At 57.1% G+C, this 57,671-nt stretch carries 53 protein-coding genes, 3 tRNA genes and 1 pseudogene (1 of these 57 running past the window's edge); 20 read left to right on the forward strand and 37 right to left on the reverse strand.

Annotation, left to right across the window (positions count from 1 at the left end; translation table 11 throughout):
* Positions 1-79 precede the first annotated feature (79 nt).
* The 11 genes and pseudogenes from tnpB to KMP13_RS00490 form a co-directional block, all read right to left on the reverse strand.
* Positions 80-241 (reverse strand): annotated as a pseudogene (gene tnpB / locus KMP13_RS00440) (IS66 family insertion sequence element accessory protein TnpB); the annotation flags it as partial.
* Positions 238-624 carry an IS66-like element accessory protein TnpA gene (gene tnpA / locus KMP13_RS00445; protein WP_215263473.1) on the reverse strand — a complete coding sequence of 129 codons (387 nt, stop codon included), beginning with the start codon at positions 622-624 and terminating at the stop codon, positions 238-240. The pseudogene tnpB and the gene tnpA, both read right to left, overlap by 4 nt.
* A gap of 541 nt (positions 625-1,165) precedes the next feature.
* Entirely contained in the window at positions 1,166-2,386 is a 1,221-nt protein-coding gene (locus KMP13_RS00450; RefSeq protein WP_215263474.1) for a cysteine desulfurase, read from the reverse strand.
* A gap of 9 nt (positions 2,387-2,395) precedes the next feature.
* A complete protein-coding gene (locus KMP13_RS00455) occupies positions 2,396-2,956 on the reverse strand; it encodes a YIP1 family protein (RefSeq protein WP_215263475.1) in 561 nt (186 codons plus the stop codon).
* A complete protein-coding gene (locus KMP13_RS00460) occupies positions 2,956-3,441 on the reverse strand; it encodes a YIP1 family protein (RefSeq protein WP_215263476.1) in 486 nt (161 codons plus the stop codon). The genes KMP13_RS00455 and KMP13_RS00460 overlap by 1 nt, the downstream gene beginning before the upstream one ends.
* Positions 3,441-4,721: a Fe-S cluster assembly protein SufD gene (gene sufD / locus KMP13_RS00465; protein WP_215263477.1), complete on the reverse strand. Its 1,281-nt coding sequence runs from the start codon at positions 4,719-4,721 to the stop codon at positions 3,441-3,443. Before sufD ends, KMP13_RS00460 begins: the two co-directional genes overlap by 1 nt.
* Positions 4,721-5,476, reverse strand: a complete 756-nt coding sequence (gene sufC, locus KMP13_RS00470) for a Fe-S cluster assembly ATPase SufC (RefSeq protein WP_215263478.1) — start codon at positions 5,474-5,476, stop codon at positions 4,721-4,723. The genes sufD and sufC overlap by 1 nt, the downstream gene beginning before the upstream one ends.
* 127 nt (positions 5,477-5,603) lie before the next feature.
* The gene (locus KMP13_RS00475; RefSeq protein WP_215263479.1) at positions 5,604-6,143 is read right to left on the reverse strand and encodes a hypothetical protein; all 540 of its coding nucleotides are present in this window, start codon (positions 6,141-6,143) and stop codon (positions 5,604-5,606) included.
* 3 nt (positions 6,144-6,146) lie between these two features.
* Positions 6,147-7,667, reverse strand: coding sequence for a Fe-S cluster assembly protein SufB (gene sufB / locus KMP13_RS00480; RefSeq protein WP_215263480.1), 1,521 nt, complete (start codon positions 7,665-7,667; stop codon positions 6,147-6,149).
* A 15-nt stretch (positions 7,668-7,682) separates the two neighbouring features.
* Positions 7,683-8,726 carry a cysteine desulfurase family protein gene (locus KMP13_RS00485; protein ID WP_215263481.1) on the reverse strand — a complete coding sequence of 348 codons (1,044 nt, stop codon included), beginning with the start codon at positions 8,724-8,726 and terminating at the stop codon, positions 7,683-7,685.
* Positions 8,727-8,747: 21 nt separating this feature from the next.
* Positions 8,748-9,206 (reverse strand): Rrf2 family transcriptional regulator, encoded by a 459-nt coding sequence (locus tag KMP13_RS00490; RefSeq protein WP_215263482.1) that lies wholly within the window; start codon positions 9,204-9,206, stop codon positions 8,748-8,750.
* Positions 9,207-9,402: 196 nt separating this feature from the next.
* Here KMP13_RS00490 and KMP13_RS00495 point away from each other — a divergent pair, with 196 nt between their 5' ends.
* From KMP13_RS00495 to typA, 5 genes are all read left to right on the forward strand, one after another.
* Positions 9,403-10,056, forward strand: coding sequence for an alpha/beta hydrolase (locus KMP13_RS00495; protein ID WP_215263483.1), 654 nt, complete (start codon positions 9,403-9,405; stop codon positions 10,054-10,056).
* A complete protein-coding gene (locus KMP13_RS00500) occupies positions 10,056-10,295 on the forward strand; it encodes a hypothetical protein (RefSeq protein ID WP_215263484.1) in 240 nt (79 codons plus the stop codon). Before KMP13_RS00495 ends, KMP13_RS00500 begins: the two co-directional genes overlap by 1 nt.
* A 2-nt stretch (positions 10,296-10,297) precedes the next feature.
* On the forward strand, positions 10,298-11,470 hold the full coding sequence (locus KMP13_RS00505) for an HD domain-containing protein (RefSeq protein ID WP_215263485.1): 1,173 nt from the start codon (positions 10,298-10,300) through the stop codon (positions 11,468-11,470).
* A 157-nt stretch (positions 11,471-11,627) separates the two neighbouring features.
* Positions 11,628-11,963: an SMR family transporter gene (locus tag KMP13_RS00510; protein WP_215263486.1), complete on the forward strand. Its 336-nt coding sequence runs from the start codon at positions 11,628-11,630 to the stop codon at positions 11,961-11,963.
* A gap of 109 nt (positions 11,964-12,072) precedes the next feature.
* Positions 12,073-13,893: a translational GTPase TypA gene (gene typA / locus KMP13_RS00515; RefSeq protein ID WP_215263487.1), complete on the forward strand. Its 1,821-nt coding sequence runs from the start codon at positions 12,073-12,075 to the stop codon at positions 13,891-13,893.
* Positions 13,894-13,980: 87 nt separating this feature from the next.
* On the opposite strand, the gene KMP13_RS00520 is transcribed toward typA, so the two are convergent.
* The 5 genes from KMP13_RS00520 to recA all read right to left on the reverse strand — a co-directional run bounded on the left by KMP13_RS00520 (position 13,981) and on the right by recA (position 19,478).
* Positions 13,981-14,436 (reverse strand): hypothetical protein, encoded by a 456-nt coding sequence (locus KMP13_RS00520; RefSeq protein ID WP_215263488.1) that lies wholly within the window; start codon positions 14,434-14,436, stop codon positions 13,981-13,983.
* 218 nt (positions 14,437-14,654) lie between these two features.
* Positions 14,655-15,032, reverse strand: a complete 378-nt coding sequence (locus KMP13_RS00525) for a hypothetical protein (protein ID WP_215263489.1) — start codon at positions 15,030-15,032, stop codon at positions 14,655-14,657.
* Between the two features lie 273 nt (positions 15,033-15,305).
* Positions 15,306-15,593, reverse strand: coding sequence for a DUF1330 domain-containing protein (locus KMP13_RS00530; RefSeq protein ID WP_215263490.1), 288 nt, complete (start codon positions 15,591-15,593; stop codon positions 15,306-15,308).
* Between the two features lie 3 nt (positions 15,594-15,596).
* On the reverse strand, positions 15,597-18,248 hold the full coding sequence (gene alaS, locus KMP13_RS00535) for an alanine--tRNA ligase (protein ID WP_215263491.1): 2,652 nt from the start codon (positions 18,246-18,248) through the stop codon (positions 15,597-15,599).
* A 162-nt stretch (positions 18,249-18,410) separates the two neighbouring features.
* Positions 18,411-19,478 carry a recombinase RecA gene (gene recA / locus KMP13_RS00540; protein WP_215263492.1) on the reverse strand — a complete coding sequence of 356 codons (1,068 nt, stop codon included), beginning with the start codon at positions 19,476-19,478 and terminating at the stop codon, positions 18,411-18,413.
* Between the two features lie 193 nt (positions 19,479-19,671).
* Here recA and KMP13_RS00545 point away from each other — a divergent pair, with 193 nt between their 5' ends.
* Entirely contained in the window at positions 19,672-20,277 is a 606-nt protein-coding gene (locus KMP13_RS00545; protein ID WP_215263493.1) for a sulfotransferase family 2 domain-containing protein, read from the forward strand.
* On the opposite strand, the gene KMP13_RS00550 is transcribed toward KMP13_RS00545, so the two are convergent.
* The 3 genes from KMP13_RS00550 to guaB all read right to left on the reverse strand — a co-directional run bounded on the left by KMP13_RS00550 (position 20,278) and on the right by guaB (position 25,360).
* Positions 20,278-22,599, reverse strand: a complete 2,322-nt coding sequence (locus KMP13_RS00550) for a hybrid sensor histidine kinase/response regulator (RefSeq protein ID WP_215263494.1) — start codon at positions 22,597-22,599, stop codon at positions 20,278-20,280. It lies immediately after the preceding gene.
* Positions 22,600-22,693: 94 nt separating this feature from the next.
* The gene (locus KMP13_RS00555; protein ID WP_215263495.1) at positions 22,694-23,869 is read right to left on the reverse strand and encodes an RsmB/NOP family class I SAM-dependent RNA methyltransferase; all 1,176 of its coding nucleotides are present in this window, start codon (positions 23,867-23,869) and stop codon (positions 22,694-22,696) included.
* A gap of 42 nt (positions 23,870-23,911) precedes the next feature.
* Positions 23,912-25,360: an IMP dehydrogenase gene (gene guaB, locus KMP13_RS00560; RefSeq protein WP_215263496.1), complete on the reverse strand. Its 1,449-nt coding sequence runs from the start codon at positions 25,358-25,360 to the stop codon at positions 23,912-23,914.
* A gap of 274 nt (positions 25,361-25,634) precedes the next feature.
* Between guaB and KMP13_RS00565 the strand changes: the two genes are divergently transcribed.
* The 4 genes from KMP13_RS00565 (at position 25,635) to KMP13_RS00580 (ending at position 29,691) form a co-directional block, all read left to right on the forward strand.
* Entirely contained in the window at positions 25,635-26,795 is a 1,161-nt protein-coding gene (locus KMP13_RS00565) for a CaiB/BaiF CoA transferase family protein (protein ID WP_215263497.1), read from the forward strand.
* A 114-nt stretch (positions 26,796-26,909) separates the two neighbouring features.
* On the forward strand, positions 26,910-28,958 hold the full coding sequence (locus KMP13_RS00570; RefSeq protein WP_215263498.1) for an ASKHA domain-containing protein: 2,049 nt from the start codon (positions 26,910-26,912) through the stop codon (positions 28,956-28,958).
* Positions 28,959-29,026: 68 nt separating this feature from the next.
* Positions 29,027-29,100, forward strand: a tRNA-Gly gene (locus KMP13_RS00575).
* A 111-nt stretch (positions 29,101-29,211) separates the two neighbouring features.
* Complete coding sequence (locus KMP13_RS00580; RefSeq protein ID WP_215263499.1) at positions 29,212-29,691, forward strand: acyl-CoA thioesterase; 480 nt, start codon at positions 29,212-29,214, stop codon at positions 29,689-29,691.
* On the opposite strand, the gene pgi is transcribed toward KMP13_RS00580, so the two are convergent.
* Together pgi and pgl are read right to left on the reverse strand one after the other, a co-directional pair.
* On the reverse strand, positions 29,688-31,292 hold the full coding sequence (pgi, locus tag KMP13_RS00585; RefSeq protein ID WP_215263500.1) for a glucose-6-phosphate isomerase: 1,605 nt from the start codon (positions 31,290-31,292) through the stop codon (positions 29,688-29,690). The genes KMP13_RS00580 and pgi overlap by 4 nt on opposite strands.
* A 16-nt stretch (positions 31,293-31,308) precedes the next feature.
* Entirely contained in the window at positions 31,309-31,971 is a 663-nt protein-coding gene (gene pgl, locus KMP13_RS00590) for a 6-phosphogluconolactonase (protein WP_215263501.1), read from the reverse strand.
* A 309-nt stretch (positions 31,972-32,280) separates the two neighbouring features.
* Here pgl and KMP13_RS00595 point away from each other — a divergent pair, with 309 nt between their 5' ends.
* Positions 32,281-33,234, forward strand: a complete 954-nt coding sequence (locus tag KMP13_RS00595) for a radical SAM protein (RefSeq protein WP_215263502.1) — start codon at positions 32,281-32,283, stop codon at positions 33,232-33,234.
* Between the two features lie 4 nt (positions 33,235-33,238).
* Here the strand turns inward: KMP13_RS00595 and KMP13_RS00600 are convergent, their stop codons facing one another.
* On the reverse strand, positions 33,239-33,508 hold the full coding sequence (locus KMP13_RS00600; protein WP_215263503.1) for an usg protein: 270 nt from the start codon (positions 33,506-33,508) through the stop codon (positions 33,239-33,241).
* A gap of 194 nt (positions 33,509-33,702) precedes the next feature.
* Here KMP13_RS00600 and gyrA point away from each other — a divergent pair, with 194 nt between their 5' ends.
* Positions 33,703-36,480: a DNA gyrase subunit A gene (gene gyrA, locus KMP13_RS00605; protein ID WP_215263504.1), complete on the forward strand. Its 2,778-nt coding sequence runs from the start codon at positions 33,703-33,705 to the stop codon at positions 36,478-36,480.
* Positions 36,481-36,539: 59 nt separating this feature from the next.
* Here the strand turns inward: gyrA and KMP13_RS00610 are convergent, their stop codons facing one another.
* Positions 36,540-36,713, reverse strand: coding sequence for a hypothetical protein (locus tag KMP13_RS00610; protein WP_215263505.1), 174 nt, complete (start codon positions 36,711-36,713; stop codon positions 36,540-36,542).
* A gap of 172 nt (positions 36,714-36,885) precedes the next feature.
* Positions 36,886-36,971, reverse strand: a tRNA-Leu gene (locus KMP13_RS00615).
* Positions 36,972-37,221: 250 nt separating this feature from the next.
* Between KMP13_RS00615 and KMP13_RS00620 the strand changes: the two genes are divergently transcribed.
* A complete protein-coding gene (locus KMP13_RS00620) occupies positions 37,222-37,836 on the forward strand; it encodes an exopolysaccharide biosynthesis protein (RefSeq protein ID WP_215263506.1) in 615 nt (204 codons plus the stop codon).
* 91 nt (positions 37,837-37,927) lie between these two features.
* Entirely contained in the window at positions 37,928-38,398 is a 471-nt protein-coding gene (locus KMP13_RS00625; protein ID WP_215263507.1) for a disulfide bond formation protein B, read from the forward strand.
* A 14-nt stretch (positions 38,399-38,412) separates the two neighbouring features.
* On the opposite strand, the gene KMP13_RS00630 is transcribed toward KMP13_RS00625, so the two are convergent.
* A complete protein-coding gene (locus tag KMP13_RS00630; RefSeq protein ID WP_215263508.1) occupies positions 38,413-38,838 on the reverse strand; it encodes an Lrp/AsnC family transcriptional regulator in 426 nt (141 codons plus the stop codon).
* A gap of 111 nt (positions 38,839-38,949) precedes the next feature.
* Here KMP13_RS00630 and rocF point away from each other — a divergent pair, with 111 nt between their 5' ends.
* Complete coding sequence (gene rocF, locus KMP13_RS00635; protein ID WP_215263509.1) at positions 38,950-39,873, forward strand: arginase; 924 nt, start codon at positions 38,950-38,952, stop codon at positions 39,871-39,873.
* Positions 39,873-40,946, forward strand: coding sequence for an ornithine cyclodeaminase (locus KMP13_RS00640; RefSeq protein ID WP_215263510.1), 1,074 nt, complete (start codon positions 39,873-39,875; stop codon positions 40,944-40,946). Before rocF ends, KMP13_RS00640 begins: the two co-directional genes overlap by 1 nt.
* A gap of 58 nt (positions 40,947-41,004) precedes the next feature.
* Here KMP13_RS00640 and KMP13_RS00645 read toward each other — a convergent pair whose 3' ends face one another.
* Complete coding sequence (locus KMP13_RS00645; protein ID WP_215263511.1) at positions 41,005-41,589, reverse strand: HNH endonuclease; 585 nt, start codon at positions 41,587-41,589, stop codon at positions 41,005-41,007.
* A 236-nt stretch (positions 41,590-41,825) separates the two neighbouring features.
* On the opposite strand from KMP13_RS00645, the gene KMP13_RS00650 reads away from it, so the two are divergent.
* Positions 41,826-42,509 (forward strand): pseudouridine synthase, encoded by a 684-nt coding sequence (locus KMP13_RS00650; protein ID WP_215263512.1) that lies wholly within the window; start codon positions 41,826-41,828, stop codon positions 42,507-42,509.
* 20 nt (positions 42,510-42,529) lie between these two features.
* Here KMP13_RS00650 and KMP13_RS00655 read toward each other — a convergent pair whose 3' ends face one another.
* On the reverse strand, positions 42,530-43,195 hold the full coding sequence (locus tag KMP13_RS00655) for an alpha/beta hydrolase (protein ID WP_215263513.1): 666 nt from the start codon (positions 43,193-43,195) through the stop codon (positions 42,530-42,532).
* Positions 43,192-43,842, reverse strand: coding sequence for a DNA-3-methyladenine glycosylase family protein (locus KMP13_RS00660; protein WP_215263514.1), 651 nt, complete (start codon positions 43,840-43,842; stop codon positions 43,192-43,194). The genes KMP13_RS00655 and KMP13_RS00660 overlap by 4 nt, the downstream gene beginning before the upstream one ends.
* A gap of 98 nt (positions 43,843-43,940) precedes the next feature.
* Here KMP13_RS00660 and KMP13_RS00665 point away from each other — a divergent pair, with 98 nt between their 5' ends.
* A complete protein-coding gene (locus tag KMP13_RS00665) occupies positions 43,941-45,158 on the forward strand; it encodes an MFS transporter (RefSeq protein WP_215263515.1) in 1,218 nt (405 codons plus the stop codon).
* 25 nt (positions 45,159-45,183) lie between these two features.
* Here the strand turns inward: KMP13_RS00665 and KMP13_RS00670 are convergent, their stop codons facing one another.
* The 9 genes from KMP13_RS00670 to pdxH all read right to left on the reverse strand — a co-directional run bounded on the left by KMP13_RS00670 (position 45,184) and on the right by pdxH (position 56,336).
* Positions 45,184-45,960: a squalene/phytoene synthase family protein gene (locus tag KMP13_RS00670; protein WP_215263689.1), complete on the reverse strand. Its 777-nt coding sequence runs from the start codon at positions 45,958-45,960 to the stop codon at positions 45,184-45,186.
* Positions 45,961-45,974: 14 nt separating this feature from the next.
* Complete coding sequence (gene cimA, locus KMP13_RS00675) at positions 45,975-47,597, reverse strand: citramalate synthase (protein ID WP_215263516.1); 1,623 nt, start codon at positions 47,595-47,597, stop codon at positions 45,975-45,977.
* Complete coding sequence (gene cysS / locus KMP13_RS00680) at positions 47,594-48,967, reverse strand: cysteine--tRNA ligase (RefSeq protein WP_215263517.1); 1,374 nt, start codon at positions 48,965-48,967, stop codon at positions 47,594-47,596. The genes cimA and cysS overlap by 4 nt, the downstream gene beginning before the upstream one ends.
* 253 nt (positions 48,968-49,220) lie before the next feature.
* On the reverse strand, positions 49,221-49,685 hold the full coding sequence (locus tag KMP13_RS00685) for a hypothetical protein (protein ID WP_215263518.1): 465 nt from the start codon (positions 49,683-49,685) through the stop codon (positions 49,221-49,223).
* Positions 49,686-50,152: 467 nt separating this feature from the next.
* The gene (locus KMP13_RS00690) at positions 50,153-53,794 is read right to left on the reverse strand and encodes a vitamin B12-dependent ribonucleotide reductase (RefSeq protein ID WP_215263519.1); all 3,642 of its coding nucleotides are present in this window, start codon (positions 53,792-53,794) and stop codon (positions 50,153-50,155) included.
* Positions 53,795-54,489: 695 nt separating this feature from the next.
* Positions 54,490-54,566 (reverse strand) — tRNA-Pro (locus tag KMP13_RS00695).
* 44 nt (positions 54,567-54,610) lie between these two features.
* Complete coding sequence (locus KMP13_RS00700; protein ID WP_215263520.1) at positions 54,611-55,042, reverse strand: DUF192 domain-containing protein; 432 nt, start codon at positions 55,040-55,042, stop codon at positions 54,611-54,613.
* 34 nt (positions 55,043-55,076) lie between these two features.
* Positions 55,077-55,607, reverse strand: coding sequence for a cold-shock protein (locus KMP13_RS00705; protein ID WP_353055662.1), 531 nt, complete (start codon positions 55,605-55,607; stop codon positions 55,077-55,079).
* A gap of 123 nt (positions 55,608-55,730) precedes the next feature.
* Positions 55,731-56,336, reverse strand: coding sequence for a pyridoxamine 5'-phosphate oxidase (gene pdxH / locus KMP13_RS00710; RefSeq protein WP_215263521.1), 606 nt, complete (start codon positions 56,334-56,336; stop codon positions 55,731-55,733).
* A 155-nt stretch (positions 56,337-56,491) separates the two neighbouring features.
* Here pdxH and fabI point away from each other — a divergent pair, with 155 nt between their 5' ends.
* Both fabI and gpt read left to right on the forward strand, forming a co-directional pair.
* Positions 56,492-57,298 (forward strand): enoyl-ACP reductase FabI, encoded by an 807-nt coding sequence (gene fabI / locus KMP13_RS00715; protein WP_215263522.1) that lies wholly within the window; start codon positions 56,492-56,494, stop codon positions 57,296-57,298.
* 75 nt (positions 57,299-57,373) lie between these two features.
* On the forward strand, positions 57,374-57,671 hold the 5' portion of the coding sequence (gpt, locus tag KMP13_RS00720; protein ID WP_215263523.1) for a xanthine phosphoribosyltransferase. The gene runs 206 nt beyond the window's last position; the window shows 298 of its 504 coding nt (coding positions 1-298); its start codon is at positions 57,374-57,376; its stop codon lies beyond the right edge, outside the window.

Below are 57,671 nucleotides of genomic sequence, written 5' to 3' on the forward strand. Positions count from 1 at the left end.
GCATTTAACGCGGCCGAAGCTGAAGGTCGTTTGTTCGAAGCCTGGGAAAAGGCCGGCTGCTTCAAAGCAGGCGCAAATGCATCAGATCACCGCGCCGTCCACGGAAGACAAACAGATGTCCCGCGAACGGATCCTGCTTCAGCGTCTGTTCCGCCTGGGCTGCCAGCGTCGTGACCCCGCGCCGCATGTCGGTCACACCAGCCGCAAGCCAGACCCGCGTGTTCGCCGGAACAGGGATCATGCAGACAGGCCCCGGATGAGCTGGGCCAATGCTTCTGGATCATAGCTGCCGACAATCCTCAGTTGATGACCGCCCACGATATCGATCTCAATCGCATTTTGTGCGGGCTTGGTGTCAGTCGTCGAGGCCGTCTCCTTGATCGGGGTGCGGTCGACAATCTCAACAGGAAGAAAGCACGGCTCCGGGGCAGTCTGTTCTTCGACAGCCTCCAGGTCAGGCGCAAACTTGGGATCACGCAGCCATTTGTGGATCAGATTGGTGTTCATCGCGTATCGTCGGGCAACTTGCGCGACACAAACACCAGGCGCGCATGTTTGCGCGCAGATCGACACCTTCTCGTCATCCGACCAGAACCGCTTCTTCTGACCCTTCTTGCCCGCCATATACGCCCTCAAGATGTCCACTAGCAATAGTGGACACTTATCAACACACTCTATGCCGCGTCAGACCAGCCTGGCCGGACGCTTACCCCTTTGGTCGCAATCGTTGCCTTGAGCATCAGCACTTGGATTGAAGCCGACGACATCACAAACTTCGCCATTTTAGAGGGATGTATCACCGCACCGGTGCTAACGGCCGTCACTCTGATCGCTATCGGCACAATCATGGTGGTGATTACTTGGCTTGGCGCTCGCAGTCAGAACTCAGCGGGCTGACCGGACGCTTACCCTCTTGATGTGCGCAAACGCATCTCAAGTTAACTTTCTAAAACTAAGATACAGCAAAAGCGCCATGAGTTTTAAACCGCGCGTGCGAAACCCATTGCACGCGCAGCAACTGTCATGACCCCCTACTGCACACCGCACCTGGATTGGGAGAACAATCAGGGAAGGGCGTATTATGTCGGAAAGTGGCCCTCCGGGGGAGGGCCAGAGCAGTTATTCCGTGTGTAACGCTATTATTCACCAGGAACTCTGTGTGAGGTTAGGTAAACAGCTCATGCGCGAGTTCTAGCGCGTCCACCAAAGTGTCGACCTCTTCAGTTGTATTGTACATCCCAAGGGATGCCCGGCATGTCGCGGTGACACCCAAGTGATCCATCAATGGACCCGCGCAGTGGTGGCCTGCGCGCACGGCAACCCCTTTGCGATCCAGGATGGTTGAGATGTCATGCGCGTGCGCCGCACCGTTCAGGGTAAAGCTGAAAATTGCAGCCTTGCCTTGGGCTTGCCCCTGAATGTCCAACCAGTTCAGACCGGCGAAACGTTCCTGGGCGTAGTCGCGCAACGCGGACTCATGGGCGGCGATATTCGCCATCCCAATCTCCATCATATAGTCGAGCGCGACGCCAAAGCCGATGGTTTGCACGATACCGGGGGTGCCTGCTTCGAACTTCATGGGCGGATCATTGTAGATCACCGCCTCTTTGCTGACTTCCTTGATCATGTCACCACCGCCCATGAAGGGTCGCATCTCGGCCATCCGGTCGGGGTGCACGTAGATCGCACCTGAGCTGGACGGACCGTAGAGTTTGTGACCAGTGATTGCGTAGAAATCACAGCCCAGATCTTGGACATCCACGGGCATATGGACCGACCCTTGGGAGCCGTCGACCAGAACCGGCACACCTTTGGCGTGGGCGCCTTGGGTGATGGTTTTGACATCAACAACGGTGCCCAAGACATTGGAACATTGGGTAACGGCAATCAATTTGGTCTTGGGCGTAATGGCATTCAGAACCTTTTGCGGATCCAGGCTGCCGTCTGCTTCGGTGTCGACCCATTTGACCACCACACCTTGGCGTTCGCGCAGGAAATGCCAGGGCACGATATTGGCGTGGTGTTCCATCACCGACAGTACAATCTCATCACCCGCTTCCATACGGGGCATCGCCCAGGCGTAGGCGACCATATTGATGCCTTCGGTGGTGCCGGAATTCAGGACAATGTGGTCTTCGTGACCTGCGTTCAAAAACCGCGCAATGATGCCGCGGACGGCTTCGTATTTCTCTGTCGCAAGGTTCGAAAGATAGTGCAGGCCGCGGTGAACATTGGAATACTCCTCGGCGTAGGCGCGCGTGATCGCGTCAATAACCACCTGAGGCTTCTGGGCGGAGGCGCCGTTGTCCAAATAGGTCAACGGCTTGCCGTTCACCTCGCGGGACAGGATCGGAAAGTCAGCGCGGATTTTTTCGATGTCATACATAAGATATTCCTAAGTGCCCGGCAGGAAGGCCCGCCCCACAAATGCGATTGCAGCAACCACGGTCAAAAGTGCAAGCACCAAAACGCCAAACCCACGCCACGCGGACCCCAATTGGTGCACCTGGCTGATGAACTGAGCAGAGACATAAAGCGCAAAAATGGCCAATGCATATCCCAAGATTCCAGCAAGAAACGGCGTCACAATGGTCAGGAAGATGAGGCCAACAAGCGCCAGAATCTGGACGAAGTTGATCCAGACCTGACAGCTGAGCACCGCCAGAAATCCACCCTGCCCGTTCATCCAACGCCCAATGGCGGTGATGGAGGCGGTGAGTGTGAGCTGCAAAACAGAGTTTGCAATCAAATGTTGCAGCGGTGAGATGAATTGCATCAATTCGCTGGGCAGCGGCGTGACAATGGTCTGAAGCGTAAACACCAGCGCGTTCAGAACCTGCACCAAAGCAAACGCTGTCCAGACCCCTTCGCGCGGGATCCGCAGCGCCAGGAGTTGGCTGGCGGCCTGTGCCGGCGCCTGAACGGTCTGCGTGACCAGAGGACCAAATGCGATCATCAGTGACGTCTCCAATAGGCTTCGTGCAGGCCCGTGATCAAAAACCAAACGACGGCTGCACACCATAGACCGCCAACAAACGAAAGTGCGGTGCCCTCACCGATAAAACCGGCGACCAATCCGTTCAACAGCATAAGTGGGCTCGCGGCCATCATCGCCCAAAACAAGGCAACGCGCGCTTGGAACCCCTGCCCTTTGCCGCGAAACGCTTTGGCCAGCAGATGAAACACAAAGGCCAGCGTATAAAGGATCAGCGGCAGGACAAACATAATCGCCAACAGCGAGCCACCCATCAACGCGTTCAGATCCTTGTCTTCGAGATGCGCAATGCGGGCAAGCCGGGGGAGTTGTGCGATGAACATCACAGCACAGCTGCCCATGGCCAACGCCACAAGGCGGTCTTCGCGTGGACCTGCCGCAAGGCGCCGCGCCAAAACTGCGCGCGGCCCCCTGTAGGTTCTTAGGATGTCGGTCGTAACCGCCATCAGCGACGCCGCGCCAGCCAGCTTTCGAGGCGTGTTACCAGCTCTTCTGCGATCGCTTCGTCTTCGATCTCTTCCACGGCTTCCGCCAGGAACGACAGCGTCAGAAGGTCCGTGGCATCCGCATGGGGCACACCGCGAGAGCGCAGATAGAACAGCGCGTCCTCATCAATCGCACCCGAGGTGGAACCGTGCGAACAGGCCACATCATCGGCGTAGATTTCCAGCTCTGGCTTGGCGAGGAACTGGCTGTCATCATCCAACAGCAAAGACTGGGAAATCTGATATCCATCAGTCTTTTGCGCGCCTTCCTTCACCAGGATCTTACCCTGGAAGACGCCCGTTGCCCCATTGCGCAGAACCTTTTTGAAAACCTGCCGGCTTTCGCAATTCACAGCGTCATGGGTGATGAAAACAGTGTCATCGTGATGGAAATCTCCATCGCCAACACAGGCACCGGCGACATGGGCCACGGCGTCATCACCGGTCAGCTCAATCACCTGTTCGTTGCGAGTCAGAACGCCGTTGACGGTCAGAGTGAAGGATTTGAACACGGATTCGGTGCCCAGACGGGTGAACATATGGGTCGCGGCGCGACGCTCATGATCACGACCTTGCGCCCGCACGTGGTGCAAGGTGCCGCCATCGGCAATGTCGATCTCGGTCACTTTGTTAAAGCGAGACGCAGCGGGACCGTTTTCCAGGATCGTCGCCTCGGCACCGGATTCAACACGGATCACATGGTGCAGCATCACGTCGGACGTTGCGGTGCCATGTTTGTAGATCAGGTTGATCGGCTTGGACGGTTTGCCGGTGACATGGATCACCACGCCATCGCTTGCAAAAGCCGTGTTCAATGACGCCAAAGGACGCGCAACAGGCGTTTGACCACGTGCTTCAAGCACACCGTACAAGTCCTTGGCCCAATGAATATCCTTGGCGGAGAGTTCGGCCAGGCGGTCGATCTCGATACCTTCCAGCGACAGATCGTCAGACGCCTCGGCGTCAAACACACCATCGACAAAGACGACTTTCAGCCGATCGAAATCGCCAAATATCATCGTCTCGCCTGAGGTAAAGACCTCGGCCGATGGCGTATCTGCCGTGACCAAAGTATCCGGGCGGGTGTATTTCCAATACTCATCGCGACGGTCCGGCAGCCCCAGCGTCTGAACACGCGACAGCGCAGCGGCGCGTGCAGCCTCAAGACAGCCCCCCTCAGGCAGCGACAGCGTTGCAAGCCGCGCCTCGGTTGCGGTTTGTTTCAACTCGGGCAGCGCCATTATGCAAACTCCGCCAGGATGTCGGCATAGCCGTTGTTTTCGACTTCCAACGCCAGCTCGGGACCACCGGTTTTGACGATGCGACCATTGGCCATGATGTGCACCACGTCAGGTTTAATGTGGTCCAGAAGACGTTGATAGTGCGTGATAACCAGGAAACCACGGCCTTCGTCGCGCAGCGCGTTCACGCCTTCGGACACCAATTTCATCGCATCTACATCAAGGCCAGAGTCGGTCTCGTCCAGGATGCACATCTTGGGTTCCAGCATCGCCATTTGCAGGATCTCGTTGCGCTTTTTCTCACCGCCCGAGAAGCCGACATTGACCGGACGCTTCAACATGTCAGCGTCGATTTTCAGGGTCTTGGCTTTTTCGCGGATCACTTTCAGGAACTCACCAGCAGAGAGCTCCTCTTCACCGCGCGCTTTGCGCTGTGCGTTCACTGCGGTGCGCAGGAAGGTCATGTTGCCCACGCCGGGGATTTCGATCGGGTATTGGAATGCCAGGAACAGACCCAACGCAGCGCGCTCTTCCGGTTCCAGCTCGAGCAGTTCCTCACCGCCCAGAGAGGCAGAGCCTTCGGTGACTTCATAGCCATCACGGCCGGACAGCACGTAAGAGAGGGTCGATTTACCAGAGCCGTTCGGGCCCATGATCGCATGTACTTTGCCAGCTTCGACTTTCAGATCCACGCCTTTGAGGATCTGCTTATCTTCGTCTTCAAGTTTGACGTGCAAGTTTTTGATTTCGAGCATATTTTCCTCGTTTATCGTCTGTTTGAGCGTCCCGGTGCGGCCGCTGCCATTTCGTTGTGCACCATGTGGTGCCATTTTTAGAGCGCGCCGGATCCTGGTGTCGGGCCCGCGCTTATCTTCGATGTCGTCAGTTGCGGTAGACCACCGCGGGCTGTTCCGGTGCTGTGACGGTTTGCTGTTCGGGTCCGATTCGGATGTATTGGACCCCAACCCAAAGCGAATTGGGCGTCGTGTCTTGGCGTTGCTCTTTTACCCAAGTCGGGGAAAACAGCGTCTCCATCGCTTGGGGCGCCCAAAAAACCAGATTGTGCATCCCCATCACCATCGCAAAGACACCAATCCCCTGCGCCGCCTTGAACTCAGGCTCGTGGAGTTTGAACATCTCTTTGATCGCGATACAGGCCATGATCGAAATGCCCGCATCCAGCAAGAATGCCATCACATCCGCCACATTGCCCTCACCCGTCAGGTGAAAGCGCACATAGCGCACCAGAATGACCGTGAGAAACCCAGACGCCAGCGCGCCAAACAGGCTGAACGCATAACGCCCCCGCGATCCTTTGCCCAAGGCACCGGACCGTCGTCGCCGACTGGGCCGCAAGGTTTGCTCCGTCTCGTGACGTGCAGAAATGCGGTTCACTCGGTTTTGAAATTCCTCGTCAGCCACAGATTAGCCCACCGAACCTTCCAAGCTGATCGCAACAAGCTGCTGCGCTTCCATTGCGAATTCCATGGGCAGGGCCTGTAGAACTTCCTTGCAGAAGCCATTGACAACCAAGGCAACCGCCTCTTCCTCATCCATGCCGCGCTGACGGCAATAGAACAACTGGTCATCGTCCACTTTGGAGGTTGTGGCCTCATGTTCAACACGGGATGAATTGTTCTTCACCTCGATATAAGGAACCGTGTGCGCCCCGCATTCCGAACCGATCAACAGAGAGTCACACTGAGTGTAATTCCGGCTGTTCTTGGCCTTTGGATGCATGGAAACCAGCCCGCGATAGGTGTTCTGCGCCTTACCGGCAGAGATCCCTTTTGAGACAATTCGCGACTTGGTGTTTTTGCCCAGGTGAACCATCTTGGTGCCGGTGTCGGCCTGCTGATAGTTGTTGGTGATCGCGATCGAGTAGAACTCGCCCTGGCTTTCCTCACCGCGCAGGATGCAGGAGGGGTATTTCCAGGTCACGGCAGATCCGGTTTCGACCTGCGTCCACATGATCTTGGAGCGGTCACCCCGGCAATCGGCGCGTTTGGTCACAAAGTTGTAGATGCCGCCCTTGCCGTCTTCGTCACCGGGGAACCAGTTCTGAACGGTGGAGTATTTTACTTCGGCGTCTTCTTCGATGATGATCTCAACCACGGCGGCGTGCAGTTGCGCGGTGTCACGCTGTGGTGCAGTACAGCCTTCCAAGTAGCTGACATAGCTACCTTTATCGGCGATGATCAGTGTGCGTTCGAACTGGCCTGTGTTTTCCGCGTTGATGCGGAAATAGGTGCTCAGCTCCATCGGGCAGCGGGTGTTTGGCGGGATGTAGACAAAGGATCCGTCCGAGAACACTGCAGAGTTCAAGGTCGCATAATAGTTGTCGGTAACCGGAACCACGGTGCCCAGATATTTCTTGACCAGCTCGGGGTGTTCACGGATCGCCTCCGAGATTGAACAGAAGATCACGCCAGCTTTTTTCAGTTCCGCCTGGAAGGTGGTGCCCACAGAAACAGAGTCAAAAACCGCATCAACCGCGACCTTGCGGCCTTCGGCGGGCATGTCTTCGGCCCCATCGACGCCTGCAAGAATCATTTGTTCTTTCAACGGGATGCCAAGCTTTTCGTATGTGGCCAACAGCTTGGGGTCGACCTCTTCCAGAGACTTTGGCTTTTCTTCCATGCTCTTGGGGCGGGCATAGTAATACTGATCCTGAAAGTCGATTTTCGGATAGCTCACCATCGCCCAGTTCGGTTCGTCCATCTTTTCCCAACGCTGGAACGCCTGCAGACGCCATTCGGTCATCCACTCGGGCTCTTCGTTCTTGTCGGAAATCAGGCGCACGATATCGGGGTTCACACCTTTGGGCGCGTACTCCATCTCGATATCGGTTTCCCAACCGTATTTATAGGTGCTGATCTCGCGGACCGCGTCGACGGTTTCCTGATCCACACCTTCCTTGGCTTCAAATTGGTCCAAAGCGGCCATTGTCATCTCCTGCAGTCACGCCGTGCGGGCGCGGTGTTTCTTTTGTTTTTCCAACCACGCGTCGGCAAAGCGCAGCACATCATCCTTGGTCGTTCCCAACCCCAGCGAGACCCGGATCGCGCATTGGGCTATATCTGACGCAATTCCCATCGACGTCAGTACGGCACTTGCGCGCACCTTTCCGCTGGAACAGGCGCTGCCGGCGCTGATGGCGAACCCCGAGAGGTCCATCTGCATAACCTGGGTTTCCCCTTTCCAACCCGGTGTCGCGAAACACAAAGTATTGGGTATGCGCCGTGCATCTTTCCCGACAAAAATAGTCTCTTGCGCGCCAGCCACAAGAGCGTTTTCTAGAATATTTCTAAATTCGGCAATTTCGTCCCAAACGCCATTGGCCAAATCGCGTGCAGCCGCTTCAGCTGCGGCGCCGAAGCCCGCGATTCCAATGACATTTTCCGTCCCCGAACGCCGCCCCATCTCTTGGCCGCCTCCGGTGATCTGGGCGGTCAATTCGGTGCCGCGTTTCATGACAATAGCGCCGATCCCCTTGGGGCCACCCAGCTTGTGGGCCGAAATCAACGCCATTTCAGCGCCAAGCCAGTTGAACGCAACCGGTAGTTTGCCGAAGACCTGGGTCGCGTCAGTCACCGCCAGACCCGCTGGCAGATCCTGAACAATGCCAGTTTCCGAATTGCCAAGTTGCAGGGTCGCAGTCTCTGGCGTGTCAATTTGAACCTTTCCTTCACAGTCAACGACAAGATCTTCGTTAATCCAAGACCTTACAGCGTCATGTTCAATCGCAGATCCATGTAGGCCACGCCCGCCAAGCGCAAGCGCCGCACCCTCGGTTGAGCCCGAAGTGAACACCAGATCGGCACCATCCGCACCAAAGGCGGTGGCGATTTGTGCGCGCGCCTTTTCAACCAAGGACTTAGCCTTGCGCCCTTCGTCGTGCACTGAAGACGGGTTGCCACAGACATCCATCGCCTCGATCATCGCCGAACGGGCTTCGGGTCTGAGCAGCGTTGTTGCGTTATGGTCCAGATAGATACGGGTCATTGTTGCGGCCTTGTCGTCAACTCAATCGTCCACAACATCAAACAGGCTGGGCACCGCCGGACAGGGTGCAAGCTCGTTCTGGATGACATCAGACAGGCGGGTTTGATGCAAGAACACATAGACGTGGGCGCTCAACCCTTCCCACAGACGGTTGGTCAGGGATTGCGCCCGGCTGCCGGACAGTCCACCCGAGGCACCGGCCCCTTTGTGCATCGCATCAATGGTCTCTTCGACCGCGGACAAGATATCAATCACCCGGATTTCCGACGCAGGCCGCGCCAGACGATAGCCGCCGCCGGGTCCGCGCACCGATGTTACCAGTTCCGACCGGCGCAGTTTGACAAACAGCTGCTCTAGATAGGCAAGCGAGATGTCCTGGCGTTTGGAAATGTCACCAAGCGCCACAAGATCCTGCTGCGGCTGCAGAGCAATATCGGCCAGTGCCACCATCGCATAGCGGCCTTTTGTTGACAGCTTCATTGTCTTCTGCCCCCTCTACAGGCCTGTTGCCCGCGAAATCATTGACGTTTCGACGAACTGTGCGTATCTCATCGGGACGATGTTTCGGCAAGTCCAACATCAAGAAATTAGAACCGCTCTAATCTGCCCGAGGGATTCCGTCAAGAATTTGCATCGGATCAGCGAGCGCAAAACGAGAGTAGGATTTAAACCGCCCATGCCTGAGGTCATTTTTCCTGGACCCGAAGGCCGCCTGGAAGGCCGCTATCACCCGCAAAAAGAACGTGACGCACCGATTGCGATCGTGCTCCATCCCCATCCGCAGTTTGGCGGAACTATGAACAACAAGGTTGTCTATAACCTGCACTACGCCTTTTATAATATGGGCTTTACGGTGCTTCGGTTTAACTTCCGTGGTGTTGGTCGTAGCCAGGGTGAATATGATCAGGGTGTTGGTGAACTGTCCGATGCGGCATCTGCGCTGGATTACCTGCAATCGATGAACAACAACTCCAAACATTGCTGGGTCGCCGGCTTCTCGTTTGGGGCATGGATTGGCATGCAGCTTCTGATGCGGCGTCCGGAAATCACCGGTTTCATCTCGGTTGCACCACCTGCAAACATGTATGACTTCTCGTTTCTGGCGCCCTGCCCGTCTTCGGGTTTGATCATCAACGGCACATCGGACCGTGTGGCACCGCCGCCGGATACCGTGAACCTGGTGAACAAACTGCACGAACAAAAGGGCATCACCATCACCCATACCGAGGTCGAAGGTGCAGATCACTTCTTCCAGGATCAGCATATGGACACAATGGTTGATAACGTCTCTGACTATGTCAAACGCCGTTTGACGGAGACCACACGCTAATGTCGACGACCCTCGACACGCTTGCGCAGAAATTGGCGTCAGATACGCTCAAAGTGCAGGACGCGTTGGGTGAAGATCGCCTTTATATGGAGGTGGCCCAAGTTCTTGCGGCCGCCTCTCAATCCATGGAAGAAGCCTTTTTGACCGAGGTGCGCGTGCGCCTTGCGGAACAAAAAGCCCGCGAATTTCTCGAGAAAAAGCTGGCGGCCGCACAAGCCGCATTGCAGGCAAAGGATTAGTCGTGCCAAACACCCTCGCACAGCGGTTTGAGTTTTTAACTGAAATTGAAAAGCTGCGGGGGGTGAACAGGCACAACAAGCTGTTGGACGGCACCCGGGTCGAGAACTCTGCCGAACACAGCTGGCATCTGGCGCTCTACGCCTTGGTCTTGCAAAATCACGCGCCCGCGGGTGTTGATATCCAACGTGTGATCCAGATGTTGCTACTACATGATGTGGTCGAGATCGACGTTGGCGACCATCCCATTCATGAAGCGGTGGATTGGGACGCCGTTGCCCGCGCCGAAGAAGCCGCCGCCGCACGCATTTTTGACCTGCTTCCAGCCGAACAAGCCTCCACACTGTCCGCCCTTTGGCACGAGTTTGAGGGGAACGCGACCCCTGATGCGCAGTTTGCAAAAGCTCTGGACCGGGCGCAGCCGCTGTTTCAAACCCTGTGCAATCCATCCCCGGCACAGGACCACGTCGCGATCTGCCGCGAGAATATTGAGACTGGACGTGCGGCTGTATTGGAACGTCATTTGCCAAGCGCTTACAGCTATTTGCGGCGCATTCTTGATGGTGATTTATCTGGGTTTCAGGACGCAAATTTCACCGCTCAGATCGCGTTCCTCAACGAAGCCGATCAGCTCAAATCCATTTTGAGAGCGTCCAAACTGGCCGACGGTAGTCGGTATGAGAACTCGGCGGAACATTCGTGGCATATCCTGATGTTTGCCTGGATCTTGGCCTCCTATGCGCATCAAGCCGTCGACCTGCAAAAAGTGCTGACCATGTTGATCCTGCACGACCTGGTCGAGATCGACGCCGGCGATGCGCCGATACATGGCGTGGTCAGTGCCGAAGCGCTGGCCAAGGTCGAAGCCGAGGAACAGGCCGCCGCAGACCGCATCTTTGGTCTATTGCCCGAAAAACAAGGCCAGAACCTGCGTGCGATCTGGGAAGAGTTTGAGGCCTCCGAGACCCCCGAAGCGATCTATGCCAAATCGATCGACCGGGTGCAGCCAGTTTTGTTGAACCTCGCCAACGGCGGCGGCAGCTGGGTCGATTATGATGTGAGCCTGGATCAAATCGATACCCGGGTCGGTGCTAAGGTGCGTCGGGGTGCCGGGACGGTCTGGGACCATGTGCGCCCCATGGTCGCCGACTGGTTTGCGGCAAACGGGCGTGCATAATCCCTTAGCCGGGAAAAATCCGCAGGTCTGAGAGGCACCACGGTGAACTGAACAAGCATGAGGCGTCTGCGGCGAAATTTCCCGCAGGTGGTGATATTAAATTGTACAGCGCGCATATTTCGCAGCATCAGTTCACCAATCGACCAAGGAGCGCGCGATGCCCACACCTTATCTCTTGTTGTTTTTCGCCGTTTTGGCCGAAACCATTGGCACCAGCGCGCTGCAGGCCAGCAATCAATTCACCCGACTGGTGCCGTCGGTTCTGGTCGTGGTCGCGTACGGCCTGGCCTTTTATTTACTGGGTAAAACGCTGGCCTTTATGCCGGTTGGCATCGTTTATGCGATCTGGTCCGGGCTTGGCATCGTGTTGATTGCGGCAATTGGCTATTTTGTCTTTGGCCAGACCCTGGATCTGCCAGCATTGTTCGGTATCTCTTTGATCCTCATCGGTATTTTGGTCATTCACTTGTTTTCCAAAGCCACAGGCCACTGATCAATTTTGGGCAGGCGTATTTATGATGCTGCACGTGCACTTCTTTTCTCTGGCCTTCCGGGGCCGATCACGCTATGGGCGGCGCAACCTCCCTTAGAAGGCTGATACTATGGACCTGCGCAATATTGCGATCATCGCCCACGTTGACCACGGGAAAACCACCCTGGTTGATGAGCTATTGAAACAATCTGGCGCGTTCCGCGAAAACCAGGCCGTGGCAGAACGTGCCATGGACAGCAACGATCTGGAACGGGAACGCGGGATCACCATTCTCGCCAAGGCGACCTCGGTTGAGTGGAAAGACACCCGGATCAACATCGTTGACACCCCCGGCCACGCCGACTTTGGTGGCGAAGTTGAACGCATCCTGTCGATGGTTGACGGTGTTGTACTGCTGGTTGACGCGGCCGAAGGCCCGATGCCACAGACCAAATTCGTGACATCCAAAGCGCTGGCGCTTGGCCTGCGTCCCATCGTTGTAGTGAACAAAGTCGACAAACCCGATGGTGAGCCCGACCGCGCGCTGGACGAATGTTTTGACCTGTTTGCCAACCTCGGCGCCTCGGATGAACAGCTGGACTTCCCGACCATGTATGCATCTGGCCGTTCCGGCTGGGCCGACATGACATTGGATGGCCCACGCGAGGATCTGTCTGCTCTGTTTGATCTGATCGTTGAGCACGTGCCTGCACCCGCACAGATCGCCAAGAAAGACGAGCCGTTCAGCATGCTGGCGACAACGCTGGGGTCCGATCCGTTCATCGGTCGTATTCTGACCGGTCGCGTTGAAAGCGGTACGCTGAAATCCGGTGACAGCCTGAAAGCGCTGACACGCGATGGCGAGCTTATCGAAAACTTCCGCTGCACCAAAGTTCTTGCATTCCGCGGCTTGGGCCAACAGCCCATCGACGTGGCCGAAGCCGGCGACATCGTCTCCATCGCGGGGATGGCAACTGCAACGGTTGCGGACTCGCTTGTTGACCCATCGGTGAGCGAAGCCCTGCCCGCACAGCCGATCGATCCGCCCACCATCACCGTGACCTTTGGCATCAACGACAGCCCGTTGGCGGGTCGTGACGGCAAAAAAGTTCAGTCCCGTGTGATCCGTGACCGCCTGATGAAGGAAGCGGAATCCAACGTTGCGATCAAGATCAGTGACACACCAGGTGGCGAAGCCTTTGAAGTTGCCGGCCGCGGCGAACTTCAGATGGGTGTTTTGATCGAAAACATGCGTCGCGAAGGGTTCGAGCTGTCGATCTCACGTCCGCAGGTCCTGTTTTCCGAGGAAGATGGCGTGCGTATGGAGCCGGTCGAAGAAGCCACCATTGACGTGGATGACGAATACTCTGGCGTCGTGATTGAAAAGCTCACCGGTCACCGCAAGGGTGAACTGGTTGAGATGAAGCCAGCTGGCGCGGGTAAAACCCGGATCATCGCCCATGTTCCGTCGCGTGGCCTTATTGGGTATCACGGCGAATTCCTGACTGATACCCGCGGCACCGGTGTTTTGAACCGCGTGTTCCACGGCTGGACCGCCCACAAGGGTAAGATCCCTGGCCGTCGCGCAGGCGTTCTGATCTCCATGGAAAACGGCACCTCAGTTGCCTTTGCTCTGTGGAACCTGGAAGAGCGTGGCAAGATGATGATCGGTGCACAAGAAGACGTCTATACCGGCATGATCATCGGCGAACACTCCCGTGAAAACGATCTGGAAGTGAACCCGCTGAAAGGCAAGAAGCTGACCAACGTGCGTGCCTCTGGTACGGATGATGCGGTGCGTCTGACGACACCTATGAAGCTGTCATTGGAAGAAGCGATTGCTTACATCGATGATGATGAATTGGTTGAAGTGACACCAGAAAACGTCCGTCTGCGGAAGCGTTATCTGGATCCGCATGAACGCAAGCGAATGGCAAAAGCCAATCAGTAACACCGTCAAAGGCCGCTCATCAGAGCGGCCTTTTCGTTTGAGATCAGCGCCGTCTTACAGGCGGATGTCAGCGATCGACTGGGTCGATTAAATGCCGGCCTCTTCTAACTGAAGCGCCAGCCGTTCCTGGAACGGTCTCGTAAGAGGCGTCGTCATCGTCTTCAAGCGCTTCCAGGACGCTTTTAAGGATTTCAACAGCGGCTTCATTGACACCTGTTGTGCCATTTCGACCGCCCTGCGCACCATCAGGGCCGCCGCGCCACCTGGCCCGCCAGCACCTTCAGGGTCGCCGGCCTGATCGCGCAACGCTTTTGAGTCAATTCCGGCCTCGGTCAGAGCTTCACCCAAGACCACACCAATGCGAACATCCAGTTCCTTGATGCTCTGAACGATTTCAGACGCATCATTGTCACTCAGATTCTCGCTGTCGTATTGGAAAAGCACCGCTTCCAGACACGTCTTCTGTTCATCCGACAGTTCTTGAGTTTGGTTTGAGGGTATAAGATATGCAGAGGCGCCGATGCTGCTTGTTGCGTTTACCATGGTTTCTATCCACTTGATTGTTACCGTGTAGCCTTCTGGCTGCAGGCGCAGATTTGCTAGGTGGATACTTTCATTCTGCTACCAACTAAAAGTTGAATAGTTTCAATTGAATAAAACGTTGAACGTGACCGATTCCGCATGATTGAACATGCGGACCGGATGTATCTATTGAGACATTGTAACTGGCACAGGCGGCCCTGTGTTGTGGCCGTTCTGGATCAGACGCGGATGTCGACAATCGGTTCGTTTGCATCCAGCCCTGCGGCTTCCAGCTGCGTGGACAACTCGGCCCGGAATTCTTCGTCGGACGAAGTGTTTTGCTGCGCCTGTTCCAGGATCTGAACCGCTTCTTCGTTGATGCCGCCGGTGCCTGGGTTCTGAGGCTGCTGGTTCAATTGCGGCTGCAAGTCCGCACCACGACCATTGTCGTTGTCCGGGACAGATTGAACAACCTGCGACGCCTCAGCACTGCTGGGTGTCTGCGACGCTGGCTGTGCGGCTTGATCGGTGGCATCGGGCTTTGGGGCCTGCGATGACGGTTGCGACTGTGGTGACGTATAGGCTTGAGAAGTGGCTGCGCCCACGGGACCTAACATGATAAAAATCCATTTTGCTATGTTTCGACAACTGGCTGTCGTGCCCAGAAGATACGAAACGAAAATTTGGAGGTTCTTACCCATACCTTTCACTAGGCCGTGAGCGAAGCTTTGAGTTTCAGCAATTTGAATGTGAGGTGAGTAAAATAGAAATCAAATCGCGAGCGCTGGTGGCAAAAAAAACTCCCACACGGCGATTAGCCAAATGGGAGTTCTGTCTGTCCATCCAACCACAGTGGCCAGAAATAGGTTTTGTCGCGTATTTGGAACAGTTTACGCGGTGAGTTCCACAACAACCAACTCGCGCTCGGCAGCGTCTTTTGCGTGGCTCAGCGCCTCTTGGTACTCGGCACTGTTGTAGCACGCGACGGCTGCCTCAACGCTTTCGAACTTTGCAACAACATTGCGCGGGCGATCTTTGCCTTCGAGCTGCACGTAACGTGCGGCACGCGCAATAAATTCACCACCGTGTTTGGCAATCGCAGGGCCAGCGAGCTCAGCGTATTTTCCATAAGCCTCAGCGTCGGTCACAGTGACGTGGGCAATCCAAAGTGCGGACATGTCTTATCCTTCCAACAATTGTTCAGCGGCTTTGATGGCCTCATCAGCTCCGGCAAAATCTTTGCCGCCACCTTGCGCCATGTCAGGACGGCCACCGCCGCCTTTCCCACCTACGGCCGGAACCGCAGCTTTCAAGACGTCGACCGCAGAAATCTCTGCCGTCAGGTCATCGGTCACACCAGCGGCCACGGCGACTTTGCCACCGTCATCCGCGATCAACAGGATGACGCCGGAGCCGATGTTTTGTTTATGCGCATCGATCAGACCGCGCAGATCCTTGCCGGAAACCCCTTGCAAAGCCTGACCCAGGAAGGTCTTTCCACCGATCTCCTTGGTCTCAACCCCGCCGCCCGAGCCGCCGCCCATGGCCACCTGTTGCTTCAGGTTCGAGATCTCGTTTTGCAGTGCTTTGCGTTCGTCCATCAGCGCTTTGAGACGGTCCAGAACATCAACCGGTTGCGCTTTGAGCGCGGCGGCGACATCGGCCATACGGCCGGCCTCGGTCTCAAGATGCTCCAAGGCCGCCGCACCAGTCAGCGCCTCGATCCGACGCACACCCGCAGACGACGCGCTGTCGCCGAGGATCACAAAAGTGCCGATATCGCCGGTCTGTTTGACATGGGTGCCGCCGCACAGTTCCAGCGAATAGGTTTCACCATCGGACCCTTTGCCGGTCGGTGCACGTCCCATAGAGACGACGCGGACCTCTTCACCGTATTTCTCACCAAACAGCGCCTGCGCGCCAATGGCACGGGCGTCATCCGGGGTCATAATCCGAGTGGTGACAGGCGTGTTTTGGCGAATGAATTCATTCACTTCCGCGCCGACCTTCACGAGCTCTTCGCCGCTCAGCCCTTTGTTGTGGCTAAAGTCAAACCTCAAACGGTCATCCGCATTCAGCGAGCCCTTTTGCGCCACATGATCGCCAAGCGCATTGCGCAGCGCTTCGTGCAACAGGTGGGTGGCGGAGTGGTTCGCCCGGATCTGACTGCGGCGTGCGTGATCCACGGCCAGCTCGGCACCGGCGTCCAGCGCGATCTCACCTTCGGTGATTTTCGCCAGATGCAGGAACAGGCCTTCGACCTTTTTGGTGTCGGTGATTTTCGCAGCGCCACCTTCAACGGTCAAAACGCCGGTGTCGCCAATCTGGCCACCGCTTTCGCCATAAAACGGTGTTTGGTTCAGGATGATCTGAACACTGTCGCCTTTGACTGCGGTGTCGACTTGCGCGCCATCTTTGACAATCGCAACGATCTGACCTTCGGCTTTCTCGGTCTCATAGCCGAGGAACTCTGTTGAGCCTGCGGCGTCCAGAATGTCGAAATAGACCTTCACATCCGCCGCTTCACCAAGGCCAATACCGCCGGCGCGCGACTGTTCTTTCTGCGCTTTCATCGCGGCGTCAAAGCCGTCGGTGTCCACGTTGATTTCCTTGGCCCGCAGCGCATCCTGCGTCAGATCGAGGGGGAAACCATAGGTGTCATAGAGTTTAAACGCCGTCTCACCCGACAGCGTGTCGCCCTTACCCAGATCGCCCGAGGCGTCATCGAGCAGTTTAAGACCGCGGTCCAACGTCTTGAGGAAACGGGTTTCTTCCTGTTCAAAGGTCTCTTCGATCAGCGCTTGGCCCTGGCCGAGTTCCGGATAGGCAACACCCATCTGTTGAACCAACGCAGGCACCAGTTTGTGCATCACCGGATCCTTGGCCCCCAGCAGTGAGGCCTGGCGCATGGCACGACGCATGATGCGGCGCAGTACGTAGCCGCGACCCTCATTGGAGGGCAGCACACCTTCGGCAATTAGGAAAGAACACGACCGCAAATGGTCGGCGATCACCCGGTGCTGTACGTTCTGATCCCCATACGGGTCAGAGCTGGTCGCGTTGGCCGAGGCCTCGATCAATGCTTTGAACAGATCGGTTTCATAGTTGTCATGGGTGCCCTGCAGCAGCGCAGCAATCCGCTCCAACCCCATGCCGGTGTCGATCGACTGCATGTCGAGATCGACCATCGAGCCATCTGCGAACTTTTCGTTCTGCATGAAGACGAGGTTCCAGATCTCGATAAACCGGTCGCCGTCTTCTTCCGGGGAGCCGGGAGGGCCGCCCCAGATGTGGTCGCCGTGATCATAGAAAATCTCGGTACAGGGGCCACAGGGACCGGTGTCGCCCATCTGCCAGAAGTTGTCAGAGGTCGAGATGCGGATAATTCGGTCCTCGGGAACACCGACTTTCTTCCATATTTCAAAGGCTTCATCGTCTGTGTGATAGACGGTGGTGTACAGCTTTTCCTTTGGAATATCGAATTCCTTGGTGATCAGCTCCCAGGCAAAGGGGATCGCCTGATGCTTGAAATAATCCCCAAAGGAGAAGTTGCCGAGCATCTCAAAAAACGTGTGGTGGCGCGCGGTGTAGCCAACATTGTCCAGGTCATTGTGCTTACCGCCGGCGCGGACACATTTCTGCGCGGTGGTGGCACGGACATAGTCGCGCTTTTCAACGCCCGTGAAACAGTTTTTGAACTGCACCATCCCAGAGTTGGTGAACATCAGCGTCGGGTCATTGCGCGGCACCAGCGGGCTGGAATCGACAATGGAGTGTCCCTGTTTTTCGAAGTAGTTCAGGAATGTGGAACGGATTTCGTTAAGGCTCGGCATTTTCCGTCTCTCTTCTTCAGAGGCTTACACAGCGTAGTCGACCCGGTTTATCCCCCAGATGCGGTGCTGTCCACAGGATGTGCCTGATTGGCCTGAAAAAGCGGTACGAAAAAGGGCGCAGCCACGGCTACGCCCCTTTCGAAACTTGGAAGAGTTGGTGTATTACCCTTCGAGGATATCGTCATCGACCCCTTCAGGGCGTTCAAATTCAAGCCCGTGGGACGCGCGGATCTTGTCTTCGATGTCAAAAGCGATTTCCGGATGGTCACGCAGGAAGGTTTTGGCATTCTCACGCCCCTGCCCGATGCGTTCATCGCCGTATGAGAACCAGGAGCCCGATTTCTGCACCACGCTTGCGGCCACACCAAGATCCAGCAGCTCACCCATTTTGGAGATACCTTCGCCATACATGATGTCGAATTCGACTTGCTTGAATGGCGGGGCAACTTTGTTTTTCACCACCTTCACGCGGGTTGCGTTGCCCACGATTTCGTCGCGATCCTTGACGGCGCCGATGCGGCGGATGTCCAGACGTACCGAGGAGTAGAACTTCAACGCGTTGCCGCCGGTTGTTGTCTCAGGCGAGCCAAACATCACACCGATTTTCATCCGGATCTGGTTGATAAAGATAACCATACAGTTGGAGCGGCTGATCGACCCGGTCAGCTTGCGCATCGCTTGGCTCATCAGACGGGCCTGAACACCGACGCTGCTGTCACCCATGTCGCCTTCAAGCTCTGATTTTGGGGTCAGGGCCGCAACGGAGTCGACAATAACCATATTGACCGCACCAGAGCGCACCAGTGTGTCGGTGATTTCCAACGCCTGTTCACCGGTGTCCGGCTGCGAGATCAACAGCTCGTCCAGATCGACACCAAGTTTGGACGCATATTGTGGATCCAGCGCGTGTTCCGCGTCCACAAAGGCGCAAACGCCGCCTTTTTTCTGTTGTTCTGCAATGCAGTGCAGGGTCAGCGTGGTTTTACCCGAGCTTTCGGGGCCGTAAATTTCAATGATCCGCCCCATCGGCAAACCGCCAATGCCAAGCGCAATATCCAGACCCAGCGATCCGGTCGAGGAGGCTTCAATCTCAGCCAGCGCATTGTCATCGCCGAGCTTCATGATCGAGCCTTTGCCAAACTGACGCTCTATCTGCGCCAAAGCGCTGTCGAGCGCCTTTTGTTTGTCGTCGCCTTTGTTATTCTTCTTCATGGTCAAAAGATCCGCCATAGTCCCTTGTCCCTCTCTATGTGTCATACCCGCGAGGTGCCGGCAATCACTGCTTTGTTCGCCCCTTGTTCTTTTTGAGATCAAAATGAGAACATTGCAAGAAAAAACTTCTGATACCCAGTGGCACCCTTGAATGTTAAAGAGAGGTTTACAGCCTTGTTTTGGTCAAAAGAATTACTGGAACCTTTACGGAATGCTTGTCTTTTTAAAAGAAAACCTCGTTTTTCTCTCTGTGCCCAAGACCGGGACCACGGCCTATATGGAGGCTTTGGCACCGCGTGCGGATATGGTCGTCGCCAACCCGCCCGAGTTGAAACACGCGCCGGTCTATCGCTACAATCGGTGGTTTCGCCCCATGTTTGCAAAGATCTGCAGCGCCGAGCCGGAGCTTTTGGCAGTTGTGCGGGAGCCGATTAGCTGGCTGGGCAGCTGGTACAAGTTTCGCCAACGCCCCTATCTGGATGGCAAACCGACCTCGACCAAGGGTATCTGTTTTGATGATTTTGTACGTGAATACTGTCGTGGCAAGCCGGCGGCATTTGCCAATATTGGCAGCCAGGTCAAGTTTCTGGAACCACAACCCAATGGCTGCAAGGTCACCCATGTGTTTCGCTATGAGGAGCTGGACAAGCTGGACGCCTTTTTAAATGCGCGCCTTGGCGTGAACATTCAGACGCCCAAGGCCAATGTCAGTGCCAGCATTCCCCTGCAGCTATCGTCGCAAACAGAAGAGATCCTGCGTCGCAAGAAGGCCGACGAATTCGCCCTGTATGATGGGATCCCACAAGGCGAAGCTTGATCAGGCCTCAATCGGTTCCATCTGCGCATGCACGGTCTCGGTCAACTGGTTGAGCGAGAAGGGTTTGGGCAAGAAGACCGAATTGGGCACTTCCGGCTCAGAATCGTCAAAGGCCCCTTCGGCATAGCCCGAGACAAAGACCACGCGTGTTTCTGGTCGGGTGACCAAGGCTTGGCGGACCCAGGTGGGGCCATCCATGCCGGGCATGATCACATCCGTTACAAACACATCCACATGCAGCGCGTCATCTTCTAGAACATGCAACGCCTCTTCGGCGGACTCCGCCTCAAGCACCGTATAGCCCCGCATCCGCAAGGCGCGCGAGGCAAAGGCGCGCACAGGTGCTTCGTCTTCGACCAGCAGCACCACGCCTTCGCCATGTGATGGTGCGGCCTTTTCTGATACTTTCTCGACCGGCTCTACGTCTGCGGCAGTGACCTGGCGGTGGACCGGGAAGTAGAGGGTGAACTGTGTGCCCTGCCCTTTGACCGAGTCGACAAAGATAAAGCCGCCAGTCTGTTTGATGATCCCGTAGGCGGTGGACAGACCCAGACCGGTACCTTCGCCGGTGCGTTTGGTGGTGTAAAACGGCTCAAACACTTTTTCCAGGCGATCTGCATCAATGCCTATGCCTTCGTCGGCAACCCGAATGGTCACCCAATCGCCGGCCGGAACCGCGGCGCGATTGCGTTGCAGGGTTTTCTCCAGATGGATCACTTCGGTCTCGATGCGGATTTCGCCCCCTTGCGGCATCGCATCGCGCGCGTTCACCACAAGGTTCATCAAGACCTGTTCCAGCTGTCGTTTGTCCGCCCAGATGGACTTCATAATCGGATCATGGCTGAGGGTCAGCGTCACCTTTTCTCCCACTAGCCGGTTCAACAGATGCGTCAGATCCGACAGGGTGTCGCGCACGTCCAGAACTTCGGGTTGCAGGGTCTGTTTGCGTGAAAACGCCAGCAGCTGGCTGACCAAGGCGGCCGCGCGGTTGGCGTTTTCATGGATCTGGATCAGATCGCCATAGTCCTGATCGCCCTGGTCATGACGCAGCAGCAACAGGTCACAATGGCCCGAAATTGCGGTCAGCAGGTTGTTGAAATCATGGGCAACACCACCGGCCAATTGACCAATCGCCTGCATCTTCTGGCTTTGCACAAATTGTGCTTCTAGGGTCTTCAACTCCGTCGCGTCGTTCAACACGGCGATCAAAATCGGGTCACCGTTTTCCAGCACACGCGTCAGGGTAACCTGGACAAATGTCTCGCGGTCACGGCGCGAGATACGAAGGAATTCGGATTTATTCGGCGCGATCCCTTTGACCGTATCAGACAACCAGTCGGTCATCGGACGGCCCAGACCTTCCATCACCTGGCCGAGCTTTAAGTTCTCGCTGCTTTTCACCCCCAAAAGCGCCAAAGCCATGCGGTTGATAAACAGAACTTCGCCGGTTGGGGCCACTTTCAGGAAAGGAACGGGTAGCGTTTCAAAATCTGTCTGCCCCCCAGCGGCTTGGGTCGAATCCATCTCGATGAAATAAAGCTCACGCCTCCCTTGGCTGCGCTCCATCTCTTGCACCAGGACCTGTTTCAAACCGGCTTTGGTGGCAATCGTTTGGATCTGGCCTGGCTCCATTTCCTCGTTGGTCAAAATCGCATCCAGCGATTTGATCCGTTCGCCAAAGAAATGCCGCGAAGCCTCGTTCATAAACAAAACCGAGCCGGTGCGGCCCACGGTCAACATAGGAAACGGCGCGTTTTCGCGGCTGCGGGTGTTTTGGGGACGTTCTGCAATTTCCTCGATACGCCACAGATAACTGCCGGAGGCCATCTTGTGCACGCTCAGCCGCACATGCCCCTGTCGCGTCACGATATCTTCGCGGGCGGAGCCTTCCATCTGGGCCCGGCTTTTGAGACGAAACAAGACCGCAGATGGGTTGGCAAGGATGGAGCGTAGATTACCGCCCAGCGTATCCTTTTCCACACCGTTGAATTTCTCGATCGCGGCGGCATTGCAGGCGTGTACCACACCTTCGTCATCGGTGACAAAACTGGGGGTCGCATCATTTTCGATAAAGCCGGTCAACAGCTCGGTCGCCATGCCCCGTGCCCGCAGCTGCTGGCGGCTTTTGATCATCAAAAGCGTGGCCACCAGGGCAAGGGTCAATCCGACCGAGATCAACCCGCGCCCGACCCATTCCTGAAACGACAGCACAAACGGCGCCGCAATCAGGAAAAGGGATAGAACAAGCGTTGCCGTTAACCGGGAAAATTCTGGCGAAAACACCCGCAACTCGGGCACGAAAGTCTTGGGGCGTCCGATCATTGCGGCTCCGTAGAGGTTCTCTTAACGTTGCTTGATCAATGGGTAATCAGAGTTAAAGTTCAATTAACAATCCTCAAGCTTGGCGAGAACCCTATCAACCGTCGCCTTTGCGCGTCAACACAGCTGCAAAGAATCCATCGTGTCCGTGATGCACTCTCCAGCTGTTTGAGGCAGTAAGCTCCCAGCCGGGCGTGCGATCGAGAAAGGCGTGGACTTGATCCAGGTTCTCGGACGTCAGCATCGAACAGGTTGCATAGGCCAATACCCCACCCGGCGCAACCAAGGGGGCCACTTGATCCAGGATCTGCGCTTGGGTCTCTTGGATCCCCGCCAGACGCTCGGGTGTCAGGGACCATTTGCCTTCGGGCGCACGTCGCCAGCTCCCAGAGCCGGAACAGGGCACATCACAGAGCACCAGATCAAAGGGCGCCTGACGCGCGATCTCAGACGTCTGCAACGTCTCGACCTTGATCTGCGCGCGGCTTGCACGCACAGGCAGATCTTTCATGCGGATGAAATTGGTGTCATGCGCAAACAGCGTCACATCGGCCTGCGCTGCCATCGCGAGGCTCTTGCCGCCGCCACCGGCGCAATAATCCAGCACCTTTTGACCGTCTGCCAACGGCAGCAATTCTACCACGGCCTGACTGGCTGCATCTTGCAGTTCAACTTGACCCGTTTGATAGACTTGCGAGTTGCGCAGCTTGCGCGCCCCTTCGGTGATTTCGAGCGCGGTGGAGGCGGCCGGATGCGCAGTCGTCTGAACGCCTTCGTCTGCCAGGGCCGCCTGCGCACTGCCCCGATCACTCAGAACGGTGTTTACCCGCAGATGGACCGGAGCCCGGCTGCGCAGCGCAGTTGCCGCCGCCTCGGTCTCATCGCCCAAGCTTTGCGAAAACTCAGGCCACAGCCAATCCGGAAAATCCAACCGTTCCGCATCCGCCGTTGCGGGCTGCGTGGGTTGCAGTTCCTCAGCCGTTAATTCGGATGGCGCATGTCCCTCTGCGTTGAACAGTGTCGCGGGATCAATACCCTCGTCGCGCAAACCGCCCAGGATCCGTGCCCGGCCCGTTGTGCCACCGCCAAGGGCCGCATGGGAGCGCCAGCACCGCAAGGCGGTGAACACATGGTCCCGCACTGCGGCGCGGTCCTTGGAGCCCGCATAGCGACTGCGACGGCCCCAGCCGGTCAATGCTTTTTCAGCCGGGGTGCCGTCGATGATGTGATCCAGGACTTCAATAGCCGCCTGCAGCCGTGCGCCAGGTGTCATGCGCAAATGTCTTTGAATGAGGCGACCATGGTGTTGTGTCCTTTATCCGACGCGGTAGTTGGGAGCTTCGCGCGTGATCTGCACGTCGTGCACGTGGCTCTCTTTGAGGCCCGCGCCGGTGATCCGCACAAAGTTGCAATTCGTACGCATCTCAGGGACTGTGGCGCAACCGGTATAGCCCATGGCAGCGCGCAGGCCGCCCACCAATTGGTGCACAACAGTTGAGGCCGGACCTTTGTAAGGCACCTGCCCTTCGATGCCTTCAGGAACCAGTTTGTCGCTGGCGGCGTCTTTTTGGAAATAGCGATCCGCAGAGCCGCGCGCCATCGCGCCGAGCGAGCCCATGCCACGATAGGATTTGAACGAACGGCCCTGGTACAGGATCACTTCGCCGGGGCTTTCGTCGGTGCCCGCAATCATCGAGCCGACCATGGCGCAAGATGCACCGGCGGCAATTGCCTTGGCAAAATCGCCAGAGAATTTGATGCCGCCATCGGCGATCACCGGAACATTGCCGGCAGCCATTGCGCAATCACTGATCGCGGTCAGCTGCGGGACGCCAACGCCGGCGACCATACGCGTGGTGCAGATGGATCCTGGGCCGATGCCGACCTTGATGCCATCAGCGCCTGCATCAATCAGAGCTTTGGTTGCTTCGGCCGTTGCGACATTGCCGGCGATGATCTGGATATTGCTGGTTTCCGCTTTGATGCGTTTAACCGCATCGATCACCCCTTTGGAGTGGCCATGCGCGGTATCCACGACAACAATGTCAACGCCTGCGTCAATCAGCGACATGGAGCGTTCAAAGCCGCTGTCGCCGACGGAACTTGCGGCGGCCACGCGCAGGCGGCCCAGCTCATCCTTGGAGGCGGTCGGGTTCAAAACCGCTTGTTCGCTGTCTTTCAGGGTCAGCAAACCAGTCAGCTTCTTGTCGCCATCGACCACCAGAAGTTTCTCGATCCGGCGCGATTTCATCAGGGATTTGGCTTCGTCCAGATCGGCAGGCTCTTGCAGCATCGCCAGATTGTCCGAGGTCATCATGCCCGAAACCGGCGTGCTGTCATCAGAGGCAAAGCGCATGTCGCGGTTGGTGACGATGCCCAGCAGGTGGCCTTTGGCGTCGACAACCGGAAAACCAGTGACCCGGTAGCGTTCCTGCAGCGCTTTTGCGTCCGCAAGCGTCTGATCCGGGGTCAATGTGATGGGATTATAAACGATACCAGAGACAAAGCGTTTGACCCGGCGCACCTGGCGGGATTGCTCTTCGGTGTCCAGGTTCTTGTGGATCACACCCATACCGCCGGCCTGTGCCATGGCGATTGCCATACGGGCCTCGGTGACGGTGTCCATGGCGGAGCTGAGCAATGGAATGTTCAAACTGATATTCTGCGTCACCTGCGTGCGCGTATCAGCGGTGTTTGGCAGCACGTCGGACGCGCCGGGCACCAGAAGAACATCATCAAAAGTGAGAGCCTCACGAATCTGCATTTTTCAACCCCATGCATAACCCCGTTTGGCGGTGACCCTATGGCATGGATTGTCCCAAGGGGAAAGCCCCGAAATCGGGCAACCGAAAACTTTATCCAACGGATAGGGCGAAAAGTCGAAATTCCCTCGCAAGAAATCCCACAAACATGATCTGGAACAAAGAATTTTTGCCCGGCTGATGCAGATGTCCCAGCAAGGACACAGCGCGCAGGGGCACCGGGTGAACCGGTCGCCGGTGCGCGCAACACGCTTTCAACCGCAAGGGATACCCCCCATGTCGCAACCACTCAACGGATATGTTGTTCTGGATCTCACCCATGTTCTGGCCGGCCCCTACGCCGCGATGATCCTGTCTGATCTCGGGGCCAAGGTGATCAAGGTCGAGCGCCCCGACACCGGTGATGACACCCGCGCGTTCCCTCCGTTCAAGGACGGGTTCAGCGCCTATTTCGCCACTATCAATCACGGCAAGGAAAGCATCGCGCTGGATTTGAAGGCCCCAAAAGACCGCGCGGTTTTCGAACAACTCCTGGCCCAGTCTGATGTCGTGTTGGAAAACTACCGCCCCGGCGTGATGGAGCGTTTGGGCTATGGCTGGGAGGATCTGCATCCCAAATATCCCAAACTGATCTATGGCGCGGTCTCGGGCTTTGGCCATACGGGGCCCGATGCACGGCGACCGGCCTATGACATGGTGGTCCAGGCGCGTGGCGGTGTGATGTCGATCACCGGTGAGCGGGACCGTGAACCCGTGCGCGTGGGGGCCTCCATCGGCGATATCGCGGCCGGCATGTTTCTGGCGCAAGGGATATTGGCTGTGCTTTTGGCGGTGAAATCCGGAGCCGTGGGGCAAAAGGTCGATGTTGCGATGCTCGACAGCCAGTTGGCGATGTTGGAGCACGCGGTGGCGATCACCTCGGTCACCGGCGCGCCGCCACGCCCCAATGGTGCACGACATCCATCCATCACACCGTTTGAGACGTTTCATGCCAGCGACGGTCTGTTTGTGATTGCGGCCGGCAATGATGTGCTGTTTGCCCGGCTATGCGAGGCGCTGGACCTGCCGCTGGCCGAGGATCCACGCTTTGCCACCAACGGCGCCCGCTGTGAAAATGCACGACTGTTGAAACGTCTGATCGAAGCGGTGACCATCGACCAGACGGTGGGGCATTGGATTTCACGGCTTGAGGCCTATGGTATTCCCACAGGGCCAATCCAAAACGTGGCCCAAGCGATGGAGGATCCGCAGATGAAGGCGCGCAATATGGTTGTCTCGGTCCTGGACAAAAGCGGCGCGCCAGCTTTTGTGGCCGCGGGCAATCCGATCAAACTGTCGAACATGGAGGATCCGACCACCCGCGCCCCTGCTCCAACGCTGGACGGCGATCGTGCGGCGATTTTGGACTGGCTCGCCAGCCGCGAAAACAGCGGCTAACCTCATTTAGGTGGTCAGCTTGTCCATCAGATGTCGCAAATCGGCGAACCTGCCCTTTCGCTTTGGGTCAAATAGAATATGCTCCGGCGACACGCGAACAATGAAGGCCTTGATATGACCACCGATCCCCTTGTTGTGTTTACCCCAACCGGCAAACGCGGCCATTTTCCTGTTGGAACACCGATCCTTACGGCGGCCCGGCAATTGGGTGTGGATTTGGACTCGGTCTGTGGCGGGCGCGGGATCTGTTCCAAATGCCAGATCACCCCTTCGTTTGGTGAGTTCTCGAAACACGGCGTTACCGTTCAACAAAACGCGCTGAGCGAATGGAACGCGGTTGAGCAGCGCTACAAAGACAAGCGCGGCTTGATCGACGGGCGACGTTTGGGCTGTCAGGCGACGGTACAAGGCGACGTGGTCATCGACGTGCCCCCCGAAAGCCAGGTGCACAAACAGGTCGTGCGCAAACGGGCCGAGGCGCGTGATATCGTCATGAACCCGTCAACCCGTCTGGTCTATGTCGAGGTGGAGCAGCCCGACATGCACAAACCTTCGGGTGATATGGAACGGCTGATCACCGCTTTGGAAGAGCAATGGCAGATCGAGGGCGTGAAAACCGACCTCCACATTCTGCAGCAGATGCAGCCCGCGCTGCGCAAGGGCAACTGGAAGGTCACCGTGGCCGTGCACTTGGGCGATGACACCCATCCGCCGAAAATCATGCACATTTGGCCGGGTTATTATGATGGTACGGTCTATGGCCTTGCCGTGGATCTCGGCTCGACCACCATTGCGGCCCATCTGTGTGATCTCAAAACCGGTGAAGTCGTGGCATCATCCGGCGTGATGAACCCGCAGATCCGGTTTGGCGAAGACCTGATGAGCCGGGTGTCCTATGCGATGATGAACAAAGGCGGCGATCAGGAAATGACCGCTGCCGTGCGTGAGGGGATGAACAGCCTGTTCACCCAGATCGCAACCGAGGCTGAGATTGACAAGGCGCTGATCGTTGACGCGGTCTTTGTCTGTAACCCGGTGATGCACCACCTGTTCCTTGGCATTGACCCGTTTGAGCTGGGTCAGGCGCCGTTTGCGCTGGCGACCTCCAACGCGTTGTCGCTGCGCGCGGTTGAACTGGATCTGAACATCCACCCGGCTGCGCGGGTCTACCTGCTGCCTTGTATCGCGGGCCACGTCGGCGCTGATGCTGCTGCGGTGGCGCTGTCTGAGGCTCCGAATAAATCCGACGATCTGGTACTGGTGGTCGATGTGGGCACCAATGCGGAAATCCTGCTGGGCAATACGGAAAAAGTGCTGGCCTGTTCCTCCCCCACCGGACCCGCCTTTGAAGGGGCGCAGATCTCCAGCGGCCAGCGCGCCGCACCCGGTGCCATTGAACGGGTCGAAATTGACCCCGTCACCAAAGAACCGCGGTTCCAGGTGATCGGCTCGGATCTGTGGTCCAACGAGGAGGGGTTTGACCTCTCTATCGCCACCACGGGGATTTCGGGCATCTGCGGCTCTGGGATTATCGAGGCTCTGGCTGAGATGCGCTTGGCAGGACTGCTGGACGCGTCCGGCCTCATTGGGTCGGCGGAGCAGACCGGCTCTGCGCGTTGTATTCAGGACGGGCGCACGCACTCCTATGTGTTGTGGGATGGCTCTGCCACAAGGGAGCCGGTGATCACCGTCACCAACGGCGATGTGCGCGCGATCCAGATGGCCAAGGCAGCGCTTTATTCCGGTGCGCGGCTGTTGATGGACAAGTTCGGCGTCGACAAGGTCGATCGCGTGGTACTGGCCGGTGCCTTTGGCGCGCATATCTCTGCCAAACACGCGATGGTTTTGGGGATGATCCCGGATTGCCCGCTGGAAAAAGTCACCTCGGCCGGGAATGCCGCCGGTACAGGTGCGCGTATTGCGCTTTTGAACACGGATGCACGGGCCGAAATCGAACAGACCGTGGGGGAGATCGAAAAGATCGAAACCGCGGTTGAGCCCAAGTTCCAGGAGCATTTTGTCAACGCCTCTGCCATGCCCAATGCGGTGGATCCGTTCCCGATCCTGAACAGCCTCGTGACCCTGCCCGATGTCTCGTTCAACACAGGCGGTGGTGAAGGCGAAGATGGTGGTGGACGTCGCCGACGCCGCCGGCGCGGATAAATCCGAAAATGCAAGGCTGCGCCTCTTGACCATCTGGGCGACGCGGCCTAATTCTGATCTCCCGGAGCGCGGGTATGGTGAAAAGGTATCACGGCAGCTTCCCAAGCTTTAGTTACGAGTTCGATTCTCGTTACCCGCTCCAAGATCTCCAGATTTGATTGTTTTTGCCGCAGGCCTGTCGTTCGGGGCCTCTGCCCCAACGTCACGGGCTGCACGCACTTGGCGCACGTTTTCCACCGGGCTAGTACAAAGCATGGATATCCGTTTTCACACGCCGCTCACCCCTGATGAACAACGCCAGCTTGGCCTTGCTGAACCGCAACCCATCTCCACAGCCGACCGGGTGCGGTATTCAGAGATCGACATCCTGCAACATGTGAACAACAAGGCCTATCTTGACTGGTTCGAGATGTCGCGCGTTGTGCATTTCAACACCCTGTGCCTGTCCCATTTCGAAGGGCATCCAGAGCCGCGCACCGTGTTGCGTAACGCCAATATCCACTATGTTCAGGAAATGCATCTGGGCGATATCTATGTCGCCACCTCCCGGATTGTCAGCTTCCGGCGCACGTCCTATGTGCTGGATCAGCAAATTTGGTCCGGTGGGACATTGCGCTGCCGGATGGAGGGCGTGATGGTGTTGCGCCACCCTGAAAAAGACGAAGGCTACCCGTTGCCGGATAGCCTGATCTCGTTTCTCACAACCGAAGAAGGGGCGCGCCGCGACGCTTAGGCACGTGCCCGCACATAGGCGATCAAAGCCGCGGTAGAGCCGTCCTTGCCGTCGGTTACCGCATCCCCCTTGACCATAGGTTCGAGCGATTTAGCCAGCTCTTTGCCAAGTTCCACGCCCCATTGATCATAGGAGTTGATGCCCAGGATCACGCCTTCGACAAACACCCGGTGTTCATAAAGGGCAATGATCTGTCCCAGAACAAAGGGCGTCAGCTTGGGGTAGATCAGCGTGGTTGACGGGCGGTTGCCCGGGAACACGCGGTGGCGGGCTTGGCGTTCCAACTCATCCCCTTCGAGGCCCTTAGCGGCCATTAAGGCGCGCGCCTCATCCAGGGAGCGCCCCCGCATCAGTGCCTCAGATTGTGCCAGACAGTTGGAGACCAGCAGTTCATGGTGTTGACGCAGGTCCGGTTCATGCCCTTGGGCTGCGACCATAAACTCACACGGAACCACGCCGGTGCCCTGGTGGATCAGCTGGTAGAATGCGTGCTGGCCATTGGTACCAGGCTCGCCCCAGACCACAGGCCCGGTGACATAGTCAACGCTGCTGCCGTCCATCGCAACAGATTTGCCGTTGGACTCCATTTCCAGCTGTTGGAAATAGGCCGCCAAACGCGACAGGCGTTGATCATAGGGCAGAACCGCACGGGTTGCGTGGCCGCAGATCTGGTGGTGCCAAAGACCAACAAGCGCCAGCATCAATGGCATGTTGTCGGCACCCTGTGCAGTCAGGAAGTGATCGTCCATCGCCTTACCACCAGCAAGGAAAGCATCAAAATCATCCGGACCCACAGCAATCATAATGCTCAGCCCGATGGGCCCCCACATGGAGTATCGCCCACCAACCCAGTCTTCGAAGCCAAAGACCCGCTCGGCCGGAATGCCAAAATCGGCGGTTTTGTCCATCGCAGTCGACAGGGCCAGGAACTGACCCGCCGCCTCCCCATCACCGGCTGCGATCCAGTCGCGCGCGGTCATGGCGTTGGTCATGGTCTCGATCGTGGTAAAGGTTTTGGAGGCCACAACGACAAGCGTGGTTTTCGGATCCAACCCTTTGAGCACGTCGTGGATATGGGCCGCATCGACGTTGGACACAAAATGGCAGCGTGGCCCGTCATGATAGGGTGCCAGCGCCAGGGTCGCCATCGCAGGCCCCAAGTCAGAGCCGCCGATGCCGATATTCACCACATCGGTAAACGCAGCCCCTGCCCCGGTAAACGCACCACTGCGAATGGCATCCGCCATGTCCCGCATGCGTTGTAACGTCTCGCGCAGCGCTGGGCGCACGTCTTCGCCGTCAACAACCAACGCAGGCCCGTCTGGGTCACGCAACGCGGTGTGCAGCACGGCGCGGCCTTCGGTGTCGTTGATCTTGTCACCGCCAAACATCGCCTTGGCATAGGCGGACACACCGCGATCATCGGCCAGTTTCAGCAGCGACGCCAGAACGTCACCGTCAATCTGGGTTTTGGAATAGTCAAAGACCAATTCATCAAGCGTAGCCGAAAACGTGTCTGCTCGGCTGCTGTCGCCGTCAAACAGATCCAGGATGCGACGCGAGCCAATGCCCGTCAGCTGGTCTTTTAGGTTTTGAAACATGTCGTCACTCCAATCGTTAAGGGGCCCAATGCACGTGCATCTCGGACAGCACTGCGGCAATTGGGGCGTCTTTTGGCGGCAATTCCTGGGCTTTGGCGAGGGCATCGGCCTTGCCGTTTCCATAGATTGCCAGATGTTTGTGTTTTGCGGCGTTCAAAACGCGTGCAGAGAGGCTGATCCGTGCCTCGGGCTGACTGGCGGGGCGCATCACAACAAAGGCGGGCGCGTCGGGTGCAAGCCCCGCGTCCAATCCTTCGGTGCCCGGAAACAGGGACGCGGTGTGCATGTCTTCACCCATGCCCAACAAGATCAGATCAACCGATTTGATCGTCTCCGACAGCGCCTCGGCCCCCTCTTCTGGGGTGAGGTCTTCGGCAAAGAACGGCACAAATTTGGCGGCTGCGGCAGTTCCGGTGATCAGACGCGCGCGGATCATCTGTGCGTTGGAACGCTCATGCGTTTCGGGCACCCAGCGTTCGTCGCTGGCCATCACTTCAACCCGGGACCAGTCGAGTTCGGCTTGCGCCAGAATGTCGAAAATCGGCGCAGGGGTTGTGCCGCCGGCAACTGCGACGGTCACGGTGTCCTGTGCGGTCAAAAGCGTTATGAGGTCTGAAATGATCGCATCGGCGATGCTCTGTGCGGCATCCTCGCGGTTGGCGTAATCGGTTTTCTTCATAATCGATTTCCCTTTTGGTTCACGATCCCTATACGGCGGAGTTGGGTGAGTTCTTCAGGGTTTTACTCTGCCGGAATTAAAAATGATACCGCTAACATTGCTTGGTCCGCGTCAGGTCATTTCCCCGTATCTGGTTTCAGGATACCACGGAATGAACTGGGCGGTGCACTGATCGTAAAACCTGCCTAACGCTTTGAACCTCTGATCACATCCCTGTTAAACCGCTCGACGGAGGTTTCAAATGTATTTCCTTACGCATAGCTTAGCCTCAACACAAATTGTGCCCGTAAATGCTCAGGAGCTGTGCAAATGAAAGACCTGTCCACCCCCGTTGCCAATCTAGGCAAGTTTCAAGACAGGCACGTAACAGCAAAGGGCGACGCGCGCGCGTCGGTTGCATTGAGCAATCCTGACACCCTTTGGTTCAACACCGGCACCCTGTGTAATATCGAGTGTGAGAACTGCTATATCCTGTCGTCTCCCACCAATGACGCGCTGGTCTATCTGACAACGGAGGATGTGCGCAGCTATTTGGACCAGATCAAAACGCGCAAATGGCCCATCCGCGAGATCGGATTTACCGGGGGTGAGCCGTTTATGAACCCCGACATGGTTGAGATGACGCGCGCGTCGCTTGAAGCCGGGTTCGAGGTTCTGATCCTCACCAATGCGATGCGCCCGATGATGCGCAAACGTATTCAGCAAGGGCTGCTGGAACTGGCCGAGACGTACAAAGACAAACTGACCTTCCGCGTCTCGCTTGATCACCACACTGCCGAGCTGCACGATCAGGTGCGCGGCAAGGGCAGTTTTGATCTGTCGATCCAAGGTATGCAGTGGCTGCGCGACAATGGTTTTGCGATGGCGGTTGCGGGCCGTACCCTGTGGGATGAAACAGACGCACAATCGCGTGCGGGTTTTGCGGCGCTGTTCGCGGAACATGAGTTTGATATTGATGCGAAAAACCCAGGCCAGACGGTTCTGTTCCCGGAAATGGACGTGAACGTCGAAGTGCCAGAAATCACCACCGATTGTTGGACGATCCTGAACAAATCCCCAGACGCGATCATGTGTTCGTCGTCGCGCATGGTGGTCAAACGCAAAGGTGCCAAGGCACCAACGGTTCTGGCCTGCACTCTGTTGCCCTATGAGGACGAATTCGAACTGGGCGAAACATTGGAAGAGGCGGAACAGGACGTCTACCTGAACCATCCCCATTGCGCCAAATTCTGCGTGCTTGGCGGCGCCAGCTGCTCGGCCTAAGGCGTCAGTTCAAATAGAACTCCCCCACAACGCTACGCCAGTCCCCTGGTGCCAATTGGCGCCGGTGGGTGAAGCGTACGGAATGGAGAGCGCCATCGATTTCCTGCTGCCAGAATTCGATGAATTTAAACAGCCTTGGATGGTCCGGCATCAGATCGTAGTCTTGCCAAACAAATGTATTCAGAACATGCGCGTAATCGGGCATGTGATAGGTGAATTCGGCCATGGTCAACCCATAGCCTTTGAGCATCAGTTCCGTTTCGGATGTCTCCAAATCAGCCTCCGGTTTTGTGGGTGATGAGCGCAGCCTAGCATAGGTCGCTGATTTCTCGAACAATGACGGTGCGTTAGCCTCATGTGCGTGCAAAGGTTCACCGACATGTGATGCAGTTGCTTGCGCATGATATGCCCTGTCTGTTATGGTGCAGACACAAGATATAGACCCAAAAGAAAGAGCGGGCACACGACGTGAACGATACGCCGGAAACTCCTGAAAACATGGAAGAAAACCAGCCGGAACGTCCCAAGTACGACGGTCCTACTGTGTCTATCGAAGCCGAGATGAGTAATTCTTATCTCGACTATGCAATGTCGGTTATTGTCAGTCGGGCGATTCCCGACCTGCGTGACGGTCTGAAACCGGTGCATCGGCGTATTTTGTACGCGATGCATGAAACCGGCAATAGCCACGACAAAAGCTATCGAAAGTCCGCCCGCCCTGTCGGCGATGTCATGGGTAAATACCACCCGCACGGCGATAGTGCGATCTATGACGCGCTGGTGCGTATGGCGCAGGACTTCTCCATGTCGCTGCCGCTTTTGGATGGTCAGGGCAACTTTGGCTCCATGGACGGGGATAACCCGGCCGCGATGCGTTACACCGAAGTGCGCATGGACAAGCCTGCCGCCTTTATGTTGGCCGACATTGAAAAAGAGACGGTCGATTTCCAGGACAACTACGACGGCAAGGACCGCGAACCGACCGTGCTCCCGGCCCGGTTCCCCAATATGCTGGTCAACGGGGCCGGCGGTATTGCGGTGGGTATGGCAACCAATATTCCGCCCCACAATCTGGGCGAAGTGATTGATGCAACCCTGGCGTTGATCGATGAGCCGGATCTGACCTCTGAACAGCTGATCGATTACATTCCGGGTCCTGACTTTCCGACGGGTGCAACCATGCTGGGCCGGTCCGGTGCGCGCAAAGCCTATCTCGAGGGCCGTGGCAGCGTCATCATCCGCTCCAAAACCCGCGTCGAAGAGATCCGCAAGGACCGTTACGCGATCGTCGTGGATGAAATCCCCTATCAGGTGAACAAAGCGTCGATGATCGAAAAGATCGCCGAGCAGGTGCGCGAGAAAAAGATCGAAGGCGTGGCGCATGTTCAGGACGAATCTGACCGTAACGGCGTGCGTGTCGTGGTCGAGCTCAAACGGGATGCAACGCCCGAAGTGGTGTTGAACCAACTGTTCCGCTTTACCCCGATGCAGACGTCGTTTGGCTGTAACATGCTTGCCCTGAACGGCGGGCGTCCCGAACAGCTGACCCTGCGCCGCTTCCTGACTTCGTTTATCGATTTCCGCGAAGACGTTGTGGCCCGTCGCACCGCCTTTAACCTGCGCAAAGCCCGCGAACGCAGCCATATTCTATGTGGTTTGGCAGTTGCGGTCTCGAACGTGGATGAGGTTGTCGCAACCATTCGTGCCTCAGCCGATGCCCCAGAAGCGCGGTTCAAACTGATGGAGCGGCGCTGGCCTGCGGCGGATATTGCGCCCTATATTCAGCTGATTGACGACCCGACCCACACGATGAACGAGGACGGCACCTATAATCTGTCCGAAGTCCAGGCACGCGCGATTCTTGAACTGCGCTTGCAGCGTCTGACCCAAATCGGCGTCAAAGAAGTCACCGATGAGCTGGAAGAGCTGGCAAAGAAAATCAAAGAATACCTCGAGATTCTGTCGTCGCGTGAACGGATCATGGGCATCATCGCCGATGAGCTGCGGGAAGTGCGCGAAAGCTTTGCCGTGCCCCGTCGGACCGAGATTGTCGACTGGTCCGGTGACATGGAAGACGAAGACCTGATCGAACGCGAAGACATGGTCGTGACCGTGACATCAGGCGGCTACATCAAACGGACGCCGCTGGCCGATTTCCGTGCGCAAAAACGCGGTGGCAAGGGCATTTCGGGCATGCAGACCAAAGAAGAGGATGTGGTCACCACCCTCTTTGTGGCCAATACGCACACCCAACTGCTGTTCTTCACCACCGATGGCATGGTCTACAAGCTCAAGACCTGGCGCCTTCCGCAGTCCGGGCGGACCGGTAAGGGCAAGGCGATTGTCAACATCCTGCCGATCCCAACCGGTGTCTCGATCGCGGCAATTATGCCAGTTGATCGCGACGAAAAAGAATGGGCTGATCTGCAGATCATGTTTGCGACTTCGGCTGGTACGGTGCGTCGCAACCGTCTGTCGGATTTCACCAATGTGATGCGCAACGGCAAAATCGCGATGAAGTTCGAGGACGAACACGCCGGGACCAAGCTGATCAACGCGCGGATCTGTTCTGAGGATGACGATGTGATGCTGGTGACCAACACTGGCCGCGCCATTCGCTTCCCATCAACCGAAGTGCGGGTGTTCAACTCACGCAATTCGGTCGGGGTGCGTGGTATCAAGCTGAGCGAAGGCGATCAAGTGGTCTCTATGTCGGTCATCAGCCATTTCGAGGCGACATCGGATGAGCGTTCCGCCTATCTGAAAATGCGCCGCGCGATGGCTGGTTTGACGGATGAGGCCGAAGGCAGCGTCACCGACGAGGAAGCCAATGCAAACGCCACCATCGACCAAGCCCGCTATGCGGAGATGTCGGCGGCTGAGAACCTGATCCTCACCATCACCGAGGGCGGACAGGGTAAGCTCTCCTCCAGCCATGATTATCCGGTGCGCGGACGTGGCGGTATGGGCGTTACCGCCATCGACAAGGGCATGCGCGGCGGCCAGCTGATTGCCTCCTTCCCAGTAGAGATGGGTGATCAGATCATGCTGGCAACCTCTAAAGGTCAGTCGATCCGGGTGCCTGTGGACGGAATTTCCTTCCGGTCACGTTCTGCCGGCGGTGTGCGCGTGTTTAACACTGGCAAAGGCGAAATTGTCGTCTCAGTCGCGTGGATTGCTGAGCAGACTGATGAAGATGACGCGGACGAGGGTCCAGCCGACACAACAGGCGCAACGGACGCGTAAATTTTCAAAATGTCGAAAACCAAGAACAACCGCCTCCAAAAGAGGCGGTTGTTTTTTGCTTAAACCGAAGCTGCGTTCTTTGAAATAGGCGAGACGATCCCGCAAAAATCGGCAGGCCCCCTCACATTCAGCGGCTGGTTCACAGTCTCAACTGTCTGCGTGGTCGTGTTCAAAGTGAGCTGTGCCTGCTTGCGCAGGTCTTCCAATTCGCTCTTTGACTTAAGTGCCGCCATTCTAAAATTCCCCAACTGAAACCTTACTAATACGTTTCACCTTCAAGCGCCTTTGGAGGAGCTGTCATTGCAATTGGGGGACCTGTGCAGAAGGCTATCAAAAAAGCCGCAGTCCGTGCCTCATATTGAGGCAGGACGGGCTATTCTTAGTCACAAAAGTTAAAACACGCGGTGGTACCCAAGGCCGGACTCGAACCGGCACGCTGTCACCAGCGGGGGATTTTGAATCCCCTGCGTCTACCATTCCGCCACTTGGGCCGCGTGTGGTGTGTATTAGCCAAGTCTTCGGCAAAGGACAAGAGCCGAACGTGCACTTATTTTCGATTATTTCCAACGCCGTAGTTTGCACTGGCGCAGGCGCGAAAAACCGCGCGTTTCGACCGCCGTTGCCTAGGCGGCACAAGGGGAATTTGCCAATTCGTGAAGCTGGAACTGTGGCGGTGAATTTGCTACGCGACACGTAACATATGGGTGAGTATCGCCTGAACCAGCGCAAGGACTTCTTGGTATGACCGCGACAACACCTTCGGATATGGCCATCTCGGATCGGCTGGCCCAGTTGGGGGCAGATGCAGACAGCGACCGGGTGTCGCTGGATTGGATTTTGAAACAGCTGCACGAACGCGCGTTTGGGCTGTTTCTGTTGATCCTGGCGTTGCCCTGCTGCATCCCGTTTCTTTATGGCGTCCCGCAAATTGTCTCACTGCCGTTGATGTTTGTCTCGGCTCAGATTCTATTGGGACGGCGGGTGCCTTGGTTGCCTGGAAACCTGGGCGCGCGCACCGTCTCTTCCGAAGGGCTGCGCGGGTTGTCGCAGCGGTCCGGACCCTGGCTGCGCCGCATCGAAGGGTTGAGCAAACCGCGGTTGAGCGTGTTGACCACCACCCCGATGGACCGCTTTGTCGGGGCTGCATTGGTTCTGTTCAGCGCCTCGATCCTGGTGCCCCTGCCCGGCACGAACACTGTTCCGGGATTTGCGGTGGTTGTTGTGGCGATGGGCTTGTTGCAACGCGATGGGATTTTGGTGGTGCTCGGCTCGATCCTTGGAACGGCCTGGATTGCGTCGCTTTTGCTGGCGGGCGCAACCCTGATCAGCCTGCTGAAGACATGGATCGGGTTGTAACCCACTTTGGCGACAGGCAAATGCGTGCAAGGGCTTGAAACTCTGCAGTTTCAGCGCCTAATTACACGCAGGATAAAGACATGAGGGCCCCGTGAGCAAGTTTTTGATTTTCATCGCAGCGCTTGGATCTGCGGCTCTTCTCCTTGGTGCACTTGGGTTTCAATACCTGGGCGAGCTTGCGCCGTGCAAAATGTGTTACTGGCAACGCTACCCGCATGCGGCCGCTGTTGGAATTGGCGCTCTGGCGCTGCTCATTCCCGCGGTCGTTCTGCCGTATCTTGGCGCATTGGCCGCGCTGACCACGGCTGGTATCGGCGCTTTTCATGTAGGTGTAGAACACGGCTGGTGGGAAGGCCCCAGCACCTGCACGTCTGCGCCAATCGGCGGCCTGTCCCCGGATCAGCTGATGGACCAGATCATGTCGGCCCCCTTGGTGCGCTGTGATGAGGTTGCTTGGGAGTTCCTCAACATCTCAATGGCGGGTTGGAATGCGATTGTCTCATTGGGATTGATGTTGGTCTGGATCTCAGCCGCGCGCCATATGTCCAAGCGCACCGGCTGAGCGGTCAGTATCGCTCAGCTGTCTTTCTTGGTTGCCAGCAAAAGATTCGTCTCGCTGGTGGTCACCCCTTCGATCAACCGAACCTTGGCCAATGCCGCATCAAAGTCCTCCAGGGTTTCGGTGCCCAGCTCCACAATCAGATCCCAACGTCCATTGGTGGTGTGAATGGCGCGCACTTCTGACAGGCCTTGAAGCTGGCGCACGATCCGGTTGGTGCCGCGCCCTTCGATCCCGATCAGCATCAGTCCACGCACAGGATCGCGCAACACGTCCTCTTTCAAAACCACGGTAAAGCCCAGAATGTCACCGCGCGTTTGCAGCCGTTCGATGCGACTGCGCACGGTCGTGCGTGACAGGTTTAACTGCGCGGCAAGATCCGACAGGGAGGCCCGCGCATCATGGCGCAGAGCTGAGATCAGGCGTTCGTCCACTTTGTCCATCACAAGGTCCATTTTGTAGTAATTGGTTCCGTTATGATCAATAAAGTGACTTTTATCCACCCCTTATGAGTGAAAACATCGTTATCCATATGGAAACGGAGATCCTAAGGTATGGCGCAAAACTGTATTCTGGTTGGTGTTCCCCTCGACAGCGGCAAGGCACGTGACGGCTGTTTGATGGGACCTGATGCCTATCGCACGGCAGGTCTGGTTCCTGCATTGGCAGGGCTTGGACATAAGGTTGTCGATTTTGGCAATATCACCCCTGCCCCATATGCGGCGGAAGACCCCGACCAGCATCTGCACGCATTGAACGAAACCGTTGCCTGGACCCAGACCCTGTATGACTGTGCACAGGACGTCATGCCCCAGGGGGTGCCGATTTTCCTCGGCGGTGATCATGCGCTGGCGATGGGCAGCGTTTCTGGCGTTGCGGCCCATGCGGCGTCTGTCGGGCGACCACAATATGTGCTGTGGCTGGACGCGCATTCTGATTTTCATGATCTGACGACCACCAGCAGCGGCAATCTACATGGCACGCCCGCGGCCTATTTCACCGGCGCCAGCGGTTTTGCGCCCTTCCCGGCGGTCCAGCACCCGGTCCCGCATGAGAATATCTGCATGATGGGGCTGCGGTCTGTGGACGAGTGGGAAGGCAAACGCATTGCCGCCACGGATCTGCAGATCCACGACATGCGTGACATCGATGAAAACGGTGTTGTCAAACCGCTAAAGGCCTTCTTGTCCCGCGTGGCGGCCAACAACGGCATGTTGCATGTGTCGCTGGACGTGGATTTCCTGGATCCCGCGATCGCCCCGGCGGTTGGCACCACTGTTCCTGGTGGCGCAACCGTGCGGGAAGCGCATCTGATCTGCGAGATCCTGCATGACAGCGGGCTTATCACCTCGATGGATCTGGTGGAGCTGAACCCGTTTCTGGATGAACGCGGCCGCACCGCGCATTTAATGGTCGACCTCTGCGCCTCTGCCTTTGGTCGCCGTGTCTTTGACCGCCCAACCCGGAGTTTTCTGTAATGACGCTGCCCAACACATCACATTCCAATACCGCGCCGTCCGACAAAGCTCTGGTGCCGTTTGTCAGCGTCGACAATATGATGCAGCTGATCCATCACATTGGGTTGGAGACGATGCTGACCGGCCTCGCCACCTATATCGAGGATGACTTCAAACGCTGGGAGTCCTTTGACAAGACCCCGCGCGTGGCCAGCCATTCAGACGTGGGTGTGATTGAGCTGATGCCCACTTCGGATGGGGAGGCCTATGGCTTCAAATATGTAAACGGTCACCCCAAGAATACCTCCGAAGGGCTGCAAACCGTCACGGCCTTTGGACTGTTGGCGGATGTGTATACCGGATATCCGGTTTTGCTGACCGAAATGACCCTGCTGACCGCGCTGCGGACGGCGGCGACCTCGGCCATGGTTGCAAAACACCTGGCCCCCGCGGGCGCTGATACAATGGCCATGATCGGCAACGGCGCCCAGTCCGAGTTCCAGACCCTGGCGATGAAAGCGATCTGCGGTCTGAAATCCGTGCGCCTTTATGACAAAGATCCAGCGGCCACCCGCAAATGCGCCGCAAATCTCGCCGGTCTCGGCATCACCGTCACCGAATGCACAACGCCCGAGGAGGCGATCCAGGGGGCGCAGATCCTGACCACCTGTACGGCGGACAAACAAAACGCCACAATCCTGTCGGACAATATGGTCGGCGCAGGTGTCCATATCAACGCCATCGGCGGCGACTGTCCGGGCAAGACGGAATTGGCAGCGGGTATCCTGTCCCGCTCGGACGTCTTTGTGGAGTTCCCACCGCAAACCCGCATCGAAGGCGAGATCCAGCAGATGCCCGAAGATTTCGCGGTGACAGAGTTCTGGAAAGTTGTGACCGGTCAGGCCGAAGGACGCCGCGATCCGCGTCAGATCACCCTGTTCGACAGCGTTGGTTTCGCGATCGAGGATTTCTCGGCCTTGCGCTATATGCGCGATCACATCAAAGGCACGGCGTTCTACGAGGATCTGGACATGCTGGCCGACCCGGATGATCCACGCGATCTGTTTGGCATGCTGGGCCGCGCCAAACCCTAAGCCGCAGGCGTTTCACAGCCAAATACCCCCGGGGCACGCAATGTGGTCCGAACTGGCGTCACGCGTCCAGTTCGGTGTCCCAATAGAGGAAATCCATCCAGCTGTCGTGCAGGTGATTTGGCGGAAATTTTCGCCCGGTATTGCGCAATTCTTCAGCACCGGGTTGCCGTGGCGGTTTGCGCAGGGACATTCCAGCGCGATGCAGCGACTTTGAGCCTTTCTTCAGGTTACAGGGCGAACAGGCCGCAACCACATTCTCCCAGCTGGTCACCCCACCTGCGGCCCGTGGCACCACATGGTCAAAGGTCAGATCACCGCGGGCGCCGCAGTATTGGCACTGAAAACCATCCCGCAAAAATAAATTAAAGCGCGTGAAGGCCACGCGCTTTTGAGGTTTGACATAATCTTTTAGAACAACAACCGAAGGTATTCGGATTTCGGTACTCGGGCTGCGGACGGTCTCGTCATATTCTGCAACGATATCAACACGGTTGAGCCAAGCTGCCTTGATCGCGTCCTGCCAGGGCCACAGCGACAGTGGATAATAGGATAAGGGGCGGTAATCCGCATTCAACACCAAAGCCGGGTGATGTCGTAATGCGCCCGGTTCTCTTACAAACTCTGTCCTGAAATCGCCGTCCATCTGTAACGTCTTCCTCGCCCTGTCTGCCGGTTGTGGCACCAGAGCGGGGAACCCGCCCCAGCTATCCAAAACTATATATCGTGGCTAAACTGAGGCAACCCCCAAGTGCACACAATATGTCGCAGTGTCTAAAACAGGAGCATGACACATGCGTGACAGTTATCCACAAGACAGACCTTGTGCAAAGAACGGGCAAGGCCTTGTCACCCAACCGCCCGGCACCTATGGACAGGGGCATGTCCAGATTGATCCGCTTCAACAAACCATTCGATGTTTTGCCCCAGTTCACAGACAAGGCAAACGCCGATGAGCCGCGCAAAACCCTCAGCGATTTTGTCGACTGTCCCGGTGTCTATCCCGCCGGGCGGCTGGATCGTGACAGCGAAGGGCTGATGTTGCTGACCGACACCGGCCGGGTTCAGGCCTGGATCAGTGATCCAAAAAACAAGATGCCAAAAACCTATTGGGTTCAGGTCGAAGGGATCCCGGATGACGCGGCACTTGAGGCCCTGCGCACGGGCGTCGACCTCAAGGACGGCCGCACCCGACCGGCCAAGGCACGTGTGATTGCGGAGCCGCCAAACCTATGGGCGCGCAACCCGCCAATCCGCGAACGCAAATCTGTGCCGGACCGTTGGATCGAGCTGACCATTACTGAGGGCAAGAACCGACAGGTGCGCCGGATGACTGCGGCGGTGGGACATCCCACCTTGCGTCTGATCCGTTACAGTATTGGTATCTGGACACTGAAAGACCTAGCGCAGGGCACATGGGAGGATGTGGAACTGCCCCGTATTCCAGGCCCGCCAAAACCGGCTCATAAGCCACCGCGCCGCCCAAAAACCACAACCGCGCGCGATCCGAAACCTGAGGGCGGCACAAAAAAACCGCGCAAGCCAAGACACAAGCGCGGTTCCTGAATTTCGATCGTTGAGACGCGTTAGAGGCTCAAAACATCCCGCATGAACGCAAGGGCGACGCCCAAACCGTCGGGATCGATACCATGCGCCGTGCCTTTCATGACATGGGCATAGACGTCCTTGAACCCGGCTTCCTGCAGCGCCTGCGCCGCTTCGGGCATAGATTGGATTGGCACAACGTCGTCCTGGTCGCCGTGAACCAGCAGCACCGGCATGCGCGAAACAGTGTCATCCTTTAACAGATCCGGACGCATCAGGCGGCCAGAAAAGCCAACAACCCCCGCAACAGCGTCTTCGCGACGGGGTGCCACATGCAGGCTCATCATTGTACCCTGGCTGAAGCCGAGCAGGACCACCTGTTCCGGCAGCAGATCTTCGTCGACCATCAGCGCGTCTAAAAACGCATTCAGATCTTCGGCGGCAGCCAACATGCCGCGCTCGGCCTCTTCCTCAGAGGAGCCGTCAATCCATGGGATCGGAAACCACTGGAACCCCATCGGAGAGCCTTCGCAGTCCTCGGGCGCATCCGGAGAGACAAAAAGCGTGTCCGGCAGATGTTCCGCCAAAGGATCTGCCATGCCCAGAAGATCCGCACCATTGGCCCCATAACCGTGCAGAAACACCACGGCAGATCTGGTGTCACCCGAAAGCGGAGCTTTGCGGCCGGCGTTCAATACTCGTGTCATCGGATCCCTTCCCTGTCCTTCGCCACATGGTAATAGGCAAACAACAGCCGCGCCGCAACCGCCCGCCATGGTGACCAGGCCTCAGCCATCTCGCGCAGCGCCCGTTCCTTTGGGCGTGCCTCTAAATCAAACAGAACCCGCGTCGCCTCCTGCAAGGCCAGATCACCTGGCGCAAACACATCCGCCCGCCCAAGGGAGAACATGGCGTAGATTTCAGCCGTCCAGATGCCAATGCCCGACACTTCGGTCAGGGTGGCAAAAACCTCATGGTTGGGGGCGTCGCGCAGCGCTTTGAAATCGATCCGGGCTTCGGCCAGCGCGCGGGCGTATTTGACCTTTTGACGGCTCAACCCTACGGCGCGCAGCTCTTCATCGCTGGCCCACATGATCTTGCGCGGGCCCGTCAGGCGCGCGTCTCGCATCCGGTTCCAGATGGCATTGGCGGCGGCGACACTCACCTGTTGGCTGACAATCGCGCTCAACAGCTGTGCAAACCCGTCCGGTTTTCGGCGCAGCGGCAGCGGTCCGGTCAACTCCAAAGCGCGCGCAAACCGTGGCTCGGCACGGGCCAACCACGCGGCACCCTCGGCGACACAGTCCGAGGTGGTAATGATCCGACCAACGTTTGATCGCTCTTTTTCTGCCAAGCGCGCACCTCCTATTGCTGGTATCGTTGCAAAACTGTGATTGTACCGGGTACAGTCGCACCCTTGTTCCACACTGACCTAAAGAGTAGGCAGTTCACATGACAATGACTATGACCGCCCCCGATGATCGCGTTGCAAAACGCAATGTTGTAATTCTGGTGATTGCGCAAGCCATTCTTGGTGCGCAGATGCCCATGATCTTTACCATCGGTGGTCTGGCCGGTCAGTCACTGGCGAGCAATGCCTGTTTCGCGACTTTGCCGATCTCACTGATTGTGGCGGGGTCGATGCTGGCCGCCAATCCGATTTCCGCGATCATGCAACGGTTCGGCCGACGTGTGGGTTTTCTGATCGGCGCTCTGTTTGGTGCCCTTGGTGCCGCGATTGGGGCCTATGGTCTGTATCTCGGGTCCTTCCCGATCTTCCTCGTCGGGAGTCTGTTGACCGGGGTCTATATGAGCGCGCAAGGGTTCTACCGATTTGCCGCCGCGGATACCGCCAGCACCGCCTTCCGGCCCAAGGCGATTTCCTACGTTATGGCCGGCGGGCTGTTGGCAGCCGTGCTGGGTAAGACGCTGGTAGTTGAGACCTCGGATGCCTTTGTTGTGCCTTTCATGGGGACCTATATGGTGATCATCCTGCTGAACCTTCTGGGGTCTGCAGTGTTCTTGTTCCTGCGCATTCCGCTGCCCGAGAAACGCGCAGCCGACGCCCCGGCCGGGCGGTCCCGTTGGGAGTTGCTGAAGGATCCCGTGATCTCCACCGCGGTGATTTGTGCCGTGGTGTCTTATGCGCTGATGAACCTGGTGATGACCTCCACCCCGCTTGCGGTGGTGGGCTGTGGCTTTGGACAAGCGGATGCTGCCAATGTGGTGATGAGCCACGTGTTGGCAATGTATATCCCCTCCTTCTTTACCGGTCATTTGATCACGCGGTTCGGTGTGGAACGCATTGTGGGTGCCGGTCTGGTGATTCTGGCAGGTGCCGGATTTGTCGCGCTCAGCGGCGTAACGCTTGAGAATTTCTACATTGCGCTGGTGCTGTTGGGACTTGGCTGGAACTTTGGTTTCATCGGTGCCACCACGCTTTTGGCCGGCGCGCATGAGGATCATGAAAAGGGTCGCATGCAGGGGCTGAACGACTTCCTGGTATTTGGCGGGGTGACGATTGCATCCCTGTCATCGGGTGGTTTGATGAACTGTTCCGGCGGCACCCCGACCGAAGGTTGGAGCGCGGTCAATCTGGCAATGGCGCCGTTCCTGGTTTTGGCCGGTACTGCGCTGCTGCGACTGATGATGCGCCCAAAGGAGGCCTGAGCTACGGTCTGATTTACGGGGGCTGTTACCAGCGTCCGGTTGTCGAGCACCACATCAGGCGCAGACGTTTGCGAAATTCGCTCATCCCCAAGGCACCTTGGGCCACGCGTTCCGGCTGCGTCAGCGCTTGACGCAGGATCGCGCCACTTTGCCAGCCGGCCAACAGCGCATGGCGTGCCTCTTTGTCCACGACACCCGACGCGCCACGTGAATTCTGCAAAGCATCCAGCCCGATTTGCGCCAAGGCTTGCACGCCTTCCAGCGTGCCGTCCACCATAGGAACACGGTTCTGCCGCTCCAGCTCGGGTAAAGCCCGCAGCCAGCTCGCCACTCCGTGGGCCAGACCAAAGGCGTGAACGCGCTCTTCATCCGCCTGCCCCAGGGTCGCCGCTGACATCCACATCACATTGCCTGCGGTATCCGCAAGGTATTTGACTAGCGCGTCCAGATCGTCAAAGGGATCACGATAGATGTCCCACCGACGTGCCTCGGCTATAGTGTCGATCTCGTGTGCGAGCTTTGGCGACAAGACCTGCCCCAACGGGGTCGCGACATAATGGCGGCGCGGGGTTTTGCCTTCGGCAATTTCGGCACCAACGTCCCGCCACCATTGTACGCGCATCTCTGCGATCATGCTTTCTTGGCTCGCCCAGGGTGCGCGCGACATCTCAGCGTTAAAGGCATAGAGCACAAAAAGCTTCAGCCGCACTTGCAAAGGCGTTGCCATCGCGGCCTGAAACCGGTCCGGATCCGCGCGTTGGACCAGCTCCGCACAGGCGCGGATGTCGTCGTCAAATTGCAAATCTTGCACTGGAATCACTCCGCTGCGGCCTGTTCGGAATGCAGCAAACGCCAATTCACCGCGTCCAGCATCGCCTCAAACGAGGCATCTATTATGTTTGGACTGACCCCAACGGTGGACCAACGCCGCCCCGAGGCATCCTCGCTGTCGATAATTACACGGGTCACCGCCTCGGTGCCGCCTTGGGTTATGCGAACCTTGAAGTCGACCAGGCGCATATCGTCAAGCTGCGCGGAAAACCGTCCCAGATCCTTGCGCAGGGCCTTGGACAACGCGTTCACCGGACCCCGGTCACTGCCGGTTTCATCGAGGGACTCGCTAACGGACAGACGTTTTTCACCGTCGACTTTGACCACGACCACCGCCTCGGACAGGCTGACCATCTGGTCGTATTTGTTTTTGCGCCGCTCGACCGAGACACGGTAGCGCTTCACCTCAAAGAACTCCGGACACAGGCCAAGCTCGCGCCGCGCCAACAGCTCAAACGACGCCTGTGCGGTGTCGAACGAATAGCCCTCAGACTCGCGCGCTTTCACCGTGTCCAGGATACGCGCCAGCGCCGGGTCGCCCTTTGGCACGTCCAGCCCCGCCTCAAACAGACGCTTGCGCAGGTTCGACTGGCCGGCCTGATTGGACATCGGGATGATGCGTTCATTGCCAACGGTGGCCGGGTCAACATGTTCATAAGTCGACGGATCCTTGAGGATCGCACTGGCATGCAGCCCCGCCTTATGGGCAAAGGCCGAGGCCCCCACATAGGGCGCTTGTTTCTGTGGCACCCGGTTCAGGATCTCATCCAACATCCGGCTGATCCGCGTTAGGCCCAACAGCGCATCCTGCGTCACCGTGACGTTTACCAAGTTCGCATAGGGTTCTTTCATCACCAATGTCGGGATCAGAGAGGTCAGGTTTGCATTGCCGCAGCGCTCGCCCAACCCGTTCAACGTGCCTTGTATCTGGCGCACGCCGGCCTCGACCGCAGCCAGCGAACAGGCCACCGCTTGTTCGGTGTCGTTGTGACAATGGATGCCCAGGTTTGCGCCGGGAATGCCGCTGTTGATCACCGTCGTGACCACATCGCGCACAGCTGACGGCTGGCTGCCACCATTGGTGTCACACAGGACAATCCAACGGGCGCCTGCGTCCAGTGCCGCATGGCAACAGGCCAGCGCGTATTCCGGATTGTCACGGTAGCCATCAAAGAAATGCTCCGCGTCAAACAGCGCCTCGCGCCCCTGTGCCACCAGATGCGCGATCGAGGCACGGATGTTCTCCAGGTTCTCGTCCAGCGAAATCCCCAGCGCATGGGTCACGTGGTAGTCGTGGCTTTTGCCCACCAGACAGACCGCCTTGGTGCCTGCGTTCAAAACGGCCGCCAAGACATCGTCATTCTCAGCCGAGCGCCCGGCCCGTTTGGTCATGCCAAAGGCCGTCAGCTGCGCGCGCGTCTCGGGTGCGTCGTCAAAAAACGCGCTGTCGGTCGGGTTTGCCCCAGGCCAGCCGCCTTCGATATAGTCGACGCCCAGTTCATCCAAAGCCGTGGCAATCTGCTGCTTTTCGGGGGTAGAGAATTGTACGCCCTGGGTTTGCTGCCCATCACGCAGGGTGGTGTCATACAGGTAGAGACGTTCGGTCATGTCAGCGCCTCAAGCTTTGAGGGGTCAAACCCAGGACCCGGCACCAGTTCGACCCCGGTTTTCGACATGCGCACTTCTAGACCAGCCTCCACAAAGGTGGATTTCAAGCGATCCACTTCGCCAAAGTCCTTGGTCTCCATCGCGGTTTGACGAGCGGCAAAAAACAGATCGGCAAAGGGTGTCAGATCCACGGATGGGCCGTCGGCCCAAGCGCCCATTTCGGCCCCCAGCAAGCCCATCATCTGTGCCGACGCCAATAGCCCGGCTGCATCGCCCGCGCTGGCAAGTTTATGCAGCTCAGCAACGGCACCTGCAGTGTTGAGGTCATCCGCCAGTGCGTCCATGACCGCGGCAGCAGCGCTGGCGGCGGGTTCGATACCCGCTGTCAGCGCCCGCCACTTGCGCAAAGTTGCCTCGGCTTGTTTGGCTTTTTCTTCGGTCCAATCCATCGGCTTGCGGTAATGGGTCTGCATAAACACAAAGCGGATCACCTCGCCTGGGTTCCCCTGATCCAGCAGGTCTTTGACGGTGAAAAAATTGCCCAGAGATTTGGACATCTTCTTACCTTCGACCTGCAGCATCTCATTGTGCAGCCACACATTTGCAAACTCGCCGTCGGGATTGGCACAACAGCTTTGCGCTATTTCGTTTTCGTGGTGTGGAAACATCAGATCATTGCCACCGCCATGAATGTCAAAGCTCGCCCCCAGCAAATCCCGTGCCATCGCGGAACATTCAATGTGCCAACCCGGACGTCCGCGCCCCCATGGGCTGTCCCAGCCGGGTTGATCGTCGTTTGAGGGCTTCCACAAAACAAAATCCATCGGATCACGCTTGTTGTCGGCCACCTCAACCCGGGCACCGGCAATCATGTCGTCCACAGAACGCCCGGAGAGTTTCCCGTATTCCTCATAGCTTTTGACCGAGAACAGCGCATGCCCTGCCCCATCTGAATAGGCATGCCCCCGTGCAATCAGGTCTTCGATCATCGCGATCATCTCACTGATATAGGCGGTCGCACGCGGCATATGGGTGGGTTCCAACGCGCCAAGCGCCCCCATGTCATCCAGAAACCACTGGGTCGTCTCAGCAGTGATGTCGCTGATCGGACGTCCGCGTTCGGCCGCGCGTGCGTTGATCTTGTCGTCTACATCGGTGAAATTGCGCGCATAGGTCACTTTGTCCGCGCCATACTCGCTGCGCAGCAGGCGAAACAGCACGTCAAACACCACCACCGGGCGCGCATTGCCCAGATGGGCGCGGTCATACACCGTGGGGCCACAGACATACATACGCACGTTTTGCGCATCGATCGGCTCAAAGACCTCTTTCTTGCGGGTCCTGGTGTTTTGCAGTTTGATCGTCGTCATGACAGCTCCCTTGGCACGCTCCGCTCGGGCACAATCAGCATCGCTCCAACGCAAGATTTGCGCAGCGCGGGCTTAGCAGCTTGTCAGAAATAAGAAAACGACAGAAACCAGCCCGCTGCGTAAATCAGCAGGTAATGCAGATAATGCAAATGGCACGGTTTCGTTTCATGATGCTGGCATAGCATGGGCGTTTTGATCCGCCAAGCCACTATCGTGCGGGTGAGGTGCGAAACGCAGGGAAAGGTCGTGGAGGTTAAAACCGAAACCCAGCCGTGACGGACCAGACGTTTTGCGTGTCGGACCCGGCAGCCGTCTCGCTTTGACGGAGCTCGCCGCTGAATTGCAAATTGGGCGACAACGGCACGGCAATGCCAAGGCTGATGTTGCTGCCATCGGTCTGTAGACGGGTCACGCCATCGGTTTCTTCAAGGCTCATATAGCCGAGGATGCGGCCAAAATCGTAACCCGCCCGCAATTGGACTGGGGTCGTGGTGGATGCATTGGAGTGTTGATGGTCAAGACGTTCTTGCAGTCGGTCCAAAGCGGCGCCGTCCTGGTAGCTTTGCATCATCAGCGCGGTGGAAGGCAGCCGACTGCTCTGCTGACGATTGCTCAAAAGATGAACCTGCCCGCCACCGGGCCAACCCGCACCAAAGAAAAATCCGCGCTGGTCCTCTGCAGTTGCAGACGGAGCCGAAAACGGTATTGCAAAGCTCACGACTGCAGCCGCCCGAGCCATCCACGTTCTGTAGTGTCCCATAGTTGCACCGGCATTTTCAAAAGTGCGCCAAAGCGCCAAACATCCCAGTCTCAACTATGAAACAAGATGCTTAATATCTGATTGCCAAAATCTACGGGACTTTAAAGGCTTGCTCACGATCTCGTGTGATAGGAAACATGCGAGCACACGCAAGTATGACCGCTGAATACATCAACTCCGCTCGGTAAGTTTATGAAAAGCCATTGTAAATAAAACCTCCCCTTCATGGAAGAGGAGGTGAGTTTCGCTTTTCAGGCTCTTGATTTACACCGCTCGAAGTTTTTTTGCCTGCGGCCTGAACCGCGCTGAGGGCAAGCGCACTCGCCCCAGGAACGGAAAATTCGTGGTCCCCGTTTTGAGCCTGGGGACCAAGGGCTGCAGGGGCAAGCCGGGTTGAATGGCGCGCCTCTGCTGAGGGTTTCGGGTCAGCTGCAGCCAGATGTGCCGCCGCAGGTGTTGCATTTCATGCAGGTGCCATTGCGCACCAGCGTGTAGTTTCCGCATTCGCCACAGGGGTCGCCCTCGTAGCCCTGCATCTTGGCCTTGGTGCGCGCATCCAGTCCGCTTGCAACAGGTTGCGAGGTTTCAGGCACCAGAGTTTGCAGCGCCGACACCGGATCGTCGAGATCGGTGACCGAGGCCGGGGATCCCTGGCCGCCACGCAGCACCACCAGGTCTTGTGGCAGGCGTTTGCGCAGATATCCGGTGGAGGAAATCTGTTTCAGCACTTCCAACGAACGTGTGGCCGCGGTGTCAGAGATTTCGGAAACGTTCGAGATCCCCTCCTCCTTGTCACCCCGTCCTATATCGTCGAACGACGCCCCTTCGGGTTTCACATGCGCCAGATCGGTGCGGTCCAGATAAGACACCGCCAATTCGCGGAAGATATAGTCCAGAATCGACGTTGCGTTTTTGATCGAGTCGTTGCCCTGCACCATGCCGGCCGGCTCAAATTTGGTGAAGGTGAACGCATCCACGAACTCCTCCAACGGCACGCCGTATTGCAGACCAACCGACACGGCGATGGCAAAGTTGTTCATCATCGCCCGGAAGCCCGCGCCTTCCTTGTGCATGTCGATAAAGATCTCACCCAAAGCGCCGTCGCTATATTCACCGGTCCGCAAGTAGACTTTGTGACCGCCAACAACCGCCTTTTGCGTGTAGCCTTTGCGGCGTTCCGGCATTTTGGTGCGGTGGGATTTCATCACCTCTTTGATGACGATCTTTTCGACCACTTTCTCGGCCAGAACGGTCGCCTTTTGCTGCGGTGTGCCGGTTTCCAACACTTCGGCTGCATCGTCGTCGTCTTCGACCAGCGCCGACGCCAAAGGTTGGCTGAGTTTGGAGCCATCCCGATAAAGCGCATTGGCTTTGACACCCAACGACCAGCTGAGCTCATAGGCTTTTTGGCAATCCTCGATCGAGGCGGTATTTGCCATATTGATCGTCTTGGAAATCGCGCCCGAGATAAAGGACTGTGCCGCCGCCATCATGCAGATATGGCTCTCAACACTCAGATAACGCTTACCTGTTTTGCCACACGGGTTGGCACAGTCAAAGATCGCGTAGTGTTCGGCGCGCAGGTGCGGCGCCCCTTCCAATGTCATGGTGCCGCAGACATGGTCATTGGCGGCGTCAATCTCAGTCTTGTTAAAGCCAAGGTGTTTGAGCAGATCAAAGGTCGGGTCGTTCAGCTTGGCCGATGGGATGCCGAGCACACCGGTGCAGAAATCCTCGCCCAGGGTCCATTGGTTGAACACAAACCGCACGTCAAAGGCGCTTTCGAGAGCGGCGTCGATCTTGGCCAGCTCACGCGGGCCAAAGCCGTGACCGGTCAGCGAGGTGTGGTTGATCGCCGGCGCATTGCCGATGGAGCCATGACCCACCGCATAAGAGACGATCTCTTCGATGTGCGACGAGGTATATCCCAGGCCTTCCAGTGCGGCGGGAACCGAGCGGTTGATGATCTTGAAATACCCACCACCGGCCAGTTTCTTGAACTTTACCAGGGCAAAGTCAGGCTCGATCCCAGTTGTGTCACAATCCATCACCAGACCGATTGTGCCGGTGGGTGCAATCACTGTGGTCTGCGCGTTACGATAGCCGTGGCGTTCGCCCAACTCCAGCGCTTCATCCCAAGCGCTCATTGCGTATTCCACCAGACGCGCATCGGGGCAGTTTTCCAGATCCAGCGGGACCGGTTTGACCGACAGGGCCTCGTAGCCATCGCTTAGGCCGCGTGCGGCGCTGCGGTGGTTGCGGATGACGCGCAGCATGTGTTTCGCGTTGCGCTCATAGCCCGGAAACGCCCCCAGTTCAGAGGCAACTTCGGCAGAGGTTGCATAAGAAACGCCCGTCATCAGCGCGGTCAGCGCACCACACAGTGCGCGCCCCTCGTCTGAGTCGTAGCTAAAGCCCATGGTCATCAACAGGCCGCCGATATTGGCATAGCCCAGACCCAGGGTGCGGAAGTCATAGGACCGCTGCGCGATCTCTTTGGACGGGAACTGCGCCATGGTGACCGAAATCTCAAGCGTCACGGTCCACAAGCGGCAGGCGTGCATGTAATCTTCGGCCTTGAACTTACCGTCCTCAAGGAAGGTCAGAAGGTTCATCGACGCCAGGTTACAGGCGGTGTCATCCAGGAACATATATTCGGAACACGGGTTTGATCCGCGGATCTCACCGTCTTCCGGGCAGGTGTGCCATTCGTTCACTGTGTCGTGGAATTGAATGCCGGGATCTGCACAGGCCCAGGCGGCATGGCCGACCTTTTCCCACAGATCCCGGGCTTTCACAGTCTTAGACACCGAGCCATCCACGCGGTTGATCAGCTGCCAGTCGGCATCCTTTTCAACCGCGGTCAGGAAGGCATTGGTGACCCGGATCGAGTTGTTGGAATTCTGTCCCGATACCGAGCTGTAGGCTTCACTGTCCCAATCGGTGTCATAGGTCGGAAACTCGATGCTGGTGTAACCCTGTTTGGCATAATCCAGCACGCGTTTGACGTAAGTCTCCGGGATCGCAACCTTTTTGGCTTCACGCACCGCTTTCTTCAGCCCATCGTTCGTCGCGGGATCGGTTGCGTCAGCCTCGGCGCCGTCCCAGCTGCGGATTGCCTGGAAAATGCCATTCAGCATCTTCTCGTGCATCTTGGATCCCGCAACAATGGAGGCAACCTTCTGCTCCTCAAGGACCTTCCATTGGATGAAGTCCTCGATATCCGGGTGATCGGCGTCCACGATCACCATCTTCGCTGCTCGACGGGTCGTACCGCCAGATTTGATCGCACCGGCGGCGCGATCCCCAATTTTCAAAAAGCCCATCAGGCCGGAAGATTTACCACCCCCCGACAGCGATTCCCCTTCGCCGCGCAAGGCAGAGAAGTTGGTGCCGGTGCCCGAGCCATATTTAAACAGGCGCGCTTCGCGCACCCACAGATCCATGATGCCGCCTTCGTTGACCAGATCGTCAGCCACGGATTGGATGAAACAGGCGTGCGGCTGCGGATGTTCATAGGCGCTGTTGGATTTTGTCAGCTTGCCGGTTTTGAAATCCACATAATGGTGACCTTGTGCCGGGCCATCGATCCCGTAGGCCCAATGCAGACCGGTGTTGAACCACTGCGGAGAGTTCGGCGCGGCGCGTTGGGTCGCCAGCATATAGCGCATCTCGTCAAAATAGGCGCGCGCATCGTCCTCGGTGGTGAAATAGCCACCCTTCCAACCCCAATAGGTCCAAGCCCCCGCAAGGCGGTCGAACACTTGTTTGGAAGAGATCTCGCCGCCCATTTCGATGTCATCGTTGGCAGGGACAGAGCGCCAGAGGAATTCTGGCACGTTCTTTTCACGAATTTTCTTGGTGCGGGCCGGAACACCGGCCTTGCGGAAATATTTTTGTGCGATCACATCGCTGGCGACCTGACTCCAAGAGTTTGGCACCTCGATGTCATCAAGACGGAACACGATGGTCCCATCTGGATTGCGAATTTCGGAAGTAGCAGCGGTGAATTCCAGACCAGCGTAGGCGTCTTCTCCTGCGGTGGTAAACTTCCGTTCGATTTTCATGTGTATCTGCCCCGGCTTTGCAGTTTTCAAATGTTCCTTCGGCACCGGACACAGGCACACAACAGACAAAACACGTCCCCCTCGGCGCACCACGTGCCCCGATTGCCGTCTTGGCGTTTAAGGATATTGTTTTGAGCGTTCTTGCGGTCGCCCCAGATAGACCTACAAGATCTTGTGCTGCCGCATCCAGTACACACAATTTGACGTATTTGGACACAATTGGTCAACGCCAAATTTACCGACTTAAGTACCTCTTTTCTATTGACGCGCAATTCCGGTCATCAGAGGCCCTTAAGGATGTGATTCACTCACCGTTAAAAATAAATATCTTAACCATTCCTTTGCGCTGCAACGCGGAATTTCTTTGCCATTCCTTTTCAAGGCTTTGGCGAGTTTTGTTAAGAATTCAGTCGGTTAACTTGCTGCGTGCGCAAAGGAGAGTTCGTCGTGGGCTGCGCAATTTATACGCAAAACGCATACCGCGAACACAACTGTACCTGAGACGAAATTATACGCAGGTTTGACGCTTGGCACCTACCGCATCTCACAGCCACCGTGCCAATCGTTGAGCGAAAGATGCCTAAACAGGCCACTTCATTAACAAGCCGTTAACGCGAGGCCCACCTACATCTAGTAGGTTAATCTTCGTAAATGAAGGAAACGGTCCCCCAACCACATGTCTCCCGAAGGAAAAGTGGTCGGGGCGGCGAGATTCGAACTCACGACCCCCTGTACCCAAAACAGGTGCGCTACCAGACTGCGCCACGCCCCGGACCGTTCGCACTCTCTAACGGTGCCGAACGGGATTGAAAAGCCCTAACATGGCCAAATCGGAGAAGAATTTGAAAAAACTTTGTGGCGCAGCGCGTCACCCACCGAAATCCCATATTGGCGCGACAATCCGCCGTTGATTTCCAGCACAGCAAAGACCTGATCGCCGCCAGGAATCGCCGTGAGGTCGCCGGGAATCGCATTTTCATGAATATGGGTGATTTCCCCGTCTTCCTCGACAAACAACATGTCCAATGGAATCAGGGTGTTCTTCATCCAGAACGCAGCGCGTTGCGGATACTCATAAACAAAGAGCATGCCCGCTCCGCGTGGCATGCTCTCTCTAAACATCAAACCTTGGGATCGTTCTTGTGGGGTGTCGGCGAGTTCGACAGAAAACGAGATCTGTCCAAAATCGCCCTTGAGCTCCACCCGATCATCCCGACATTCCGCCTGGGCCGCACCAGCGCTGATCATGGCGACGCAAATCGCGCCCCATGTAACGGACCTATCAGATAACGGCAGCTTCCCAGGCCAGAACCTCGACCGCCATACGGCCGCGTTTGCCTTCGATGACGCGCATTGCAAGCGCTTCACCGGGTTGAAGGTCCGCAAGGCCGGACTGGCGCAGAACTTCAACATGGAGGAAAACGTCTTCGGAGCGTCCAAATACATTGGCAAAACCAAATCCTTTGCCCTTATCGAACCATTTGACACGTGCGGCTTCCATGGGCTGGGAATTAACTTCCGACATGTCGAGATCAGCAAAATCGCTGAGCACTGGCATATCTTCCCGTTTTGGCGGTTCGATCTCAAGCACTTCTACCGCCTGCACCCCACGTGCGGTGCCGTGCGCGATCAATTTAACAACAGCGCCGTCTGCGACAGAGCTTTGTCCAAAATTTCGTAGCACATTTATATGCAGCAGGATGTCAGGCCCACCTTCGTCAGATAAGATGAAGCCATAGCCCTTGGTCGGGTCAAACCATTTGACCACACCGCGTACGGTTTGCATGCTGCTCAGGTTAACGTCTTCAGCCACCGGAAATCCACCAATCGTTTTTAAAAGTGTTTTTTTGCGATTTTCTGATGCTTCAATTGGTCTGACATTTGCAAGGACAAATTTTGATCAGATGTCCTAAAATGGAAATTCCACACAAAATTGTTACGGGGATAAACGCTGGACTGACCAAGATTGCTCAATTTCTGCCCGAACCCATTGGAACCGATCGTGGAGCCGGAAATCGCCATCGGCCCAAAATTCAACCTCGAGTGGTGAGATTCGGAAGCCACCCCAGAATGGGGGACGATTGGGCGCGGTCCCTTTGGTTGCCGTGACCTTGGCCACCTCTGCCATCAATGCAGCACGGCTCGACAAAGGTTGCGATTGTTGCGACGCCCAGGCACCCAGACGGCTTTTGAGCGAGCGCGAGGCGAAATAGGCATCCGCCTTGTCACCATCTTCGCGTTCGACAATGCCGCGGACCCGGATCTGGCGCCGCAGGGATTTCCAATGCATCACAAATGCGGCCTTTCCCGAGGCCTCGATCTCAATCGCTTTGGCGCTGCCGTAGTTGGTATAAAAGACAAAGCCCGCGTCCTCGATCTCTTTCAACAGGACCATGCGCACATTTGGCATGCCGTCGCTGTCAACGGTGGACAGTGCTATGGCGCTGGGGTCGTTGATTTCGCTCTGTTCCGCTTCTGCCAGCCAGCGCCGCGCGATAACAAAGGGGTCGTCCCCAGAGAAAAGTTCACTTCGATCAGACATATGCCCGCTATCCTTGCCGGAAAATTCGCTTTACGGGTAATTTAGGGGTGCAGTTTGTCAACCACAACCACCTGCGATGACCGGTCACCACTTGAAGCAGCCGCGTTGACATAATAAACACCACCTAATCACGTGACCACAGGCGGAGAACCTGCATGTCTAGTCAACTCATGACTGGTAAACGCGGCCTAATTATGGGCCTTGCCAACGACAAATCAATTGCTTGGGGCATTGCAAAAGCCTGCGCCGAGGCCGGCGCAGAGCTGGCATTTTCCTATCAGGGCGATGCCCTGAAAAAGCGGGTGGATCCGCTTGCAGCGCAGCTCGGCAGTGAAATTGTATTGCCCTGCGATGTCTCAGATGAAGCATCGGTCGATGCTTTGTTTGCCGCACTAGAAGAGAAATGGGGCAAACTGGACTTTGTTGTTCATGCCATCGGTTTTTCGGACAAGAACGAGCTGCGCGGTCGCTATGTCGACACCAGCCGCGAAAACTTTGCCATGACCATGGATATCTCGGTCTACTCCTTCACTTCGGTGATGAAGCGGGCGGAAAAGATGATGTCCGAGGGTGGCAGCGCGCTGACGCTGACCTACTACGGTGCCGAACAGGTTATGCCGCATTATAATGTCATGGGTGTTGCCAAGGCCGCGCTTGAGGCATCGGTGAAGTATCTGGCCGAAGATCTGGGCAAAGACGGGATCCGCGTAAACGCGATTTCCGCTGGTCCGATCAAAACCCTGGCGGCCTCCGGTATCGGCGACTTCCGCTATATCATGAAATGGAACGAGCATAACTCGCCGCTGCGCCGCAACGTCACCACCGAAGATGTGGGCAAATCCGCTCTCTATCTCTTGTCGGACCTCGGCTCCGGTGTCACGGGTGAGAACTTGCACGTGGATGCAGGCTATCACGTGGTTGGGATGAAAGCGGTCGACGCACCGGATATGTCCAAGGCCTAAACCAAGAATTGCGGCAGGAGGTCCCCGTGGCCCCTGCCCTTTTTCAGCGCCTGCGGGCGGTACAGGAGCAACGTTATGACAGACCGTCTTCCACACGAAAAAGGTTTTCATATCAGCTGGGATCAAATCCATCGCGATAGTCGCGCGCTTGCGTGGCGGCTGGATGGTCAGGGTCCTGACGGTGGCGCATGGCGCGCCGTTGTGGCGATCACCCGTGGTGGCATGGCGCCGGCGATGATTGTCAGCCGCGAGCTGGACATTCGCACCGTGGATACCATCAGTGTCAAATCCTATCACCATCAGGATCAGGGCAACGCGCAGGTGCTCAAAGCACCTGACGCGGAGCTGATGAAGGACGGCGAAGGCGTCTTGG

Source organism: Epibacterium ulvae, from assembly GCF_018678075.1.
In the GTDB taxonomy this organism is placed as follows: Bacteria; Pseudomonadota; Alphaproteobacteria; order Rhodobacterales; family Rhodobacteraceae; genus Epibacterium; species Epibacterium ulvae_A.

Excerpts from the sequence above, each read along its gene's own strand:
- tnpA (WP_215263473.1), bottom strand. The coding sequence starts at position 624 with ATGGCGGGCAAGAAGGGTCAGAAGAAGCGGTTCTGGTCGGATGACGAG.
- KMP13_RS00450 (WP_215263474.1), bottom strand. The coding sequence starts at position 2,386 with ATGTATGACATCGAAAAAATCCGCGCTGACTTTCCGATCCTGTCCCGC.
- KMP13_RS00455 (WP_215263475.1), bottom strand. The coding sequence starts at position 2,956 with ATGATCGCATTTGGTCCTCTGGTCACGCAGACCGTTCAGGCGCCGGCA.
- KMP13_RS00460 (WP_215263476.1), bottom strand. The coding sequence starts at position 3,441 with ATGGCGGTTACGACCGACATCCTAAGAACCTACAGGGGGCCGCGCGCA.
- sufD (WP_215263477.1), bottom strand. The coding sequence starts at position 4,721 with ATGGCGCTGCCCGAGTTGAAACAAACCGCAACCGAGGCGCGGCTTGCA.
- sufC (WP_215263478.1), bottom strand. The coding sequence starts at position 5,476 with ATGCTCGAAATCAAAAACTTGCACGTCAAACTTGAAGACGAAGATAAG.
- sufB (WP_215263480.1), bottom strand. The coding sequence starts at position 7,667 with ATGGCCGCTTTGGACCAATTTGAAGCCAAGGAAGGTGTGGATCAGGAA.
- KMP13_RS00485 (WP_215263481.1), bottom strand. The coding sequence starts at position 8,726 with ATGACCCGTATCTATCTGGACCATAACGCAACAACGCTGCTCAGACCC.
- KMP13_RS00490 (WP_215263482.1), bottom strand. The coding sequence starts at position 9,206 with ATGAAGCTGTCAACAAAAGGCCGCTATGCGATGGTGGCACTGGCCGAT.
- KMP13_RS00495 (WP_215263483.1), top strand. The coding sequence starts at position 9,403 with ATGCCTGAGGTCATTTTTCCTGGACCCGAAGGCCGCCTGGAAGGCCGC.
- KMP13_RS00500 (WP_215263484.1), top strand. The coding sequence starts at position 10,056 with ATGTCGACGACCCTCGACACGCTTGCGCAGAAATTGGCGTCAGATACG.
- KMP13_RS00510 (WP_215263486.1), top strand. The coding sequence starts at position 11,628 with ATGCCCACACCTTATCTCTTGTTGTTTTTCGCCGTTTTGGCCGAAACC.
- typA (WP_215263487.1), top strand. The coding sequence starts at position 12,073 with ATGGACCTGCGCAATATTGCGATCATCGCCCACGTTGACCACGGGAAA.
- KMP13_RS00520 (WP_215263488.1), bottom strand. The coding sequence starts at position 14,436 with ATGGTAAACGCAACAAGCAGCATCGGCGCCTCTGCATATCTTATACCC.
- KMP13_RS00525 (WP_215263489.1), bottom strand. The coding sequence starts at position 15,032 with ATGTTAGGTCCCGTGGGCGCAGCCACTTCTCAAGCCTATACGTCACCA.
- KMP13_RS00530 (WP_215263490.1), bottom strand. The coding sequence starts at position 15,593 with ATGTCCGCACTTTGGATTGCCCACGTCACTGTGACCGACGCTGAGGCT.
- alaS (WP_215263491.1), bottom strand. The coding sequence starts at position 18,248 with ATGCCGAGCCTTAACGAAATCCGTTCCACATTCCTGAACTACTTCGAA.
- recA (WP_215263492.1), bottom strand. The coding sequence starts at position 19,478 with ATGGCGGATCTTTTGACCATGAAGAAGAATAACAAAGGCGACGACAAA.
- KMP13_RS00545 (WP_215263493.1), top strand. The coding sequence starts at position 19,672 with ATGCTTGTCTTTTTAAAAGAAAACCTCGTTTTTCTCTCTGTGCCCAAG.
- KMP13_RS00550 (WP_215263494.1), bottom strand. The coding sequence starts at position 22,599 with ATGATCGGACGCCCCAAGACTTTCGTGCCCGAGTTGCGGGTGTTTTCG.
- KMP13_RS00555 (WP_215263495.1), bottom strand. The coding sequence starts at position 23,869 with ATGACACCTGGCGCACGGCTGCAGGCGGCTATTGAAGTCCTGGATCAC.
- guaB (WP_215263496.1), bottom strand. The coding sequence starts at position 25,360 with ATGCAGATTCGTGAGGCTCTCACTTTTGATGATGTTCTTCTGGTGCCC.
- KMP13_RS00565 (WP_215263497.1), top strand. The coding sequence starts at position 25,635 with ATGTCGCAACCACTCAACGGATATGTTGTTCTGGATCTCACCCATGTT.
- KMP13_RS00570 (WP_215263498.1), top strand. The coding sequence starts at position 26,910 with ATGACCACCGATCCCCTTGTTGTGTTTACCCCAACCGGCAAACGCGGC.
- KMP13_RS00580 (WP_215263499.1), top strand. The coding sequence starts at position 29,212 with ATGGATATCCGTTTTCACACGCCGCTCACCCCTGATGAACAACGCCAG.
- pgi (WP_215263500.1), bottom strand. The coding sequence starts at position 31,292 with ATGTTTCAAAACCTAAAAGACCAGCTGACGGGCATTGGCTCGCGTCGC.
- pgl (WP_215263501.1), bottom strand. The coding sequence starts at position 31,971 with ATGAAGAAAACCGATTACGCCAACCGCGAGGATGCCGCACAGAGCATC.
- KMP13_RS00595 (WP_215263502.1), top strand. The coding sequence starts at position 32,281 with ATGAAAGACCTGTCCACCCCCGTTGCCAATCTAGGCAAGTTTCAAGAC.
- KMP13_RS00610 (WP_215263505.1), bottom strand. The coding sequence starts at position 36,713 with ATGGCGGCACTTAAGTCAAAGAGCGAATTGGAAGACCTGCGCAAGCAG.
- KMP13_RS00620 (WP_215263506.1), top strand. The coding sequence starts at position 37,222 with ATGACCGCGACAACACCTTCGGATATGGCCATCTCGGATCGGCTGGCC.
- KMP13_RS00630 (WP_215263508.1), bottom strand. The coding sequence starts at position 38,838 with ATGGACAAAGTGGACGAACGCCTGATCTCAGCTCTGCGCCATGATGCG.
- rocF (WP_215263509.1), top strand. The coding sequence starts at position 38,950 with ATGGCGCAAAACTGTATTCTGGTTGGTGTTCCCCTCGACAGCGGCAAG.
- KMP13_RS00640 (WP_215263510.1), top strand. The coding sequence starts at position 39,873 with ATGACGCTGCCCAACACATCACATTCCAATACCGCGCCGTCCGACAAA.
- KMP13_RS00645 (WP_215263511.1), bottom strand. The coding sequence starts at position 41,589 with ATGGACGGCGATTTCAGGACAGAGTTTGTAAGAGAACCGGGCGCATTA.
- KMP13_RS00650 (WP_215263512.1), top strand. The coding sequence starts at position 41,826 with ATGTCCAGATTGATCCGCTTCAACAAACCATTCGATGTTTTGCCCCAG.
- KMP13_RS00655 (WP_215263513.1), bottom strand. The coding sequence starts at position 43,195 with ATGACACGAGTATTGAACGCCGGCCGCAAAGCTCCGCTTTCGGGTGAC.
- KMP13_RS00665 (WP_215263515.1), top strand. The coding sequence starts at position 43,941 with ATGACAATGACTATGACCGCCCCCGATGATCGCGTTGCAAAACGCAAT.
- cimA (WP_215263516.1), bottom strand. The coding sequence starts at position 47,597 with ATGACCGAACGTCTCTACCTGTATGACACCACCCTGCGTGATGGGCAG.
- cysS (WP_215263517.1), bottom strand. The coding sequence starts at position 48,967 with ATGACGACGATCAAACTGCAAAACACCAGGACCCGCAAGAAAGAGGTC.
- KMP13_RS00690 (WP_215263519.1), bottom strand. The coding sequence starts at position 53,794 with ATGAAAATCGAACGGAAGTTTACCACCGCAGGAGAAGACGCCTACGCT.
- KMP13_RS00700 (WP_215263520.1), bottom strand. The coding sequence starts at position 55,042 with ATGATCAGCGCTGGTGCGGCCCAGGCGGAATGTCGGGATGATCGGGTG.
- pdxH (WP_215263521.1), bottom strand. The coding sequence starts at position 56,336 with ATGTCTGATCGAAGTGAACTTTTCTCTGGGGACGACCCCTTTGTTATC.
- fabI (WP_215263522.1), top strand. The coding sequence starts at position 56,492 with ATGTCTAGTCAACTCATGACTGGTAAACGCGGCCTAATTATGGGCCTT.